At 71.2% G+C, this 54522-nt stretch carries 58 protein-coding genes and 1 tRNA gene (2 of these 59 running past the window's edge); 34 read left to right on the top strand and 25 right to left on the bottom strand.

Going from position 1 to position 54522, the window contains the following annotated elements; all coding sequences use genetic code 11:
- Positions 1–212, top strand: the 3' portion of a protein-coding gene (locus ACFVS8_RS02175) for a type B 50S ribosomal protein L31 (protein WP_387057124.1). It extends 37 nt beyond the left edge of the window; 212 of the gene's 249 nt are visible here — the last part of the coding sequence; its start codon lies off the left edge, out of view; it ends in the stop codon at positions 210–212.
- A gap of 112 nt (positions 213–324) precedes the next feature.
- Here the strand turns inward: ACFVS8_RS02175 and ACFVS8_RS02170 are convergent, their stop codons facing one another.
- Positions 325–1026, bottom strand: coding sequence for an exonuclease domain-containing protein (locus ACFVS8_RS02170; RefSeq protein WP_387057122.1), 702 nt, complete (start codon positions 1024–1026; stop codon positions 325–327).
- A gap of 162 nt (positions 1027–1188) precedes the next feature.
- On the opposite strand from ACFVS8_RS02170, the gene ACFVS8_RS02165 reads away from it, so the two are divergent.
- Both ACFVS8_RS02165 and ACFVS8_RS02160 read left to right on the top strand, forming a co-directional pair.
- The gene (locus ACFVS8_RS02165; protein WP_387057120.1) at positions 1189–2097 is read left to right on the top strand and encodes an alpha/beta fold hydrolase; all 909 of its coding nucleotides are present in this window, start codon (positions 1189–1191) and stop codon (positions 2095–2097) included.
- Positions 2094–3194: a glycosyltransferase family 4 protein gene (locus ACFVS8_RS02160; protein ID WP_387057118.1), complete on the top strand. Its 1101-nt coding sequence runs from the start codon at positions 2094–2096 to the stop codon at positions 3192–3194. Before ACFVS8_RS02165 ends, ACFVS8_RS02160 begins: the two co-directional genes overlap by 4 nt.
- A gap of 49 nt (positions 3195–3243) precedes the next feature.
- Here the strand turns inward: ACFVS8_RS02160 and ACFVS8_RS02155 are convergent, their stop codons facing one another.
- Positions 3244–3852: a histidine phosphatase family protein gene (locus ACFVS8_RS02155; RefSeq protein ID WP_387057116.1), complete on the bottom strand. Its 609-nt coding sequence runs from the start codon at positions 3850–3852 to the stop codon at positions 3244–3246.
- Positions 3853–3892: 40 nt separating this feature from the next.
- Complete coding sequence (locus tag ACFVS8_RS02150) at positions 3893–4738, bottom strand: Sir2 family NAD-dependent protein deacetylase (protein ID WP_387057114.1); 846 nt, start codon at positions 4736–4738, stop codon at positions 3893–3895.
- Positions 4739–4817: 79 nt separating this feature from the next.
- On the opposite strand from ACFVS8_RS02150, the gene ACFVS8_RS02145 reads away from it, so the two are divergent.
- Together ACFVS8_RS02145 and ACFVS8_RS02140 are read left to right on the top strand one after the other, a co-directional pair.
- Positions 4818–5639, top strand: a complete 822-nt coding sequence (locus ACFVS8_RS02145) for a TrmH family RNA methyltransferase (RefSeq protein ID WP_387057112.1) — start codon at positions 4818–4820, stop codon at positions 5637–5639.
- Positions 5632–6912, top strand: a complete 1281-nt coding sequence (locus ACFVS8_RS02140) for a D-alanyl-D-alanine carboxypeptidase family protein (RefSeq protein ID WP_387057110.1) — start codon at positions 5632–5634, stop codon at positions 6910–6912. The genes ACFVS8_RS02145 and ACFVS8_RS02140 overlap by 8 nt, the downstream gene beginning before the upstream one ends.
- Here ACFVS8_RS02140 and ACFVS8_RS02135 read toward each other — a convergent pair.
- Positions 6894–7679, bottom strand: coding sequence for an SGNH/GDSL hydrolase family protein (locus ACFVS8_RS02135; RefSeq protein ID WP_387057108.1), 786 nt, complete (start codon positions 7677–7679; stop codon positions 6894–6896). The two genes, ACFVS8_RS02140 and ACFVS8_RS02135, sit on opposite strands and share 19 nt — an antisense overlap.
- A gap of 112 nt (positions 7680–7791) precedes the next feature.
- On the opposite strand from ACFVS8_RS02135, the gene ACFVS8_RS02130 reads away from it, so the two are divergent.
- The 7 genes from ACFVS8_RS02130 to ACFVS8_RS02100 all read left to right on the top strand — a co-directional run bounded on the left by ACFVS8_RS02130 (position 7792) and on the right by ACFVS8_RS02100 (position 15956).
- A complete protein-coding gene (locus tag ACFVS8_RS02130) occupies positions 7792–8505 on the top strand; it encodes a winged helix-turn-helix transcriptional regulator (RefSeq protein WP_387057106.1) in 714 nt (237 codons plus the stop codon).
- Positions 8505–9941 (top strand): MFS transporter, encoded by a 1437-nt coding sequence (locus tag ACFVS8_RS02125; RefSeq protein WP_387057104.1) that lies wholly within the window; start codon positions 8505–8507, stop codon positions 9939–9941. The genes ACFVS8_RS02130 and ACFVS8_RS02125 overlap by 1 nt, the downstream gene beginning before the upstream one ends.
- A gap of 44 nt (positions 9942–9985) precedes the next feature.
- Positions 9986–11785: a DEAD/DEAH box helicase gene (locus ACFVS8_RS02120; protein ID WP_387057102.1), complete on the top strand. Its 1800-nt coding sequence runs from the start codon at positions 9986–9988 to the stop codon at positions 11783–11785.
- Between the two features lie 75 nt (positions 11786–11860).
- Complete coding sequence (locus ACFVS8_RS02115) at positions 11861–13240, top strand: MFS transporter (RefSeq protein ID WP_387057100.1); 1380 nt, start codon at positions 11861–11863, stop codon at positions 13238–13240.
- 130 nt (positions 13241–13370) lie between these two features.
- The gene (locus ACFVS8_RS02110) at positions 13371–13847 is read left to right on the top strand and encodes an Lrp/AsnC family transcriptional regulator (RefSeq protein ID WP_055857799.1); all 477 of its coding nucleotides are present in this window, start codon (positions 13371–13373) and stop codon (positions 13845–13847) included.
- A gap of 242 nt (positions 13848–14089) precedes the next feature.
- A complete protein-coding gene (locus tag ACFVS8_RS02105) occupies positions 14090–15184 on the top strand; it encodes a VIT1/CCC1 family protein (protein ID WP_387057098.1) in 1095 nt (364 codons plus the stop codon).
- A 7-nt stretch (positions 15185–15191) separates the two neighbouring features.
- Complete coding sequence (locus ACFVS8_RS02100; protein ID WP_387057096.1) at positions 15192–15956, top strand: SDR family oxidoreductase; 765 nt, start codon at positions 15192–15194, stop codon at positions 15954–15956.
- Positions 15957–16085: 129 nt separating this feature from the next.
- Here ACFVS8_RS02100 and ACFVS8_RS02095 read toward each other — a convergent pair whose 3' ends face one another.
- The 5 genes from ACFVS8_RS02095 to ACFVS8_RS02075 form a co-directional block, all read right to left on the bottom strand.
- The gene (locus ACFVS8_RS02095; protein ID WP_387057094.1) at positions 16086–16958 is read right to left on the bottom strand and encodes a DUF3097 domain-containing protein; all 873 of its coding nucleotides are present in this window, start codon (positions 16956–16958) and stop codon (positions 16086–16088) included.
- A gap of 9 nt (positions 16959–16967) precedes the next feature.
- Complete coding sequence (locus tag ACFVS8_RS02090; protein ID WP_387057092.1) at positions 16968–20384, bottom strand: error-prone DNA polymerase; 3417 nt, start codon at positions 20382–20384, stop codon at positions 16968–16970.
- On the bottom strand, positions 20384–22000 hold the full coding sequence (locus ACFVS8_RS02085; protein WP_387057090.1) for a DNA polymerase Y family protein: 1617 nt from the start codon (positions 21998–22000) through the stop codon (positions 20384–20386). The genes ACFVS8_RS02090 and ACFVS8_RS02085 overlap by 1 nt, the downstream gene beginning before the upstream one ends.
- The gene (locus tag ACFVS8_RS02080) at positions 21997–22848 is read right to left on the bottom strand and encodes a hypothetical protein (RefSeq protein WP_387057088.1); all 852 of its coding nucleotides are present in this window, start codon (positions 22846–22848) and stop codon (positions 21997–21999) included. Before ACFVS8_RS02080 ends, ACFVS8_RS02085 begins: the two co-directional genes overlap by 4 nt.
- Before the next feature lie 157 nt (positions 22849–23005).
- Positions 23006–23089, bottom strand: a tRNA-Leu gene (locus ACFVS8_RS02075).
- A 210-nt stretch (positions 23090–23299) separates the two neighbouring features.
- On the opposite strand from ACFVS8_RS02075, the gene ACFVS8_RS02070 reads away from it, so the two are divergent.
- Together ACFVS8_RS02070 and ACFVS8_RS02065 are read left to right on the top strand one after the other, a co-directional pair.
- Positions 23300–24673, top strand: coding sequence for a M20/M25/M40 family metallo-hydrolase (locus ACFVS8_RS02070; protein ID WP_387057086.1), 1374 nt, complete (start codon positions 23300–23302; stop codon positions 24671–24673).
- 45 nt (positions 24674–24718) lie between these two features.
- The gene (locus ACFVS8_RS02065) at positions 24719–25537 is read left to right on the top strand and encodes an undecaprenyl-diphosphate phosphatase (RefSeq protein ID WP_387057084.1); all 819 of its coding nucleotides are present in this window, start codon (positions 24719–24721) and stop codon (positions 25535–25537) included.
- A 4-nt stretch (positions 25538–25541) separates the two neighbouring features.
- Here ACFVS8_RS02065 and ACFVS8_RS02060 read toward each other — a convergent pair whose 3' ends face one another.
- On the bottom strand, positions 25542–26504 hold the full coding sequence (locus ACFVS8_RS02060; RefSeq protein ID WP_387057082.1) for a PAC2 family protein: 963 nt from the start codon (positions 26502–26504) through the stop codon (positions 25542–25544).
- 77 nt (positions 26505–26581) lie between these two features.
- Here ACFVS8_RS02060 and ACFVS8_RS02055 point away from each other — a divergent pair, with 77 nt between their 5' ends.
- The 9 genes from ACFVS8_RS02055 to lnt all read left to right on the top strand — a co-directional run bounded on the left by ACFVS8_RS02055 (position 26582) and on the right by lnt (position 36608).
- Positions 26582–27256: an HAD family hydrolase gene (locus ACFVS8_RS02055; protein ID WP_387057080.1), complete on the top strand. Its 675-nt coding sequence runs from the start codon at positions 26582–26584 to the stop codon at positions 27254–27256.
- Entirely contained in the window at positions 27253–28281 is a 1029-nt protein-coding gene (locus tag ACFVS8_RS02050) for a tRNA (adenine-N1)-methyltransferase (protein ID WP_387057078.1), read from the top strand. Before ACFVS8_RS02055 ends, ACFVS8_RS02050 begins: the two co-directional genes overlap by 4 nt.
- A 43-nt stretch (positions 28282–28324) precedes the next feature.
- Positions 28325–29266 carry an FKBP-type peptidyl-prolyl cis-trans isomerase gene (locus tag ACFVS8_RS02045; RefSeq protein ID WP_387057076.1) on the top strand — a complete coding sequence of 314 codons (942 nt, stop codon included), beginning with the start codon at positions 28325–28327 and terminating at the stop codon, positions 29264–29266.
- A 58-nt stretch (positions 29267–29324) separates the two neighbouring features.
- Positions 29325–30386 carry a helix-turn-helix transcriptional regulator gene (locus tag ACFVS8_RS02040; RefSeq protein ID WP_387057074.1) on the top strand — a complete coding sequence of 354 codons (1062 nt, stop codon included), beginning with the start codon at positions 29325–29327 and terminating at the stop codon, positions 30384–30386.
- Positions 30383–31366 carry a helix-turn-helix transcriptional regulator gene (locus ACFVS8_RS02035; RefSeq protein WP_387057072.1) on the top strand — a complete coding sequence of 328 codons (984 nt, stop codon included), beginning with the start codon at positions 30383–30385 and terminating at the stop codon, positions 31364–31366. The genes ACFVS8_RS02040 and ACFVS8_RS02035 overlap by 4 nt, the downstream gene beginning before the upstream one ends.
- Before the next feature lie 65 nt (positions 31367–31431).
- Positions 31432–31683 carry a twin-arginine translocase TatA/TatE family subunit gene (tatA, locus tag ACFVS8_RS02030; protein ID WP_387057070.1) on the top strand — a complete coding sequence of 84 codons (252 nt, stop codon included), beginning with the start codon at positions 31432–31434 and terminating at the stop codon, positions 31681–31683.
- A 3-nt stretch (positions 31684–31686) separates the two neighbouring features.
- Positions 31687–32523, top strand: a complete 837-nt coding sequence (gene tatC / locus ACFVS8_RS02025) for a twin-arginine translocase subunit TatC (RefSeq protein WP_387057068.1) — start codon at positions 31687–31689, stop codon at positions 32521–32523.
- A gap of 42 nt (positions 32524–32565) precedes the next feature.
- On the top strand, positions 32566–34968 hold the full coding sequence (locus tag ACFVS8_RS02020; RefSeq protein WP_387057066.1) for a DEAD/DEAH box helicase: 2403 nt from the start codon (positions 32566–32568) through the stop codon (positions 34966–34968).
- Positions 34969–35069: 101 nt separating this feature from the next.
- The gene (gene lnt / locus ACFVS8_RS02015) at positions 35070–36608 is read left to right on the top strand and encodes an apolipoprotein N-acyltransferase (RefSeq protein WP_387057064.1); all 1539 of its coding nucleotides are present in this window, start codon (positions 35070–35072) and stop codon (positions 36606–36608) included.
- A 100-nt stretch (positions 36609–36708) separates the two neighbouring features.
- Here lnt and ACFVS8_RS02010 read toward each other — a convergent pair whose 3' ends face one another.
- From ACFVS8_RS02010 to ACFVS8_RS01995, 4 genes are all read right to left on the bottom strand, one after another.
- Positions 36709–37071, bottom strand: a complete 363-nt coding sequence (locus tag ACFVS8_RS02010) for an RNA polymerase-binding protein RbpA (RefSeq protein ID WP_387057062.1) — start codon at positions 37069–37071, stop codon at positions 36709–36711.
- Between the two features lie 85 nt (positions 37072–37156).
- On the bottom strand, positions 37157–37876 hold the full coding sequence (locus tag ACFVS8_RS02005; RefSeq protein WP_387057060.1) for a glycerophosphodiester phosphodiesterase: 720 nt from the start codon (positions 37874–37876) through the stop codon (positions 37157–37159).
- Positions 37877–37920: 44 nt separating this feature from the next.
- Complete coding sequence (locus tag ACFVS8_RS02000; RefSeq protein ID WP_387057058.1) at positions 37921–38871, bottom strand: SPFH domain-containing protein; 951 nt, start codon at positions 38869–38871, stop codon at positions 37921–37923.
- The gene (locus ACFVS8_RS01995; RefSeq protein ID WP_387057056.1) at positions 38868–39341 is read right to left on the bottom strand and encodes an NfeD family protein; all 474 of its coding nucleotides are present in this window, start codon (positions 39339–39341) and stop codon (positions 38868–38870) included. Before ACFVS8_RS01995 ends, ACFVS8_RS02000 begins: the two co-directional genes overlap by 4 nt.
- 133 nt (positions 39342–39474) lie before the next feature.
- On the opposite strand from ACFVS8_RS01995, the gene ACFVS8_RS01990 reads away from it, so the two are divergent.
- The gene (locus tag ACFVS8_RS01990) at positions 39475–40242 is read left to right on the top strand and encodes an SDR family oxidoreductase (RefSeq protein WP_387057054.1); all 768 of its coding nucleotides are present in this window, start codon (positions 39475–39477) and stop codon (positions 40240–40242) included.
- A gap of 126 nt (positions 40243–40368) precedes the next feature.
- Here the strand turns inward: ACFVS8_RS01990 and ACFVS8_RS01985 are convergent, their stop codons facing one another.
- Positions 40369–40974, bottom strand: a complete 606-nt coding sequence (locus ACFVS8_RS01985; protein WP_387057052.1) for an HdeD family acid-resistance protein — start codon at positions 40972–40974, stop codon at positions 40369–40371.
- Positions 40975–41142: 168 nt separating this feature from the next.
- On the opposite strand from ACFVS8_RS01985, the gene ACFVS8_RS01980 reads away from it, so the two are divergent.
- The 3 genes from ACFVS8_RS01980 to ACFVS8_RS01970 all read left to right on the top strand — a co-directional run bounded on the left by ACFVS8_RS01980 (position 41143) and on the right by ACFVS8_RS01970 (position 42293).
- Positions 41143–41586, top strand: coding sequence for a helix-turn-helix transcriptional regulator (locus tag ACFVS8_RS01980; protein WP_387057050.1), 444 nt, complete (start codon positions 41143–41145; stop codon positions 41584–41586).
- A gap of 10 nt (positions 41587–41596) precedes the next feature.
- Complete coding sequence (locus tag ACFVS8_RS01975) at positions 41597–42007, top strand: VOC family protein (RefSeq protein ID WP_387057048.1); 411 nt, start codon at positions 41597–41599, stop codon at positions 42005–42007.
- A 97-nt stretch (positions 42008–42104) separates the two neighbouring features.
- A complete protein-coding gene (locus tag ACFVS8_RS01970) occupies positions 42105–42293 on the top strand; it encodes a hypothetical protein (RefSeq protein ID WP_387057046.1) in 189 nt (62 codons plus the stop codon).
- Positions 42294–42311: 18 nt separating this feature from the next.
- On the opposite strand, the gene ACFVS8_RS01965 is transcribed toward ACFVS8_RS01970, so the two are convergent.
- Positions 42312–42539: a hypothetical protein gene (locus tag ACFVS8_RS01965; protein ID WP_387057044.1), complete on the bottom strand. Its 228-nt coding sequence runs from the start codon at positions 42537–42539 to the stop codon at positions 42312–42314.
- A 45-nt stretch (positions 42540–42584) separates the two neighbouring features.
- On the opposite strand from ACFVS8_RS01965, the gene ACFVS8_RS01960 reads away from it, so the two are divergent.
- Entirely contained in the window at positions 42585–43364 is a 780-nt protein-coding gene (locus ACFVS8_RS01960; protein WP_387057042.1) for a phosphotransferase enzyme family protein, read from the top strand.
- A 93-nt stretch (positions 43365–43457) separates the two neighbouring features.
- On the opposite strand, the gene ACFVS8_RS01955 is transcribed toward ACFVS8_RS01960, so the two are convergent.
- Positions 43458–43793, bottom strand: a complete 336-nt coding sequence (locus tag ACFVS8_RS01955; protein ID WP_387057040.1) for a hypothetical protein — start codon at positions 43791–43793, stop codon at positions 43458–43460.
- A 159-nt stretch (positions 43794–43952) separates the two neighbouring features.
- Between ACFVS8_RS01955 and ACFVS8_RS01950 the strand changes: the two genes are divergently transcribed.
- From ACFVS8_RS01950 to ACFVS8_RS01935, 4 genes are all read left to right on the top strand, one after another.
- The gene (locus ACFVS8_RS01950; protein ID WP_387057038.1) at positions 43953–44402 is read left to right on the top strand and encodes a MarR family winged helix-turn-helix transcriptional regulator; all 450 of its coding nucleotides are present in this window, start codon (positions 43953–43955) and stop codon (positions 44400–44402) included.
- A 213-nt stretch (positions 44403–44615) separates the two neighbouring features.
- A complete protein-coding gene (locus tag ACFVS8_RS01945) occupies positions 44616–44978 on the top strand; it encodes a hypothetical protein (protein WP_387057036.1) in 363 nt (120 codons plus the stop codon).
- Between the two features lie 154 nt (positions 44979–45132).
- Complete coding sequence (locus tag ACFVS8_RS01940; RefSeq protein WP_387057034.1) at positions 45133–45726, top strand: hypothetical protein; 594 nt, start codon at positions 45133–45135, stop codon at positions 45724–45726.
- A 73-nt stretch (positions 45727–45799) separates the two neighbouring features.
- Positions 45800–46579 carry a maleylpyruvate isomerase N-terminal domain-containing protein gene (locus tag ACFVS8_RS01935; protein ID WP_387057033.1) on the top strand — a complete coding sequence of 260 codons (780 nt, stop codon included), beginning with the start codon at positions 45800–45802 and terminating at the stop codon, positions 46577–46579.
- Positions 46580–46610: 31 nt separating this feature from the next.
- Here the strand turns inward: ACFVS8_RS01935 and ACFVS8_RS01930 are convergent, their stop codons facing one another.
- The 4 genes from ACFVS8_RS01930 to ACFVS8_RS01915 form a co-directional block, all read right to left on the bottom strand.
- On the bottom strand, positions 46611–47195 hold the full coding sequence (locus ACFVS8_RS01930) for a dihydrofolate reductase family protein (protein WP_387058149.1): 585 nt from the start codon (positions 47193–47195) through the stop codon (positions 46611–46613).
- 61 nt (positions 47196–47256) lie between these two features.
- Entirely contained in the window at positions 47257–47691 is a 435-nt protein-coding gene (locus ACFVS8_RS01925) for a hypothetical protein (protein WP_387057031.1), read from the bottom strand.
- Positions 47692–47704: 13 nt separating this feature from the next.
- Positions 47705–48256 carry a LytTR family DNA-binding domain-containing protein gene (locus tag ACFVS8_RS01920; protein ID WP_387057029.1) on the bottom strand — a complete coding sequence of 184 codons (552 nt, stop codon included), beginning with the start codon at positions 48254–48256 and terminating at the stop codon, positions 47705–47707.
- 20 nt (positions 48257–48276) lie between these two features.
- Positions 48277–49464 carry a serine hydrolase domain-containing protein gene (locus ACFVS8_RS01915; RefSeq protein WP_387057027.1) on the bottom strand — a complete coding sequence of 396 codons (1188 nt, stop codon included), beginning with the start codon at positions 49462–49464 and terminating at the stop codon, positions 48277–48279.
- 247 nt (positions 49465–49711) lie between these two features.
- Here ACFVS8_RS01915 and ACFVS8_RS01910 point away from each other — a divergent pair, with 247 nt between their 5' ends.
- Positions 49712–51271: an SLC13 family permease gene (locus tag ACFVS8_RS01910; protein WP_387057025.1), complete on the top strand. Its 1560-nt coding sequence runs from the start codon at positions 49712–49714 to the stop codon at positions 51269–51271.
- A gap of 31 nt (positions 51272–51302) precedes the next feature.
- Here ACFVS8_RS01910 and ACFVS8_RS01905 read toward each other — a convergent pair whose 3' ends face one another.
- Complete coding sequence (locus ACFVS8_RS01905) at positions 51303–51605, bottom strand: hypothetical protein (protein ID WP_387057023.1); 303 nt, start codon at positions 51603–51605, stop codon at positions 51303–51305.
- A 124-nt stretch (positions 51606–51729) separates the two neighbouring features.
- Between ACFVS8_RS01905 and ACFVS8_RS01900 the strand changes: the two genes are divergently transcribed.
- Entirely contained in the window at positions 51730–52494 is a 765-nt protein-coding gene (locus ACFVS8_RS01900; protein WP_387057021.1) for an SDR family NAD(P)-dependent oxidoreductase, read from the top strand.
- 87 nt (positions 52495–52581) lie between these two features.
- Here the strand turns inward: ACFVS8_RS01900 and dhaM are convergent, their stop codons facing one another.
- The 3 genes in view from dhaM to dhaK are tightly spaced (at most 4 nt apart) and all read right to left on the bottom strand, a layout consistent with a single transcriptional unit that may run on beyond the window.
- Positions 52582–53283, bottom strand: coding sequence for a dihydroxyacetone kinase phosphoryl donor subunit DhaM (gene dhaM, locus ACFVS8_RS01895; RefSeq protein WP_387057019.1), 702 nt, complete (start codon positions 53281–53283; stop codon positions 52582–52584).
- Between the two features lies 1 nt (position 53284).
- The gene (dhaL, locus tag ACFVS8_RS01890) at positions 53285–53932 is read right to left on the bottom strand and encodes a dihydroxyacetone kinase subunit DhaL (RefSeq protein ID WP_387057017.1); all 648 of its coding nucleotides are present in this window, start codon (positions 53930–53932) and stop codon (positions 53285–53287) included.
- A gap of 4 nt (positions 53933–53936) precedes the next feature.
- Positions 53937–54522 carry the 3' portion of a dihydroxyacetone kinase subunit DhaK gene (gene dhaK, locus ACFVS8_RS01885; protein WP_387057015.1) on the bottom strand. It continues 416 nt past the right edge of the window, so only the last 586 of its 1002 coding nucleotides appear in the window; the start codon falls outside the window, past its right edge; it ends in the stop codon at positions 53937–53939.

Raw genomic sequence — 54522 nt, 5'->3', positions numbered from 1 at the left:
TCTTCCGCGACCTCGCCTCGGGCGCCACGTTCCTCACCCGTTCGACGGTCACGAGCGACAAGACCATCGAGCTCGACGGCGAGACCTACCCGGTTATCGACGTCGAGATCTCGTCGGAGTCGCACCCGTTCTACACGGGCAAGCAGCGCATCATGGACTCGGCCGGCCGCGTCGAGAAGTTCAACCAGCGCTTCAAGAACTTCGGCAAGTAAGTTCCGTCAGGAACCCGCCGAACGAAGGGCGGTCGACTCCGGTCGACCGCCCTTTCGTCGTCTCCCATCCGCAGCACTCCGGTGGGGCGTCGGGCCGACCGACCGTCGCGGATCAGCGGACGGGCCAGACGCCCGACGTCGTGAACTCGGGCTCGCCGTTCTGACGGCGCCAGGCCTGGTAGCTCTCGGCCTGCTCGGCGCTCCACCCGATCTGCTGCGCGTGGAGCTCGCCGACCGCCGTGGCCGCGAGCTCGGGGAAGGCCCGGGCGATCGCCTGCGCGACCCGGCCCGCCGCGACGGCGTCGGCGCCGGCGTCGTGCGCGTCGTCGAGACGGACTCCGTAGTGCTCGCAGGTCGCCGTCAGCGTGCGCTTGCCGCGGCGGTACCGGTCGACGGCCTTGTCGATGACGAGGGGGTCGATCACGGCATCGGGCCCTGGCAGCCCGTCGAGGCCGTAGCGCTCGGCCTCGCGCGCGAGCACCGTGAGGTCGTACGCCGCGTTGTACGCGACGATCGGCAGTCCGCGGGTCGCGGCATCCGCCAGTGCGGAGATGATCTCGGCGACCGCCGTCGGCGCCGCCGCGCCTTCGAGCCGCGCGCGCTCGGTCGTCACCCCGTGGATGAGCGACGCCGCGGTCGGGATCTCGACGCCGGGATCGACGATCCACTGGCTGCGCTCGAGCTCCCGGCCGTCTGAGCCGATGACGCCGACGTGGGCGGTCACGATGCGGCACGTATCGACGTCGATGCCCGTCGTCTCGAGGTCGAAGACGGCGAGGGTGTCGGCCCAGCTGGCGGCGTTCGCGGATTCCATGCTCGAAGGCTACGGTCGCGCACCGACATCGACGGGGGAGCGCGGCGCGTGTCCGCCGATCGACACGACGATCACGAGCGCCGATCGCCGAGCCCCGCGGGCCGGGCCGCCCCTGTGGAGACCGACGGACGCCCGGCCGCGGCGCCGTAGACTGTCGAGGTCATGATCCCCTCCCCGTACGCCGAACAACTCGCGCGCATCCCAGTCCGCGAGCACCGGCTCGACGTCGATGGCACCGCAACCTCATGGTGGGAGTACGGCCCCGCCGACGCTCCCGTGCTCGTGCTCGTGCACGGGTTCCGGGGCGACCACCACGGCCTCGAGCCCGTCGTCGCGCAACTGCCGGGGTTCCGCATCATCTCGCCCGACCTGCCCGGATTCGGCGCGTCCGACACGTTCGCCGCCGGCCCGCACGACCTCGACGCCTACACCGCGTGGCTCGGCGCGTTCATCCGCGCGGTCGGCATCGACGGGCCCTACACGCTGCTCGGCCACTCGTTCGGCTCGATCGTGACCTCGGCCGCGGTCGCCCGCGGTCTCGCCCCCGAACGGCTGATCCTCGTCAACCCCATCGGCGCGCCGGCGCTCGAAGGACCCCGCGGCATCATGACCAAGCTCGCGGTGCTCTACTACCGCGCGGCCGCAGCACTGCCCGAGCGCCCCGGCTTCGCACTGCTCCGCAACGGCGCGATCGTGCGGGTCATGAGCATCACCATGGCGAAGACGAAGTCGAAGCCCCTCCGCCGGTGGATCCACGACCAGCACGACACCTACTTCTCGGCGTTCGGCACGCGCGACTCGGTGCTCGAGGGGTTCACGACCTCCGTGAGCCACGACGTCAGCGAGGTCGCCCGCGACATCCGCGTGCCGACCCTGCTCGTCGCGGCCGAGCGCGACGACGTCACCCCGCTCGCCGCACAGCGGCGCCTCGTCACGCTCTTCCCCGATGCCCGGCTCGAGGTGATCCCCGACGTCGGCCATCTCATCCACTACGAGACCCCGCAGGCGGCCGCGGCGATGATCCTCGACTTCCTCGGCTCCGACCACCTCGATTCCGAGGCTCGCGCGTGAAGATCGTCGTCGACTGCCGCTACACCCGCATCGGGCGTCACGACGGCATCAGCCGCTTCACCGCGGGCATCGTCACCGAGCTCGCCAAGCTGCATCCGCTCACCATGCTCGTGAACGACCACCGGCAGCTCGAGATGCTGCCCGACCTGCCGTGGCAGCTCGTGAGCTCGCCCACGAGCGTGCGCGAGCCGCTCGTGGCGCTGCAAGTGCGTCGCCTGCGCCCCGACATCGTGTTCTCGCCCATGCAGACCATGGGCTCGTGGGGTCGCGACTACAAGCTGCTGCTCACCCTGCACGATCTCATCTACTACGAGAACCCGACGCCACCTCGCGACCTGCCGTGGGCGGTCCGCGTGCTGTGGCGGCTCTACCACCTCGCGTGGTGGCCGCAGCGCATGCTGCTGAACCGGGCAGACGCCGTCGTCACCGTCTCCGAGACGACCGCGGCGCTCATCCAGGAGCACTCGCTCACCGATCGCCCCGTGACCGTCGTGCCGAACGCCGCCGACGACCTGGCCGTTCCCGAGCTGCCTCGCACCCGGCCCACGGGCCATCGACTCGTGTACATGGGCTCGTACATGCCCTACAAGAACGTCGACACCCTCGTGCGCGCGGTCGGTGCGTTGCCCGAGCACGAACTGCACCTGCTCAGCAAGATCGGCCGCGACGAGCGCACCCGGCTCACGAGGCTCGCGCCTCAGGCCCGGCTCGTCTTCCACGACGGCGTGACGGATGCCGAGTACGCCGAACTGCTGGGCGGTGCGACCGCCCTCGTGCACGCGTCGCGCGCCGAGGGGTTCGGCATCCCGCTCGTCGAGGCGATGCGCCTCGGCACCCCGGTGGTCGTGAGCGACATCCCGATCTTCCGCGAGATCGGCGGCGACGCGGCCCTGTACTTCGACGCCGACTCCCCGCAGTCGCTCGTCGCGGCGCTCTGGGCGCTCGAACGCGGCGACGAATGGGAGCGGCGGTCTGCGGCATCCGTCGAGGTGGCGGCGAAGTACACCTGGGCGGCGTCGGCCGATCGACTGCTCGAACTCATGCGCCGTGCCGCGGCACCCGGCTCACGTCGTCGCCGGTCGCGTCGTCGTCGCTGACGGTCGATCCGGCTGCCAGGGCTTCGGAGCCCGGTGTCAGCCGTGGGTGTCAGCCGTGCGTGCCGACCGCGGCTTCGGGCATGACGAGCGACAGCCGACCGTCTGCCGCGATCACGTCGTGCACCGAGCCGTTGCCGATCACGTACTCGGGCGTCGGGAAGGTCCGCCCGCTGAGGTCGAGCATGAGCGCGTGGATCACGCCGCCGTGCGTCACGACCACGACATCGCCGCCGGGGTGCGCGTCGGCGATCTCGAGCAGCGCGGCGCGCGCCCTGGCGATCACCGCCGACCTCGGCTCGAGTCCGTCGACGGTCTCGGCCCGCGCCTCGACCGCCGCACGACCGCCGTGATCGAGTCCCTCGAGCACGCCGTAGCTGCGCTCCGCCAGCGCCGCGACCTGCACCGGGTCCGGCAGGCCCCGTTCGGCCGAGATGATCTCGGCGGTCTCGGCGGCGCGTGAGAGCGTGCTCGCGTAGACCGCGGTCCACGAGACGCCGTCGAGTCGGGATGCGACGGCGACCGCCTGTTCCCGGCCGGCGTCGTTCAGGGGGATGTCGGTCGCCCCCTGGATGCGGCGCTGCACGTTCCAGTCGGTCTCGCCGTGGCGCACGAGCGCGAGACGGGTCGTCGCGGCGGTGAGCGGTACGGCATCGGTCATCCCCACACTCTGGCAGATGCCGGGCAGCACCGACGACGGCTCAGCCGATGAGGGCGGAGGCGAACGCGGTCAGCGTCTCGCTCGTGCCGGCATCGACCTTGACCGCGGCCCGGCTGTCGCCCTTCGTGATGCCCCGGTTGACGACGACGATCGGCATGCGTCGACGCCGCGCGAGCTCGATGAGCCGCATGCCCGAGTTCACCACGAGCGACGAACCGGCCACGAGCAGCACGTCGGAGCCGCGCACGATCGAGGCGGCGGCGTCGAACACCTCGACGGGCACGAACTCCCCGAAGAAGACCACGTCTGGCTTCAGGATGCCGCCGCACACCGTGCACTCGGGGATCACGAGCGACGCGGCGTCTTCGACCTCGACGTCGCCGTCGGGGTTCGCGCGGATCGCGCCCTCGAGGTCGATGCCCGGGTTCAGCGCCGCGAGCCGGTCGGCGATCGCCTCGCGGGCGAACTGCTGCCCGCAGGTCAGGCAGAGCACCCGGTCCATGCCGCCGTGGAGCTCGACGACGCGTCGGCTGCCGGCCTTGCGGTGCAGGCCGTCGACGTTCTGGGTGACGAGGCCGTTCACGATGCCGGCGGCTTCGAGTTCGGCGAGCGCCCGGTGCCCGTCGTTGGGACGCGCCGCCCCGAATGCCCGCCACCCGAGGTGGCTGCCGGCCCAATAGCGCTTGCGGGCGCCCTCGGAGGCGAGGAACGCCTGGAAGGTCATCGGGGTGCGCACCGGAGCACCCTCGCCGCGATAGTCGGGAATGCCCGAGTCGGTGCTGAGCCCTGCTCCTGTGAGCACCGCCACGCGCGCCCCACGGAGCACGTCGACGGCTCGATCGATGGTCGCGTCGCCGCGAACGGGAATCTCGAGGTCGGATGTCACCGGTTCTCCCTTCGAATCGTCTGATTCTATTCGCGTCGGTTTTCGGGTTTGTTTCGGCGACTGGCAGTCTGGGAGGACCATGCAAATCGAACGAGTCCGCGACGCGGCATCCGACGCCGTCGCCGATTACGCGAGCCTGACGGATGTCGCGCTGCGCAGCGCCCACGAGCCGGCCAACGGCCTCTACATCGCCGAGTCCGCGAAGGTCATCACGCGAGCGATCCGCGCTGGCCACCGCCCGCGGTCGGTGCTCATGGAGGAGAAGTGGCTCGCCGGCCTCCGGGCCGAACTCGAGCCCTTCGATGTGCCCGTGCATCTCGCCGATGCCGACCAGCTCGAGGCGATCACGGGCTACCGCGTGCACCGGGGCGCACTCGCCGCCTTCGAGCGGCCCGCGCTGCCCGACCCGGCCGACCTGCTCTCCGGCGCCCGCCGGGTGGTCGTGCTCGAGGACATCGTCGACCACACGAACGTCGGCGCGATCTTCCGTTCGGTCGCGGCGCTCGGCGCCGACGCCGTGCTCGTGAGCCCGCGCTGCGCCGACCCCCTCTACCGCCGGAGCGTGCGCGTGAGCATGGGCACGGTCTTCCAGGTGCCGTGGACGCGCCTTCCCGAATGGGGCGAGGCGGTCGACCTGCTGCACGGCGCCGGGTTCACCATCGCGGCGCTGGCCCTCGCCGACCGGTCGATCACGCTGCGGCGGCTCGCGGCCGCACCACCCGAGCGGCTCGCGCTCGTGTTCGGCGCCGAGGGCGACGGGCTCAGCCGCACCGCGCTCGAGGCCGCCGACGAGGTCGTGCGCATCCCCATGGCGCACGGGGTCGACTCGCTGAACGTCGCCGCCGCCGCCGCGGTGGTGCTCTACGCGCTGCCCGCGGAACCGGGCGCCCATCATGACTGAGCCCGCGACGAAGCCGCGGCCGAGCGCGAAGGTCTACCGCCGGCGACGGATCGTGGTCTTCACGACCCTCGCCGTGCTGCTCGGGCTGCTCACCACGGCCGGCGTCTACACCTCGAACGCCCTCGGAGCACCGATCCCGGCGGCCTCGCCGCAGGTCGAGGACCCCGAGCCGGTCGCCGCGGCCGCGCAGCAGCTCGTGCTGCCCGGCTTCGGGGCGTACGCGGTCGGCGCCGTCGGCTTCGACGGCCTGCTCGCCGCCGGCAACGACCAGACGCCCATGGCGCTCGCGAGCATCACCAAGGTGATCACGGCGCTCACGATCCTCGCCGAGCACCCGATCCCGGCCGGCGAGAACGGGCCCGACATCGAGTACACCGACGCCGACGTCGACATCTACTGGGACATGATCGCCCAGAACGGCTCGGTCGCCCCCGTCGAGGCGGGTGCGACGCTGACGCTCAAGGAGAGCCTCGAGGCGCTGCTCATCCCGTCGGGCAACAACTACGGCATCTCGCTGTCGAACTGGGCGTTCGGCTCGGAGGCCGCGCTGGCCGAGCGGGCGAACGCCTGGCTCGCCGAGCACGGCCTGGCGAACACGCACGTCGTCGACTCGAGCGGCATCTCCGACGACAACGTCGGCACCGCCGCCGACATGGTGCGCCTCGGCGAGATCGCGCTCGAAGACCCCACCATCGCCGCGATCGTGGCCTCGAAGAGCGTCGACATCCCCGAGCTCGGCACGCTGACGAACTCGAACAAGCTGCTCGGCACCCACGGCGTCGACGGCATGAAGACCGGCACGACGGATGACGCGGCCAACCTGCTCTTCACCGCGGACTACGCCGTCGGCGCGTCGAACGTGACGGTGGTCGGCGTGCTGCTCGGCGGTGAGAGCCACGCCGTCATCGACGAGGCGATCGCGGCCATGCTCGACTCGGTCGCGCCGGGATTCCACGAGGTCTCGCCGCTCGAGGCGAACCAGGTGCTCGCCGAGTACGACACGCCATGGGGCGAGACCGCCAGGGCGCGCACCTCGAACGGCGCCACGCTCGTCGTCTGGAACGACACGCCCGTCGACGTCGAGGTGCAGGCCGACGCCGTCACCCTCGCCGACCGCGGCGACGAGGTGGGCACGGCGATCGTGCGCGCCGGATCCCAGGAGATCACGGTGCCGCTCGTGCTCGACGCGACGCTCGCGGACCCCGGAACGTGGTGGCGGCTCACGAACCCCGGCGCGCTCGACGAGCGGTCGGCTCAGTCCGACACCGAGTAGGGGCCCGCATCCGGTCGCTTGGCCGTGATGAAATCACCCGACGACTGGTGCCGCACTCGGCGGAGCACCCACGGCACGAGGTACTCGCGCGCCCAGGACAGGTCTTCGACCCGCGCCTGGCGCCAGGTCGACTCGGGAACGGGTTCGGGGCTCGACGGTTCGAGCGAGTTCTCGACGTTGAGCGCCTGGAGCACCATGCGCGCGACCGTGTGGTGGCCGAGCGAGTTGAGGTGCAACCGGTCGGGCGCCCACATGCGCTGGTCCTGGATCTCGGTGAGGGCCCACTGGTCGGCGACGATGCAGTCGTACTTCTTGGCGACGATGCGCAGGTTCTCGTTGTAGATCGCGACCTTGCCGCGGAGGCCCCGGAACACGGGGGAGAAGCCGACATCCACGCCCGTGAAGATCACGATCGTCGCGTGATCGCGAGACAGTCGGTCGATCGCGTACTCGAACCTCGCGGCGATCTCGTCGGGGTCGGTGCCGGGGCGGATGACGTCGTTGCCGCCGGCCGAGATCGTGATGAGGTCGGGTCGGAGGGCGAGCCCCGGCTCGAGCTGCTCGTCGATGATCTGGCGGATGAGCTTGCCGCGCACGGCGAGGTTCGCATAGGCGAAGTCCTCGGTTCCCTGGCTCAACACCTCGGCCACGCGGTCGGCCCACCCGCGGTTGCCGCCGGGAACGCCGGGCTCGGGGTCGCCGATGCCTTCGGTGAACGAGTCGCCGATCGCGACGTACCTGGACCAGGGGTGCTGCTGCGTGACCATGCCTCCATTGTGCCAACTCCGTCGCGCAGGGCGTGCGGCACGTTCGCGGGTCGACGCGGACGAATGGCACTCTTTCTGTGCAAGTGAACGCTTGTTGTTCAAGACTCCCGGCATGCGAACCTATTCCGACGCGTGCGGCGTCGCCCGGGCGATGGACCTGGTCGGCGAGCGTTGGGCCCTGCTCGTCGTGCGCGAACTGCTCCTCGGCCCGAAGCGGTACGCCGATCTGGCGAGCGCGCTGCCCGGCATCAGCACCAACGTCCTGGGAGCCCGACTGACCGAGCTCGCCGAGAGCGGGGTGCTCCGCAAGCGGCGCCTGGCGCCTCCGACACCGGTCGACGTGTACGAGCTGACGCCGTGGGGCGCCGACCTCCGGGAGGTCGTGCTCGCACTGGGCAGGTGGGGGGCCCGCACGCCGCTCGATCCGTCACGGTCGCTCAGTCCGTCTTCGTTCGCGCTCTCGCTCCTGACGAACTTCGATCCGGCCGCGGCGGAGGGCGTCGAGGCTCGATTCGCAGTGACCATCGGCGGCGAGCGATTCGTCGGCGTCCTCGCGGACCGTGGGCTGAGCGTCGAGCGCGACGACGACTCCGGCGTCGACCTCGAGCTCGACGTCGGCACCGGCGTGGGCGCCGGCACCGCGGTCGCACCCGTGTTCTACCTGGGCCGCGCCGTCGAAGAGGCCGAACGGCAGGGCCTGCTGGTCGTGCGCGGACGCCGCGACCTGCTGCCGGGGATCATCGGGTGCTTCCCGCTGCCCGAGCCCGCCCGCCCCGACGACGATCGCCGCCTCGCCCCGACGTCACTCGCGACGGAGGCGGGCTGATGTCCGGGCCCCGAGATGCCATCGGGGTGCGGCGCCCGATCGCGCTCGCCCTCCTGTGCGCCGCGTTCTTCCTCGGGGTGCTCGACTCGACGAGCCTGTTCGCCGCGCTTCCGCGTATCGGCGACGACCTCGGCCTCGATCCGGCCGCGCTCGCATGGGTCGTGACGGTGTCCGGCGTCGTCGTCGCCGGGTTCATGCTCCCGTTCGGCCGCATGGCCGACATGTTCGGTCGACGACGGATGTTCATCGCCGCCGTCGCCGTCTTCGGGCTCGCCTCGCTCGTATGCGGACTCGCGACATCCGGGGGAGTCCTCATCGCCGCCCGGGCGGTCATGGGACTCGGAGCCGCCGCCCTGACCCCGGCCGCCCTCGCCCTGCTGCTGGTGATGTATTCGGAGGGTCCGGAGCGCAACCGTGCGCTGGGCATCTGGGGCGGTCTCGGGGGACTCGGCGCGACCGTCGGACTGCTGCTCGGGGGACTCGTCACGGCCACCGCGGGCTGGCCGTGGGTCTTCCTCGTGAACGTGCCCGTCTGCGTCGCGGTCGTCGTGCTGGCGCCCCGCCTGCTGGCCGAGTCGCGCCGCGGCGGGCGCCGCCCGTTCGACCTCCCGGGCGGGCTTCTCGTGTCGGCGGCCCTCGTGCTCCTCACGGCCGGACTGCTCGAACTCTCGCGCGCGGGCTGGGCGGCGCAGACCTGGGCGCTGCTCGTCGGGGCGTCCGCCATCGCCGTCGCGTTGGGCGTCGTCGAGCGGCGGAGCGCCGACCCGATCCTGCCCGGGCGGCTGCTGCGATCGCGCAGGGTGGTGATCGGCAACGTCGTCGTGCTGACGGGCGGCATCGCCGTCGACGGACTGCTCGCGCTCACGACCGTGTACCTGCAACGCACCCTCGGCCTCTCCGCGATGGTCTTCGGCCTCGCCCTCGCGGCGATGACGGTGAGCTCGATCGTGGCGGTCGCGGTCGGTCAGTCGATGGTGTCCCGGGTGGGCCCGCGGCCGGTCGCGGCCGTCGGCCTCGGCCTGCTGGCCGCCTCGTGCGCGTCGTTCACGCTGCTTCCGGCCGATGCATCCGCCCTTTCCATGCTGCTCGTCGGCCTGCTCGTGTTCGGAGCGGGCATGGGAGCGGCGTTCGTGGCCGGCCAGATCGCAGCCGTCACGGGCGTCCACGCCGATGACGCGGGCGCCGCCTCGGGGCTCGAGGAGACGGCGTTCACGATCGGCGGCACGCTCGGAGTCGCGATCGCCACCTCGGTCGCGGTCGGCTTCCCGGTCGGTGCCGGTACCGCCGGAGGCGACGGCGGGCTCCAAGGCCTGCATGCGGCGTTCGCCGTGCTCGCGGTCATCACCTTCGTCGGCGCCGGCTCAGCCTTGGCGTATCCCGGCCGGACCGGCCCGCGCGGGCGCATCCGCGAGCAGCACGCGGGCACCGCGGACTGACCCCGGTTCGAGGATGTCGGAGGACTCGGCTACCCTCGAATCCAGTGAGCACAGCGACCCCTTCCGGTGCCCAGCCGGGTACCTCGGCCGCCGAGCATCTCTCCCCGTCCTTCCCCGAACGCGCGGCGTGGGGCACGGCGAGCAAGCTCCGGGCCTGGCAGGCCGAGGCCCTCGAGCAGTACCTGGCCGACCTGCCCCGCGACTTCCTCGCGGCCGCGACGCCCGGCGCAGGCAAGACGACGTTCGCGCTCCGCCTCGCCGCAGAGCTGCGTGCGCGCCGCATCATCGACCGCATCACCGTCGTCGCCCCGACCGACCACCTCAAGCGCCAGTGGGCGGATGCCGCGGCCCGCGCCGGCATCCGGCTCGACCCCGGGTTCCGCAACGCGCACGGCAGCATCGCGCGTCACTTCCACGGCGTCGCCGTGACCTACGCGCAGGTCGCGATGCGACCCGCACTGCACCGCGAACTCACGCTCTCGGGGCGCACCCTCGTGATCCTCGACGAGGTGCACCACGGCGGCGACACGCTGTCGTGGGGCGACGCGATCCGGGAGGCCTTCGAGCCGGCCACGAAGCGGCTCTCGCTCACCGGAACCCCGTTCAGGTCCGACACCGCGCCGATCCCGTTCGTGAACTACGAGCAGGACGCCCACGGGGTTCGGCTGTCGCAGACCGACTACGCCTACGGCTACGGACGGGCCCTCGCCGACGGCGTCGTGCGGCCGGTGCTCTTCATGGTCTACGCGGGCCACATGCGCTGGCGCACGAAGGCCGGCGACGAGATGGAGGCCCGGCTCGGCGAGGACAACACCAAGGACATCACCTCCTCGGCCTGGCGCACGGCGCTCGAGCCCACGGGCGAGTGGATCCCGGCCGTGCTCGCCGCGGCCGACCGACGACTGACCGAGGTGCGGCACGGCATCCCCGATGCGGGCGGTCTCGTCATCGCCACCGACCAGACCGTCGCGCGCACGTATGCGAAGACCCTCGAGGAGATCTGCGGCGAGCCCGTCACGGTCGTGCTCTCCGACGAGAAGGAGGCGAGCGCGCGAATCGAGGAGTTCTCCGGCAACACGCGCAGGTGGATGGTCGCCGTGCGCATGGTGTCGGAGGGAGTCGACGTTCCGAGGCTCGCGGTGGGCGTGTACGCCACGAGCAGCTCCACGCCCCTCTTCTTCGCGCAGGCGATCGGGCGGTTCGTGCGTGCCCGCAGGCGTGGCGAGACCGCATCCGTCTTCCTGCCGAACGTGCCGATCCTCATGGCGCTCGCCTCGCAGATGGAGCTCGAGCGCGATCACGCCCTCGATCGGCGCGGCGGCGACGACGCCGACGACGACGGGCTCGACGACAGCCTGCTCGAGTCGGCGAACCGCGAGGAACGCGCATCCGAAGAGCTCGAGTCGGGCACCTGGCAGGCCATCGGGTCGGATGCCTCGTTCGACCGCGTGCTCTACGACGGCACCGAGTTCGGCACGCTCGCCGAGCCCGGCAGCGACGAGGAGTACGACTTCATCGGCATCCCCGGCCTGCTCGAGCCCGAGCAGGTGTCGGAGCTGCTGCGGCATCGCCAGGCGCGGCAGTCGCGGCGCGCGGGCGAGCGGCGCAAGCACGTGGCCGAAGAGACGAACCCCGAGCCGGTCGCGCTGTACCGCACGTTGAAGGAGCAGCGGGCCCTGCTGAACAGCCTCGTCGGGCTCTGGGCGAGGCACACCGGCGAGGCGCACTCGCTCGTGCACGCCGAGCTCCGGCGCGTGTGCGGCGGCCCGGCCGTCGCGCAGGCCACGGTCACGCAGCTGCAGTCGCGCATCGAACTGCTGCGCCGGCGCCTCGGCCGCAACTGAGCGGCCGAAGCCCGCATCCGGCGCCGCGGCGATCCGCAACCGGCATCGACGCGCCGAGTCTGCGACGATGACGACATGGACCGCACCGCACGCGTGCTCACCGTCGCGATCATCGTCTCGTTCATCGCGTTCCTCGACGGCGCCGTCATCAACGTCGCGCTGCCCTCGATCGCCGAAGACCTCGACGGCGGGCTGGCCCTGCAGCAGTGGGCCGTCGACGCGTACCTCCTGACGCTCGGCTCGCTTATCCTGCTCGCGGGCTCGCTCTCGGACTCGTTCGGACGCCTGCGCATCATCCGCGTCGGACTGTGGGGCTTCGCCGCGACGTCGGTGCTCTGCGCGATCGCGCCGACGGGCCTGTTCCTCATCGTCTCGCGCGCGCTCCAAGGCGCGGCGGGCGCGCTGCTCGTGCCGAGTTCGCTCGCGCTCATCATCGCGACGTTCGCGCCCTCCGAGCAGGGCCGCGCGATCGGGCGGTGGACGGCGTGGACGACCGCCGCGTTCCTCGTCGGGCCGCTGCTGGGCGGGGTCCTGGTCGACCTCGCGTCGTGGCGCCTGGTGTTCTGGATCAACGTGCTGCCGATCGCGGCCGCGCTCGTGCTCGTGCGCCCGCTCGGCCGCGACGAGCCGCGCACCGAGCGGGTGCGCATCGACTGGCTGGGCGCGGCGCTCGGCGTGATCGGGCTCGCCGGCACGGTGTTCGCGCTCATCGAGCAGTCGCGCTACGGATGGGCATCGCCAGTGGTGTCCGTGCCGCTGGTCGTCGGGCTGGTGTCGCTCGTGCTGTTCGTGCTGCAGGAACGCCGTTCGCGGCATCCGATGCTCCCGCTTGGGTTGTTCGCCCGGCGCAACTTCGCCGCCGGCAACCTCGCCACCGTGTTCATCTACGCGTCGTTCACGCTCGGCCCGTTCGCGATGACGATCTTCCTGCAGGAATCCGGCGACTTCAGCGCGACCGCGGCCGGCCTCGCGACCCTCCCGCCGACGATCATGCTCGTGCTGCTCGGTTCGAAGTTCGGCGACCTCGCCGGACGGTTCGGTCCGCGCCTGTTCATGACGGCCGGGCCGATCATCGTCGGCGGGGGATACCTGCTGACCCTCGCGGTGCAGGACGAGTTCGTCTACTGGTGGCAGTTCCTGCCGGGAATCCTCGTGATCGGGCTCGGCATGGCCATGACCGTGGCCCCGCTGACCGCCGCCATCCTCGGCGCGGTCGACCCCGTGCACGCGGGCATCGGCTCGGCCGTGAACAACGCCGTCGCGCGCATCTCCGGGCTCGTCGCGATCGCGAGCATCGGCGTCGTGGCCGGATCGCAACTCGACGTCGCGGGGTACCGGCGCACGGCCGTCGCCGTCGCGGCCATGCTCGTCATCGGCGGGCTCGTCTCGTGGTTCGGCATCCGGAACCCCCGGACCGAGCCGGTGACGGATGCCGCACCGCCGACCCGCGCGTAAGCACCACGAGCTCGGGGCGGGCCCGGTGTCGCGGCGTCATCTGGCGGGGCGCGCGCGTGCGGCCTCGTATGATTCGGGGACGGGCCGCTCCGCGAGGGGCCCGGCAACCCGACCCTTGGAGGCACCGCCCATGGCCGAGAAGCCCGAACTCGATCGCGTCGACCGCGCCCTGCTGCAGGCGCTCTCGACGAACGCCCGCGCCTCGGGCGCCGCGCTCGCGGCCGAGGTCGGCGTCGCCGAGTCGACGGTCTCGCTCCGCCTGCGGCGTCTGCAGAGCCTCGGCACCGTGCGCGGGTACCGGGTCGAGGTGGATCTCGCCTCCCTCGGCGTCTCGCTGCAGGCGCTCATCGCCATCCGCCTCGTCAAGCACGACCGTGCCGAGATCGACGCGTTCCGCCAGCAGGTGCCTCACCTGCCCGGCGTGCTGTCGGTGTACCACATGGCCGGCGCCGAGGACTACCTGCTGCATGTCGCCGCGCGCGACGCCGAGGAGCTGCGCGAGTTCGTGCTCGCGCACCTGACCGGACACCCCGCGGTCGCCCACACCGAGACGAACCTCATCTTCGAGCACGTCGACGGCGACGGATGGAACAAGCTCGTCGGCTGATCGACCGCTCCGCAGGCGTCGGAGAACCCGTGCACTCCACGGGTCGCACCGGTCGCCCGGATGCTCGGGGCATCCGCCCTTCGGCGCTCCGAAAACCTGTCAATCCCGCGGAATCACGCCGATCGCGCCCGGCCGACCGATAGCGTGAACGTCGGCCGTGACCGCGGCCGCGCGATGGCGCGGGACCCGGCGGCCTCCATCCCGCCCGCGCGCGCCCGTGACGACGGAGGAGAGCAGCGCCCATGACCGAACAGCCGATCGAGGGCACGCCCGCGGATCGCGCGAGGTGGCGCCGCTACCTCGCCGCCGAGCGCGCGGAGGCCGCCGTCTACCGCGAGCTGGCCGCCCGCCGCGAGGGTGAGGAGCGCGAGATCCTGCTCGCCCTCGCCGCGGCCGAGGGGCGGCACGAGGCGCACTGGCTCGACCTGCTCGGCGGCGACGATGCCGGCGTGCCCCGCGCCGACCTGCGCACCCGCATGCTCGCCTCGCTCGCACGCCGGTTCGGCTCGATCTTCGTGCTCGCCCTCGCGCAGCGCGCGGAGGCCCGCTCGCCCTACGCGACCGATCCCGATGCGACCGCGGCGATGGCCGCGGACGAGCGCATCCACGGCGAGGTCGTGCGCGGGCTCGCGGCCCGTGGTCGACGCCGCCTCGCCGGCACGTTCCGCGCTGCGGTGTTCGGAGCCAACGACGGTCTCGTCTCGAACCTCGCGCTCGTGCTCGGCATCGGCGCGACCGGCGTCGCACCGGGCGTGGTGCTCTTCACGGGCATCGCGGGCCTGCTGGCCGGCGCGCTCTCGATGGGCGCGGGCGAGTACGTCTCGGTGCGTTCCCAGCGCGAGCTGCTCGAGGCATCCGCCCCCGATCCCACCGCCCGCGAGGCGCTGCCGCACCTCGATGTCGACGCGAACGAGCTCGCGCTCGTCTACCGGGCCCGCGGCATGGAACCCCAGGAGGCCGTCGACCACGCCGCGCTCGTCGTCGCCCGCGTGCAGGCGGCCGAAGAGGCGCATGCGCCGACCGACGCGCTCGCGGTCGTCGAGCACGATGACGAAGCGGTCGGCACCGGGCTCGCGGCCGCGCTCTCGAGCTTCTGCTTCTTCGCCTCCGGCGCATTGATCCCGGTGCTCCCATACTTGTTCGGCATGACCGGGGCGGCGGCGATCATCACGGCGACCGTCCTCGTGAGCATCGCGCTGCTCGCGACGGGCGCGATCGTCGGCCTGCTCTCGGGCGCGTCTCCGCTCAAGCGCGCGCTGCGCCAGCTCGCGATCGGCCTCGGAGCCGCCGCCGTCACCTACGTGCTGGGCCTCGCGTTCGGCACGAGCATCGCCTAGGAGCCGCATGTCAGACGAATCCACCCGACCCGTCGCCCTCATCACCGGAGCCGGCCGCCGCAACACGATCGCCTGGGCCATCGCGACGACGCTCGCGGCCGACGGATGGGACGTCGCGTTCAGCCACCTCGGCGACTACGACCGCAGCATGCCGCTCGGCGGCGACCCCGACCGCGACCCGGCCGCCCTCGAACTGGAGCTCCGCGCGCTCGGCGCCCGCGCCATCGCCCTCGACGCCGACCTCGCCGACCCCGAGGTGCCCGCCCGGCTCGTCGCCGCGGCATCCGAGGCCCTCGGCCCCGTGAGCGCGCTGGTGCTCTCGCACGCGCAGAGCGTCGACTCCGGCGTGCTCGACACCTCGCTCGAGAGCTTCGATCGCCATTTCGCCGTGAACACCCGCGGATCGTGGTTGCTGGTGAAGGCCTTCGCCGAACAGGTGCCGGCGGAGGGCGGCCGCATCGTCGCCCTCACGAGCGACCACGTCGTCGGCAACGTGCCGTACGGCGCGTCGAAGGGCGCGCTCGACCGCATCATCACCGCGTCGGCCCGCGAGCTCGCGCACCTCGGCATCACGGCGAACCTCGTGAATCCCGGTCCGGTCGACACCGGGTGGATGGACGATGCGACTCGGAGCGCGATCGTCGCCCAGCAGCCGACCGGCCGGCTCGGCACGCCCGACGACACGGCGAGGCTCGTGCGGTTCCTCGTCTCCGACGACGGACGCTGGGTGTCGGGCCAGCTCGTGCACAGCGACGGCGCGTACTCGGTCTAGCGGAGAGCGTCAGCTCGCTCGCGCGGACGCCTCCCGCGGGCGCTGCAGGTGCTGCGGGATCGCGAATGGATGCCGCGGGCGTGCGCCGCGGGTCCGGGTACGGGCGCCACAGGTCCGCGAACGGATGCCTCAGTCCGGCGCGGTGACGAAGTCGATGAGCTCCTCGACCCGGGCGAGCAGCGCGGGCTCGAGGTCGCCGTAGCCGCGCACCTGGCCGAGGATGCGCTGCCAGGCCCTGGCGATGTCGGCCTGCTCGGCATGGGGCCAGCCGAACGCCTCGCAGATGCCGTGCTTCCACTCCGTTCCGCGCGGGATGACCGGCCAGGCTTCTCGTCCGACCCGAGCCGGCTTCACGGCCTGCCAGACGTCGATGTACGGATGGCCGACGACGAGCACGTTCGCGCCGTGGGGTCCGCGCATGACGGCGTCGGCGATGCGCTGCTCCTTCGAGCCGGGCACGAGGTGGTCGACGAGGATGCCCGCACGACGCCCCGGACCCGGTCGGAACTCGTCGAGCTGAGCGGCGAGCACGTCGACGCCCTCGAGGTACTCGACGACGACGCCCTCGACGCGCAGGTCGGCGCCCCAGACCTTCTCGACCAGCTCGGCGTCGTGCTGGCCCTCGACGAAGATGCGGCTCGGCAGGGCGACCTTCGCCTTGGCCTGCGACGGGTCGACGGCGAACGACCCGGAGGCGGTGCGCAGTCGGCCGGCCGGCGCCTTGGGCTTGGGCCGCACGAGCTGCACGGCTTCGCCGTCGACGAGGAAGCCGTGGCCGAGGGGGAACATGCGGGTCTTGCCGAAGCGGTCCTCGAGCGTCACGTGCTGCGCGTTCACCGCGACGACCGCGCCGCAGAACCCGTCGGAGGCGAGCTCGACGACGAGGTCGCGCTCGGCCTCGACCGTCGGGATGACCTTGCGACCTCGGGCGCGCCAGTCACCCGCCAGCACGTCGGCGCCGTAGCGGTCGGGTCCGTCTGAGGTGTGGGTCGGGTTCGGCACCGGACGAGGCTAACGGAAGTCGCGCGACCGCAACGGCGCCGACACGGTGAGCCGCTCGAACCGGTCGGCGACGAGGTTCACCACGCCCTGCTCCGACCGCTCGAGGATGCCGCGGATGATCATGGCGGGTGCTTCCCTCGCGACCCGGCGATACCGCTGCCAGACGCCCACGCTCGCGATCACGTTGACCGTGCCCGCTTCGTCTTCGAGGTTCATGAACGTGATGCCGCTCGCCGTCGCCGGACGCTGGCGGTGGGTGACGACGCCGGCGATCTCGATGCGTCGACCGTTCTCGGTGGTGCGGAGCAGGTCGCTGCGCACCACGCCGCGTGCATCGAGCCCCTCGCGGACGTGCCGCATCGGATGGTCGTCGGGGGAGATGCCGGTGGCCCACAGGTCGTACACGACCTGCTCGGCGGGCGAGAGGATCGGCAGCAGGGGCGGCTGCACCACGACGACCGAGCCCGCGAGGAACTCCTCCCGGTCCTGCGCGGCCTCCCCGGCCATCCAGAGCGCCTGGCGGCGGCCGAGCCGGAAGCCCGCGAACGCCCCAGCTGCGGCGAGCGCCTCGAGCTGCTCCGCGGAGAGACCCGCCCGCCTCGAGACATCCGCCATGTCGCGGTACGGCCCGCGCGCCTCGCGCTCGGCGACGATGCGCTCGGCCACCGCGAGCCCGATCGAGGAGACGTCGGCGAGCCCGAGACGCACCGCGAAGGCGCCGTCGCGGCGGTGCTCGGCCGAGACGTCGGGCGCCTCGCGCACGAACTTCCCGACGGGCGGGTGCACGGCGTCGGCGCACGAGGGCATGCCGGTGGGCTCGCGGCATCCGTCGTCTGAACTGCCATGCAGCGGCTCGAGCCCCGCGTGCACGCCCGACCGCAGGATGTCGGGCCGACGCACCTCGACGCCGTGCCTGCGCGCGTCGGCGGTGAGGGTCTGCGGCGAGTAGAAGCCCATGGGCTGCGCCCGCAGCAGCGCCGCGAGGAAGGCGGCCGGGTGGTGCAGCTTCAGCCACGAGCTCGCGTAGACGAGCAGGCCGAAGCTCAGCGCGTGGCTCTCGGCGAAGCCGAAGTTCGCGAACGCCTCGATCTTGGCGTAGATGGAGTCGGCGACCTCGGGCTCGATGCCGTTCTCGGCCATGCCCGCGTAGAGCTTGGTGCGCAGCCGGTCGATCTTCTCGACCCCGCGCTTGGAGCCCATGGCGCGGCGCAGCAGGTCGGCGTCGGCCGCGGTGCAGTTGCCGACGGCGACGGCCATCTGCATGAGCTGCTCCTGGAAGAGCGGAACGCCGAGCGTGCGCTCGAGCACGGGTTCGAGCTTCGGATGCAGGTAGGTCACCGCCTCCTCGCCCGTGCGGCGCCGGATGTAGGGGTGCACCGCGCCGCCCTGCACCGGGCCGGGCCGGATGAGCGCGATCTCGACGACGAGGTCGTAGAAGCACCGCGGCTGCAGCCGGGGGAGCGTGCCCATCTGCGCTCGCGACTCGACCTGGAACACGCCGATCGAGTCGGCGCGGCAGAGCATGTCGTAGACCGCCGCCTCCTCTTTGGGGATGGTCGCGAGCTCCCACGTCTCACCCGTGTGCTCGCGCACGAGGTCGAACGTGTACTGCAGTGCGGCGAGCATGCCGAGGCCGAGCAGGTCGAACTTCACGAGGCCCATCCACGCGCAGTCGTCTTTGTCCCATTGCAGCACCGTGCGCCGCTCCTTGCGGGCGTGCTCGATGGGGCACACCTCGCCGACCGGGCGATCGGTGAGCACCATGCCGCCCGAGTGGATGCCGAGGTGCCTCGGGAAGGTCAGGAGCTGCGAGGCGAGCTCGACGACCGGCGCGGGGATGTCGTGGTCGTCGCTGTCGACCACGGCGCCCCAGCGCTCGACCTGACGGCTCCACGCGTCTTGTTGACCGGTCGAGAACCCGAGCGCCTTCGCCATGTCGCGCACCGCGGCCTTCGGCCGGTAGCTGATGACGTTCGCGACCTGCGCGGCGTTCATGCGCCCGTACTTCTCGTAGACGTACTGGATGATCTCCTCGCGCCGGTCGGAGTCGAAGTCGACGTCGATGTCGGGCTCCTCGTCGCGGAGCGCCGACAGGAACCGCTCGAACGGCAGGTCGTAGAAGATCGAGTCGACCGCGGTGATGCGCAGCACGTAGCAGACCGCCGAGTTGGCGGCCGAGCCGCGCCCCTGGCAGAGGATGCCCCGGCGACGGGCCTCGTGCACCAGGTCGTGCACGATGAGGAAGTAGCCGGGGAAGTCCTTCTGCTCGATGACGTCGAGCTCGCGGGCGAGGCGCTCGCGCACGTGGTCGGGCACCCCGGGGTAGAGCTCGGCCGCACCCCGCCACGTGAGCTCGCGCAGCCAGCTCATGGGCGTGTGCCCGTCGGGCACCTCCTGCCTGGGCAGCCTCGGCCTGGCGCTCCGCAGGGTGAACCCGAGCTCTGCGGCGAGCGTCGCCGACCGCGCGACGGCGCCCGGGTAGCGCGCGAACCGCTCGGCCATCTCGGCCCCGGAGCGCAGGTGCAGCCCGTCGGATGCCGGCAGCCACCCGTCGAGCTCGTCGAGGCTGCGCCTGGCGCGCACCGCGGCGAGCGCCGACGCGAGCCGGTGCTCGCCCGGGGTGGCGTAGTGCACGGCGTTCGTCGCGAGCAACGGCAGGCGCGCGCGTTCGGCGAGCCCGGCGAGCCGGTCGTTGGCCTGCTGGTCGAGCGGATGCCCGTGGTCGAAGAGCTCGACGACGACGTGGTCGCGCCCGAAGAGGGCGATCAGCCGGTCGAGCTCGCGCCACGCGGCATCCTCGCCCCCTGCGGCGAGCGCACGGCGCACCATGCCCTTGCGGCATCCGGTGGGGATGATCCATTCACCTCCGGAATGCTCGGCGAGCGCCTCGAGCGAGTACACGGGCCGCCCCTTCTCACCGCCCGCGAGCTGCCCCTCGGTGATCGCGCTCGCGAGGCGGTGGTAGCCCTCCTGCTGCCGCGCGAGCACGAGCAGGTGCTCGCCCTCGGGGTCGGCCGCGCCCATCTGCGGCTGGGTGAGGCCGAGCGAGAGCTCGGCGCCGAACACGGTCTCGAGCTCGGGGAAGCTCTCGGCGGCCTCGGCGAAGCGCACGACGCCGTAGAAGCCGTCGTGATCGGTGACGGCGAGTCCGGTGAGCCCGAGCCGGTGCGCCTCCTCGACCAACTGCTCGGGTGCGGATGCGCCGTCGAGGAAGCTGTACGTCGAGTGCGCGTGCAGTTCGGCGTAGGGCACGACCGGCCCGGTCGGCGCCTCGAGGTCGGCTGACGGGCGGTACGGATGCCGCTTGCGGCTGAACGCCGGACCGTCGCCGCCGTCGGCGATGAGCGAGGGTGCGCCCGGTCGCCGCCGGTCGGAGAGCTTGCGCTCGAGCTCGGACCACGGGATGCCCGGATTGTTCCAGCCCATCAGTCGTACCTCGCCTCGGCCCACCAGCCGTCGCCGTCGCGCACGAGCAACCACGCGCACCCGTCGTCGTCGACGATCTGGAAGCGGTGCACGCGCTTGGCCGCTGCCGGGTCCCACCAGCGTTCGACGACGGGCCACGGCCCGGCCCAGGCCCGCACGGGCACGGCGCCGAAGCCGTCGGTGCGGCGGGCGGCGCCTGCGGTGCCCGGCACCGACCCGGGGGCGCCGCCGACCGCGAACCGCTCGGGCGCCGAGGAGATCGACCCGCGGGCGTCGATCGAGACCTCCGCACCCCTGGCGTCGAGCAGCGCCACCGGGCGGCGTTCGCGGAACACGCTCGCGGGCGCGAGCGCCGGCAGGCTGCCGGGCCACGGCGCGTCGGCGGCGTTGCGGGCTCCGCGCTCAGGCGCGCGGTCGCCCCACGGCACCAGCACCTGGCGGTCGGCGAGCATGCGTCCGCCGCCGACCGAGGCGGTCACGACGGCATCGTGGCCGAGCATGCTCTGCACGCGCGTGAGGCCGTGGTGCACGCGTTCGTCGGGCCCGCCGCCCCAGAGGCCGTCTTCGTGGTTGCCCGTGGAGTCGATGCGCTCGGGGATCACGCGGAGCCGCACGATCGGCGACGCGAGGCCGGCGTCGGCCGTGCCGGAGCCCTGCAGCTGCCACCTGACCCGGTCGACCACGTCGGCCGGCGTGAACCAGCGGGGGTGCAGCCAGCTGCGGCTCGAGTGCCCGCCGCGTTCGTCGTCGAGTTCGACGCGCAGGCCGGTGCACACCAGGCGCACGTCTCGCATGCGCTGGATGAACGTCTCGGCGTTCACGCGGAACGCGAACGCGAGCTGGTCGATGCGGTCGAGCGGCGGCTCGAAGTGCTGCTCGACCTCGAACTCGGGCGGGGGCGTGCGCGCGAGCACGCGCGCCTGCTCGCGGCCCGACGCCCGGTCGTGGGCGAAGGCGCCTGCCGCACCGAACCGGCGCCGCACATCGGCCTCCGGCAGCGCGGCGAACTCGCCGAGCGTGCGCACCCCGAGCCGGTTCAGCAGGGTCGTCGTGCGCGGGTCGGCCACCAGCGCGACGGGCAACGGGGCGATGAAGGCGGCGGATGCCCCGGGGCCGACGACGTGCACCCCGTCGCCGTCGCCGTCGATGCCCGCGCGCGCGGCCTGCTCGGCGGTGAACGGCCCGTCGGCGATGCCCACCCGTGCGCCGGCGAGCCCGAGCCCGTCGAGCGTCGCGAGCAGGGCCGACGCCGCCGCCCGCTCGCTCCCGTAGTAGCGCGCAGGCCCGCGAGCCCGCATGGCGAGCGTTCCGGGCCTGAGCACCTGCACCCCGGGCACCGTCTGCTCGACCTGGCGCACGACGGGTTCGAAGACCCGCACGTCGAGTTCGGCGTCGTAGTCGAGCACGAGCAGGCCGGGGGAGCGCAGCTGCGCCTCCCTGAGCTTCAGCCCGCGTGCGACCCCGTGCCTTCGCGCCTCGGCCGAGCACGCGAACACGAGCCCCTGCGCGACGAGCGCGATCGGTTCGCCCTCGTCGAGGCCCGTCTCGCGGCAGACGGCGCGGATCGGCCAGTCGGGGCACCACAGCACGATCGTGCGTCCGGGTTCGGGGGTCATCCGACCCTCCGGCGTGCTTCTCCGACGAGGCCGAGCGGCGGATTCGGGCGCCCGAGGCGCGTGCGCGGGCCGCCGTTCGCCTGATTCGCGCGCACGGGAACGGTCGGCACGACGGCCTCGGGCACCCGGGCGAACTCGAGGTGCCGACCCGGCAGCCGGAGGCGCGACCCCGCACGGCGCACGAACTCGCCGCGGCCCGCGACCCCGACGACGACCTCGCGGTCGACGAGGTGGCCGTGCCCCCGTTCGAGCCCGTGCCACTCGCTCGACTCGACCCCGAGCCTGGCGTCGCTGCCCGGCCAGGCGCCGGCGACGAGCAGCGTGGTGCCGCGCTGGCGGAGCCTCGCCTGCAGGCGGCTCGCCTCGGCGGGGGAGACCTGCCCCGTCGGCCGCACGGCGACCACCGGGATGACGTCGGCGAGCGCCGCGGCCACCGCCAGCCACCGGTCTCCGGGATCGGGCACCAGCGCGAGCCGGTCGAGGGCGATGCCGAACCCCGCTGCGGCCTCGACGCCGAACTCGGGCATGCCGACGATCGCCGCCCAGCGCCCGTCTGCGCTGGGGCCGGCGAGCAGGGCCATGAGCAGGGTCATCGACCCCTCGACCTGCACGATCGTGCCCTCGCGGAGGGTGCCGCCGGGGAGCACGTCGGCGAAGGCCGGATGCGTGGGCACGGCCCTGGTCTCGAGACGCGTGCTCTGCATGCCGCGGATGCGGGCCTGGAGCTCCTCGACCCTCGTCGCCCGAGGCGCGGCCTCGGAGGCGATGCCGCGAACCGCTTCTGGCCGCGAGGCGTCGCCCCAGGGCGCGTCGACGCCGGGTGCGGTGTCGTCGAGGGGAGCGGTCATGGTCACCGCTCCAGTTTCGAACATATGTTCGAACACGGCAAGTCGGAAGCGCCGATCGTCCGCTCGGGAAAGAAGCGCCATCGTCCGCTCGGATAACGGGCCGCGAAATGCAAGAAGGCCCGGATCGAAACCGATCCGGGCCTTCTCGACACAAGCGTGCGCGAGGGGGGACTTGAACCCCCACGCCCGTTAGGGCACTAGCACCTCAAGCTAGCGCGTCTGCCATTTCCGCCACCCGCGCTTGTGTCTGCCTTGCGATCTCTCGCTCGGCAACGAGATAGAACACTATCACGGTTCCGAACGTGCTTTTGACCACGGGAGCCGATCCGACGCCCCGTGCAGCGCGCTCGAGCACTCGAAGCGCCGATCAGCGGCATGTTCCGAATTCCGCATGTCTTCGTATCGCGGCGCACTTCGCCCAGGATCGCACGCGGCGGCTACGGTGAAGGGCATGGCCGAGACATCCGCACCGCAGTCCGAGTCCGACCCCGCACGCGAGCCCGCCGACCCGACGGCCGACCTCGACCTCGGCCTCGACCTCGAGGAGACCGCGCGCATCGCGCGCGACCTGATCAGGTTCGACACGTCGAACTACGGCGGGGGCCGGGCGAACGGCGAGCGCGAGGCGGCCGAGTACGTCGAGGCGCGCCTGGCGGCGCTCGGACTGTCGCCGCAGATGTTCGAACCCGAGCCGCGGCGCACGAGCGTCGTGGCCCGCGTGCCCGGCCGCAACCCCGACAAGCCCGCGCTCGTGCTGCACGGCCACCTCGACGTGGTGCCGGCCGACCCGCGCAACTGGAGCGTCGACCCGTTCGCCGGCGAGATCAAGGACGGCATGCTCTGGGGCCGAGGCGCCGTCGACATGAAGGACATGGACGCCATGATGCTCACGGCGCTCGGCGACATCCTCGGCTCGGGCCGGCTGCCCGAGCGCGAGATCGTCGTGGCGTACTTCGCCGACGAGGAGGCCGGGGGAGGCGTGGGCGCGAGCCGCCTCGTCGACGACCACCCCGAGCTCTTCGCGGGCGCGACCGAGGCGATCAGCGAGGTCGGCGGGTACTCGATCACGGTCGGCGGCACGCGCGCCTACCTGCTGCAGACGGGCGAGAAGTCGCTGCTCTGGGTTCGCCTGGTCGCGAAGGGCACGGCCGCGCACGGCTCGCGCCTCATCCGCGACAACGCGATCACGAAGCTCGCGGGCGCGATCGCCCGCATCGGGTCGACCGAGTGGCCCGTGCACCTCACGGGCACGACGCGCGAACTGCTCGACCGCGTGGCCGACACCCTCGGGGTCGACCCGCAGCAGGTCTCGCCCGACGAGCTCGCACTCGCGACCGGGTCTGCGTCGGGGTTCATCACGGCGACCCTGCGAACGACGTCGAACCCGACGGGGCTCGACGCCGGCTACAAGCACAACGTGATCCCCGACCGGGCGGAGGCGCTCCTCGACATCCGCACCCTGCCCGGCGAGGAGGACGACGTGCTCGCCGAGGTCGCGCGCATCGCGGGCGACGACATCGAGATCGAGATCGTGCACCGCGACGTGGGACTCGAGGCGCCCACGTCGGGAGCGCTGGTCGACGCCGTGCACCGGGCCATCCACGCGCACGATCCGGGAGCGCCCGTCTTCCCCTACCTGCTCTCCGGCGGCACCGACAACAAGTCGCTCAGCCGCCTCGGCATCACGGGCTACGGCTTCGCGCCCCTGCGGCTGCCAGAGGGGCTCGACTTCCCGGCGATGTTCCACGGCGTCGACGAGCGGGTGCCGCTGGACGCACTATTCTTCGGAAGACAGGTCCTCCGCGACCTCCTCCTCGACTACTGACGGTCTGAACTCCGGGTAGCCGGAGCGGAAAGGCGGCCCAGCCACGTGATCGAAGCGCTGATCCTCGGATTCGTCCAAGGGCTCACCGAGTTCCTCCCCATCTCCTCGAGCGCCCACCTGCGCATCCTCGGCGAGTTCCTGCCGGGTGCCCAAGACCCCGGTGCGGCCTTCACCGCGATCACGCAGCTCGGAACCGAGACCGCCGTCATCGTGTTCTTCTGGCGCGACATCGTGCGCATCATCTCGCACTGGTTCGGCTCGTTCACCGGTCGCGTGCCCCGGAACGACCCCGACGCGCGCATGGGCTGGCTGATCATCGTCGGCTCGCTGCCGATCATCGTGCTGGGGCTGCTCTTCCAGGACGCGATCGAGACCACATTCCGCTCGCTCTGGATCACGGCCACGATGCTCGTGGTCTTCGGCCTGATCCTCGGGCTCGCCGACTGGGCGGGTGCGAAGCGACGCAAGCTCGACGACATCACCGTCGGGCACGGCATCGTCTTCGGCTTCGCCCAGGCGCTCGCGCTGATCCCCGGCGTCTCGCGCTCGGGCGGCACGATCACCGCGGGCCTGTTCCTCGGCTACGAGCGCGCCGCCGCCGCGCGGTACGCGTTCTTGCTCGCGATCCCCGCGGTCTTCGGCAGCGGGCTCTACCAGCTCGCGAAGAGCCTGGGCGAACCTTCGGTGTACAACCTCGTCGAGACGGGCGCTGCGACGGTCGTGGCGTTCTTCGTCGGCCTCGCCGTGATCGCGTTCTTCATGAGCTACATCTCCAAGCGCAGCTTCCTGCCGTTCGTGATCTACCGGGTGCTGCTCGGCGGCACGCTGTTCGTGCTGCTCGGCATGGGCGTCATCCAGCCCTGACCGCTCAGCTTTCGCGCGGCCGCCAGGGCTCGTCGCGAGGGCCCTCGGCCCGGCCGTCGCGACCGTCGGGGCCGTCGCCCCGGCGACGGAGATAGCGCTCGAACTCCTGCGCGATGGCCTCGCCGCTCGCCTCGGGCGCGTCGACGGCGTCGCGCGCCCGTTCCAGCTGCTCGATGTAGCCGGCCATGTCCTCGTCTTCGGCCGCGAGCGCGTCGACGCCTGCCTCCCAGGTCTTCGCCTCGTCTTCAAGGGTGCCTCGGGGAATGCTGAGCCCCGTGAGCTCCTCGAGCTTGCCGAGGAGGGCGAGCACCGCCTTGGGGGAGGGCGCGTTGTGCACGTAGTGCGGCACCGACGCCCAGAGCGAGATCGTGGGGATGCCGGCGCGCTCGGCCTGGTCGGCGATGACGCTGAGGATGCCGACCGGGCCCTCGTACGTCGACCGCTCGACGCCGTAGCGGTCGCGGACCTCCCGGTTCTCGCTCGACGCGAAGACCGACAGCGGCCGCGTGTGCGGTGCATCGGCCAGCATGGCGCCGAGCAGGATCATGCCCTCGACGTCGGCGGCCAGCGCCTGGTCGACGAGTTCGGCGGCGAAGCTCTTCCAGCTGCGCGCGGGTTCGGCACCGAGCAGCACGTGCAGGGTGTCGGCCCCGGGGCCGGTGACCCGCTCGTCGTCGCCCGACTCGGGAACGGATGCCGCGGCATCCGCCTCGGTCGACGTCGCCGGACCGCGGAGCGAGGCGCCCGGCCATTCGATGCGGCGCACGCCGTCGTCGCCCTGCACGACCATCGGGCGGGTGAACTGGTAGTCGAAGTAGAGCTCGGGGTCGACGGCCGCGATCTCGACGAGGGAGAGCCGGTCGACGAGCAGCTTCGCCGCCCCGGTCGCCGCTTCGCCCGCGTCGTTCCACCCCTCGAAGGCGACGAGCAGCAGCCTGCCGCCGTCGAATCCGGCCGCTTGATTCACGCTCGGTGCCCCGCTCTCCGCCCCGGATCTCCCCGGGTCAACTCCCACAATAGGCCGTGCCCGTAGACTTGACGGTTGTGACCACTCGCCTTCCCGCCGCAGTCCTCTGGGACATGGACGGCACGATCGTCGACACCGAGCCCTACTGGATGTCCGCCGAGGAGGAGCTCGTCGGCTCGTTCGGCGGCACGTGGACCCACGACGACGCGATGCGCCTGGTCGGCAGCGGGCTCTGGGAGTCGGCGCGCATCTTCCAGGAGCACGGCGTCGACCTCGACGCCGACGCGATCGTCGCCCGGCTCACGCAGCGGGTGCGCGAGCAGTTGAACGAGTTCGGGCTGCCGTGGCGGCCCGGCGCCCGCGAGCTGCTCGAGGCACTGCGCGAGGCATCCGTTCCCTGCGCGCTCGTGACCATGTCGGTGCGGTCGATGGCCGACGACGTGATCGGTGCGATGCCGTTCCACCCGTTCGACGCGATCGTCACGGGCGACTCGGTGACGAACGCGAAGCCGCACCCCGAGCCCTACCTCGCGGCGGCAGCCGAACTCGGCGTCGACATCGCCGACTGCGTCGCCTTCGAGGACTCGCCGACCGGTGTCGCCTCGGCGGCTGCGTCGGGCGCCATCACGGTCGGCGTGCCCAACATCCTCCCGCTCGACCAGACCCCGGCGACGGTGCTCTGGCCGAGCCTCCACGGGCGGACGGTGGCCGACGTGGCCGCCCTCGCCCTCTCACGAAAGGCGAGCGCATGAGCGAGTCCCGCGGCGAGCGCAGCGGCCCGTTCCAGGTCGGCGACCGCGTGCAGCTGACCGGCCCCAAGGGCCGCATGCACACGATCACCCTCGAGCCGGGCCAGGTGTTCCACTCGCACAAGGGCATCATCGCCCACGACGAGATCATCGGCCTGCCCGACGGCTCGGTCGTCGCGAACCAGGTCGGCATCGAGTACCTCGCCCTGCGCCCCCTGCTCAGCGACTTCGTCATGTCGATGCCTCGCGGCGCCGCGATCGTCTATCCGAAGGACGCCGCGCAGATCCTGGCGCAGGCCGACATCTTCCCCGGTGCGACGGTCGTCGAGGCCGGCGTCGGGTCGGGCGCGCTGTCGCTGTGGCTGCTCCGCGCCATCGGCCCCCAGGGCCGCCTGCACTCGTTCGAGCGCCGCGACGACTTCGCGGGCGTCGCGCGCGGCAACGTGGCGACGTTCCACGGCGCCGACCCCGAGAACTGGACCATCACGCTCGGCGACCTCGCCGAGGCGCTGCCCGAGGTCGCGCCCGAGGCATCCGTCGACCGCGTCGTGCTCGACATGCTCGCACCGTGGGAGTGCCTCGGCGCCGTGTCGACCGCGCTGAAGCCCGGCGGAGTGCTGCTCTGCTACATCGCCACGGTCACGCAGCTCTCGCGCGTCGCCGAGGCGATCCGCGCGACGGGCGAGTACACCGAGCCGCAGTCCTCCGAGACCATGGTGCGCGGCTGGCACGTGCAGGGGCTCGCAGTGCGCCCCGACCACCGCATGATCGCGCACACCGGATTCCTCCTCACCGCCCGACGCCTCGCGCCCGACACCGTGCTGCCCGAGCTCAAGCGCCGCCCGTCGAAGACCGAGTTCTCCGATGAAGACGTCGAGCTCTGGACGCCCGGAGCGCTCGGCGAACGCCAGGTGAGCGACAAGGTGCTGCGCAAGCGCGCCAGGGCTGCGGATGCCGCGGCCGCGCGTTCGCGCGAGGGCTCCGGCCTCGACGACGCACCGACCGAACCCCCGGCCGAAGCCGAGTAGGCTTTCCCCGCCCCCACGCGACCCCACGAAGAATCGAGGATCAGTGCGCTCGTCACTCGCGCTCATCGCCACCGCCGGCCTCGTCGCCGTCGCCCTCACCGGATGCGCCGCCTCGGCGCCGGTGCCCGAGGCGACCCCCGGAGACTCCTCCTCGGCGATCGCGGTGACCGGCAAGTTCGGCGCGGAGCCGAAGGTCTCCTTCCCGACGCCGCTGGCTCCCGAGGAGACCCAGTGCACCGAGATCATCGAGGGCACGGGTCCGGTGCTCGAAGAGGGGCAGCTCGCGCTCGTCGGCCTCGCGGTCTACAACGGCGCGACGGGCGACGAACTGCAGGTCTCCGGCTTCGGCGACGAAGACGCCATCCCGCTGAACGTGAACGCATCGGCGACCATGCCCGGCATCGCCAAGGGCCTCACCTGCGCGCGCGAGGGTTCGCGCGTCGCCGTCGTCGTGCCCGAGAAGGACGGCTTCGGACCGAACGGCAACGCCTCGCTCGGCATCGAGCCCGGCGACAGCCTCGTCTTCGTGGTCGACGTGCAGCGCGCGTTCCCCTCGCGTGCCGACGGCTCGCCGCGCCTGACGCGCGACGGGTTCCCGGCCGTGGTGCTCGCGCCCGACGGACGCCCCGGCATCACCGTGCCCAAGAAGGCGGCGCCGACGACGCTCGAGCAGGAGACCCTGCTCGAGGGCGACGGCGAGGTCGTCGAAGACGGCGACACCGTCGTGGTCAACTACACGGGCGTGCTCTGGGACGAGGGCACCGTGTTCGACTCCTCGTGGGAGAACGGCACGCCGGCGACCTTCGCGGTCGGCGAGGGCGGCCAGGTGATCCCCGGCTTCTCCACGGCGATCATCGGGCAGAAGGTCGGCTCGCAGATCGGCGTCATCATCCCGCCGTCCGAGGGCTACGGAGACCAGGCGCAGGGCTCGATCCCGGCCGGCTCGACCCTGTTCTTCGTCATCGACATCCTGGGCGTGGTCTGACGTCCGGACTCGCTTCGTTCCGCCGCCCGGCGCCACCGGCGTGGGTAAGATCGCTCCTGTGACCGGCGGCGAACGAAGAGACGTGAAGATCCCGGTCGAAGACCGCCTGTTCAGCCTCGTCCTCGCGCTCCTGGCGACCGAGACCGGGCTGCTCAAGGCCGAGATCCTGTCGACCGTGCGCGGCTACGCCGAGCGCTACGACCCGCACGGCGGCAACGCGAACCTCGAGCGCCAGTTCGAGCGCGACAAAGACGAGGTGCGCGAGCTCGGCATCCCGCTCGAGACCGTCGAGTCGCCCGACCGCCCCGGCGACAACCAGGCGCTGCGCTACCGCATCCCGAAGGGCCAGTACGACCTGCCCGACGCCGTGCGGTTCACGCCCGACGAACTCGCCCTCCTCGCCCTCGCCGGCGAGGTCTGGCGCGGCGCCTCGCTCTCCGAGGACTCGCGTCGGGCGCTCACGAAGATCCGCGGGCTCGGCATCGAGCCGCGCGAGCCGGTCATCGGGTACGCCCCCCGGCTCCGCGTGCGCGACGCCGCGTTCGAACCGCTGCGCGCCGCGCTCGACCGTCGTCAGCGCGTGCGGTTCGCGTACCTCAAGCCCGGCGAGACCGCGCCGCGGCCCCGTCGCGTCGACCCGTACGCGGTCGTGCTCCACGAGGGCCGTTGGCACCTGCACGGTCGCGACGTCGACGCCGATGGCCTCCGCACCTTCCTGCTGTCGCGGATCGTCGGCAAGGTCGAGGTCGTCGCGGGCGCCACGTTCGAACCGCCCGCCGAGGGCGTGCAGGACCGCATCCTCGCCGAGCTCGACGAGCTGCGCCTCAGCAACGTCGCCGACCTCGCCGTCACCGCGGGCAGCGACGCCGAGGTGCGCCTCGGCAAGCGCGCCGTGCTCGGCGACGAAGACGCCGGCGTCATCCGCCTGCACTACACCGACGTCGCGGCCTTCGCCGACGAGCTCGCGGCCTACGGTCCCGAGGTCCGCGTGCTCGGCCCGGCCGACCTCCGCGACGCCGTCCGCGACCGGCTGCGCGTCGTCGCCGAGGCGCACGCGGCCGGCCCCCATGCGGGCGCGACCACCGCGCCCGCCGCTCCTGCGACCGAAGGGGCCTCATGACCCAGCGACGAGCCGCGCTGCGTGCTCCCGACAAGCTCGTGTTCCTGCTCTCGCTCGTGCCGTACCTGATCGAGCAGCAGGTGGTCACGGTCTCCGAGGCGGCGGCGCACTTCACCTCCACCGAGGAGCAGATCCGCGACGCCGTGCGGCTGATCGCGATGTCGGGGCTGCCGGGCGACACCGGCACCTACCAGTCCAACGACCTCTTCGACATCGACTGGGACGCCTTCGAGGAGCACGACGAGATCGTCATCGTGCACCACGTGGCGATCGACGAGGCGCCGCGCCTCGCCGCGCGCGAGGCGGCAGCCCTCATCGCCGGCCTGCAGTACCTGGCGGCCCTGCCCGAGAACGCCGACAGCACCGCGCTCGCGTCGCTCATGGGCAAGCTCAGGGCGGGCGCCTCGTCGGCGCCGTCCGGCCTCGCCATCGCCGAGACCGCGGCGGATTCCTCGCTCGCGCTCATCCGTCGTGCGATCACGGGCGGCGTGCAGCTCGAGTTCGACTACCTGAACGCCAGGGGAGAGGCAGGGCGTCGGCGCACCGACCCCCTTCGCGTCATCTCGCAGGAGGCGGACTGGTACCTGCAGGCGTACTGCCACACGCGCGAAGACGTGCGCAACTTCCGCGTCGACCGCATGAGCGACCTCGAGGTGCTCGACCTGCCCGTCGGCGACCATCGCGACCTGCAGGTGCCCGAGACGTTGTTCCAGGGATCGTCCTCCGACCTCGACGTGGTCGTCGACGTCGCGGCCGAGGCGCTCCCGCTGCTCGCCGACTACCTGGCGGACTCGTCGACGCAGGAGGTGGGCGGGCGGCTCCGGGTGACCCTCCGCCTCGCGCACGTGCACGGTCTGAAGCGCCTCGTCGCCGGGCTGCCTGGTCTCGTGACCGTCGTGGCTCCGGCCGACGCCAGGCAGGTCGTCGCGGAGTGGGCCGCGGCCGGCCTGCAGGGGTACGACGAGGCATCCGTCCGCTGAGCACGCGCGCGCTCCACGCGACCGGTTAGACTGACCACCACATCCCCGTCAGAATTGGACGCCGCATGTTCGCAAACCTCACCGGATGGCACTTCCTGATCATCCTGGTCATCATCCTGCTGCTCTTCGGCGCGCCCAAGCTCCCGGCGCTCGCGCGGAGCCTCGGGCAGTCCATGAAGATCCTCAAGACCGAGGTGCGCGACACCGACGGCAAGGCCGACGCGGCCGCGGGCGACACGGCAGGCAACGATGCCGCCGGCGGCGCCGGCGCGACCGACGGCACGGCCAAGAAGCCCGATACGACCTCAGGCGCCTGACGCATGACCGCGACGACGGCGCGCGGTGAGAAGAACCACGAGCGGCGGATGTCGCTCGGTGCGCACCTGATCGAGCTCCGCAAGCGGCTGTTCATCGCGGCCATCGCCATCGTGGTCGGCGGCATCGCGGGCTGGCTGCTCACCGAGTGGTTCGTGTGGGACGCGATCCAGCAGCCCGTGGTGAACGTGGCCAAGGCGCAGGCCGAGGCGTACGCCGCCGCGCATCCGGGCGAAGACGTGCCGCAGGTCGCGAGCATCGTCTTCCCGACCATCTCGAGCGCGTTCGACCTGCGCCTCCAGCTGGCGTTCACGATCGGTCTCGTCATCTCGAGCCCGGTGTGGCTCTACCAGATCTTCGCCTTCCTCGTACCCGGCCTGAACACCCGCGAGCGCAAGTTCACGCTCGGCTTCTTCCTCTCGGCGATCCCGCTCTTCCTCGCCGGGTGCGCCGCCGGATGGTTCGTGCTGCCGAACATCGTCAAGCTCATGACGAGCTTCGTGCCCGAGGGCGGCGAGACCCTGCTCACGGCCAAGGAGTACCTCGACTTCGTGCAGAAGCTGGTGATCGCGATCGGCATCGCGTTCGTGCTGCCGGTGTTCATCGTGCTGCTGAACTTCGCCGGCGTCATCAGCGCCGCGTCGATCATCAAGTCGTGGCGGGTCGCGATCCTCGTCATCGTGCTGTTCACGGCGATCGCCACCCCGTCGGCCGACGTCGTCTCGATGTTCATGCTCGCGATCCCCATGATCGGGCTCTACTTCCTAGCCTGGTTCATCGCGCACCTGCACGACCGCCGTGTCGATCGTCGAAACCGCGAGGAGTTCGGCGCGGCTGTCTAGGCTGAGAGGGTGATGAGCCTCTCGCCGGCGGAACGGTATGCGATGTCGCGCGAACAGCGCCGACGTCCGCGACTCCAGGACTTCGCGGCATCCCAACGATTCGACCTCGACCCCTTCCAACGAGCGGCCTGCGGGGCGCTCGACGAGGGTCGGAGCGTGCTCGTCGCGGCACCGACGGGCGCGGGCAAGACGGTCGTCGCCGAGTTCGCGGTGTACCTCGCGATGCAGCAGACGGGCGCGAAGGTGTTCTACACGACGCCCATCAAGGCGCTCTCGAACCAGAAGTACCAGGAGTTCGTGGAGACCTGGGGCGCCGACGACGTCGGCCTGCTCACGGGCGACACGAACATCAACTCGAACGCGCGCATCGTGGTGATGACCACCGAGGTGCTCCGCAACATGCTGTACGCCGAGTCGCCGACGCTCGATCGCCTCGCGTACGTCGTCATGGACGAGGTGCACTACCTCGCCGACCGGTTCCGCGGGGCCGTGTGGGAGGAGGTCATCATCCACCTGCCCGAAGACGTGCGGCTCGTCTCGCTGTCGGCGACGGTCTCCAACGCCGAGGAGTTCGGCGACTGGCTGCAGGCCGTGCGCGGCGACACCGACGTCATCGTCTCGGAAGACCGCCCGGTTCCGCTCGAGCAGCACGTGCTCGTGAAGGCGAAGCTCGTCGACCTCTTCGACTCGTCGGGCAAGGCGGCCACGAATCGGGTCAACCCCGAGCTCATGCAGCTCGCGCGTGCCGGCGGGCGCTCGATCTCGTCGCGCTCGGCTCGCGGACGGCGCGGCGGCGACCGCGGTCGCTTCCACCAGGCCGGGGCGCAGGGGGCCGGGCGCATCGATCGGCCGGAGGTCGTCGACCTGCTGCACGGCAAGCACCTGCTGCCCGCGATCTTCTTCATCTTCTCGCGCGCCGGGTGCGATCAGGCCGTCCGCCAGGTGCTCCGGTCGGGCATCCGCCTCACCGAGACCGCCGAGCGCGACGAGATCCGGGCGATCGTCGAGTCGCGCGTGCAGATGCTCCGTGATGAAGACCTCGCCGTGCTCGGCTACTGGGACTGGCTCGAGGGCCTGCAGCGCGGCGTCGCCGCGCACCACGCCGGCATGCTCCCCGCGTTCAAGGAGGTCGTCGAGGAGCTCTTCCAGCGCAAGCTTCTGAAGGTCGTCTTCGCGACCGAGACCCTCGCGCTCGGCGTGAACATGCCGGCCAGGTCGGTCGTGCTCGAGAAGCTCGAGAAGTTCAACGGCGAGGCGCGCGTGCCGATCACGCCGGGGGAGTACACCCAGCTGACGGGGCGCGCGGGCCGACGCGGCATCGACGTCGAGGGGCACTCGGTGATCCAGTGGGTCGACGGGCTCGATCCCGAGTCCGTCGCGGCGCTGGCCTCCCGCCGGAGCTACCCGATGAACTCCAGCTTCAAGCCGACCTACAACATGGCGGTGAACCTCGTCGACCAGTTCGGGCGCGAGCGCACGCGCCAGGTCCTCGAGCTCTCGTTCGCCCAGTTCCAGGCCGACCGCGCCGTGGTCGACCTCGCACGCACCCTCCGCAAGCAGGAGGAGTCGATGGCCGGCTACGCGCAGGCCATGACGTGCCACTTGGGCGACTTCGCCGAGTACGCCGCGATCCGACGGCGCATCGGCGATCTCGAGCGGTCGAACTCCAAGGGCAATCCCACCCACGCGCAGCGCGAGCGCATGCAGCGCGACCTCGCCGCCGCCCGCAAGCAGATGCGTGCGCATCCGTGCCACGGTTGCGCCGAGCGCGAGCAGCACGCGAGGTGGGCCGAGCGCTGGTGGCGGCTGCATCGCGAGCACGAGCAGCTCTCCCGGCAGATCCACTCGCGCACCGGGCAGATCGCGAAGCGGTTCGATCGGGTGGCCGACGTGCTCGAGCACCTCGGCTACCTCGAGCGCACGGCCGACGGCGGCATGGTGTCGACGGCGGCCGGCCGCATCCTGAAGCGCATCTACGGCGAACGCGACCTGCTCGTCGCCGAATGCCTGCGCCAGGGGTTCTGGAACGGGCTCGACGTGCCGTCGATCGCCGCAATGGCCGTGTCGCTCGTGTACGAGCCTCGTCGAGACGATCGCGGCGAGCAGTTCCGGCTGCCGCGCGGCCGCTTCCGCGATGCGTTCGACCGCACGACCGACGTCTGGAGCGAGCTCGACGACCTCGAGCGCGACAACCGGTTGAACGGCAGCGAGGTGCCGTCGCCCGCGCTGGCGACGGCCATGCACGCGTGGGCGTCGGGCGCGGCGCTCGGAGCGGTGCTCTCCGACACCGACCTCGCGGCCGGCGACTTCGTGCGCGTCGCCAAGCAGGTCGTCGACCTGCTCGACCAGATCTCGATCGTCGCCGACGCCGAACTCGGCGCGACGGCTCGTGCGGCGATCGATGCGGTGCGCCGCGGCGTGGTCGCCTACGGCTCGACGGGCTGAGGCCGCGCCCGATCGCGGGGGAGGGCGGCCTCCGGGGCGGTCGGGCGATCCCGGTGGCGGTGCTGGGCGTCGGGCGCGGCGCGGTCGCCTAGGCTGATCTGGTGCCCGCCCCGAGACCGCTGATGCCGCTGTGGGCGGCTGTCGTCGTCGCCGTCGCCGGCGGCCTGATCTACGACCTCGGATTCCCGGGCGTCTCGTGGTGGCCGCTCGCCTTCGTCGGCATCGCGCTCGGGCTCGTGAGCCTCATCGGCCGTTCGGCCTGGGCAGCCCTGCTCGTCGGCTTCGCCTTCGGCATCGCCTTCTACCTCCAGCAGGTCTCGTGGACCGCGCTGTACCTCGGACCGGTGCCGTGGCTCGCGCTCTCGGTGCTCGAGTCGCTGTTCGTCGCGGGCGGGGCCGTGCTGATCGCGCTCGCGTACCGGTGGGTCCCGCGCGCGAGCGACAAGCCGTGGGTGCGCCTGTACGTGCTCCCCGCGCTCGTGGCGGGGCTCTGGTGCCTGCGCGAGGCCGTCGTCGGCTCGTTCCCGTACGGCGGGTTCCCCTGGGGCCGTGCGGCGCTCAGCCAGTCCGAGAGCCCCTTCGCCGACGTCGTGTCGTGGGTGGGCAGCACGGGCCTGGGGTTCGTCATGGTGTACGTCGTCGCCGCGGTCATCGAATGGGTGCGGGCGGCCGGCTGGCGCGACCTCCGCACGGCGATCCCGGTCGTCGCGGTCACGCTGGTCGCGATGCTGGTGCCCCAGTGGCAGACGACGGATGCCGGCACGCTCCGCGTGGCCAGCGTGCAGGGCAACGGCCCTGCCGGCTACTTCGACGAGCGTGAGCAGGGCGACGTGCTGGCCGCGCAGCTGGAGGCCACCGAACCCGTGCTCGACGAGCCGGGCGTCGACGTGCTGCTGTGGCCAGAGGGCGGCTCCGACATCGATCCGCTCCGCTCCGACCGCGTGGCGGGCATCTTCGACCGCCTGAGCGAGCGGCTCGACGCACCCGTGCTGCTGAACACCGTGACGGTCGAGGGCGACGACGAGGCGAGCGCGCAGTACTTCAACACGTCGATGCTGTGGCGCGCCGGCGAGGGCGCGGTCGCCACCTACGACAAGCGCCATCCGGTGCCGTTCGGCGAGTACATCCCCGATCGCGACTTCTGGTATGCCCTGGCCCCCGACCTCATCGGGCTCGTGCAGCGGGGGTACACGCCCGGAACGAATCCGCCCGTGTTCGATCTCGGCGACGCCGTGACGGGTCTGGCGATCTGCTTCGACGTGATCTACGACGACCTCATCTGGGAGGGCGTCGACGACGGCGCCCAGGTCTTCATGTTCCAGACGAACAACGCCGACTTCCGAGGCACCGACGAGAACGAGCAGCAGCTGGCGATCGCGCGCCTGCGCGCGATCGAGACGGGCCGATCGGTCGTGAACATCTCGACGGTCGGCACGAGCCAGGTCATCGATCCGACGGGTCGCACGATCGACTCCCTGCCGGCGTACGAGCCGGGGGCGATGGTGACGGATGTCGCGCTCCGCGACGGTCGCACACCGGCCGTCGTGCTCGGGGCGGGCGTGCCGTGGTTCGTCGTGGGCGGCGCGGCGCTCGGCCTCATCGCCGCCGGCGTGCTCGCCCGGCGTCGCGATCGCGCCTGACTCCGACGGGGCCTGCTCCTCGGCACCCGGAAGGCCGGACCCCGGAAACCACGAACGCCGCCTCCGATCGGAGGCGGCGTCGATGGATGGTGCAGTGCGACTAGGCGCTCTGCTTCTGCCCGCGGCGTGCCCGCAGGAACTGCAGGCGCTCTTCGAGCAGCTCTTCGAGCTCGGCGCGCGTACGGCGCTCGAGCAGCATGTCCCAGTGGGTGCGGGCGACCTTCTCGCCCGAACGGTCGATCTCGACCGGCTTCGAGTCGACGAGGAGCACTGCGGAGGCACCGCAGTTGCGGCACTCCCACTCCTCGGGGGTCTCGGCCTCGGTCGAGAAGATCATGACCGTCTCGTGGTTGCAGGCCTCGCAGCGGTACGTGTACTGCGCGCGGTCTGCGAAGATCACGCCGTCTTCACTCTGCAGGCTCTGAGCGCCGATGCGCATGCCTCGTAGGCTCCGGTCCGCCATGGCGTACTCCTCTCGATCGTCTACAGGTATAAACGATCAAGCTGTGCGTTCCCCTTCCGGAGGCTGGGTGAATCCCGGGGAATTCTCAGTTTCGTCGCGCGACGACCTCCACCGCCAGGTCCGTCCGGTCGGTCACGAGGCCGTCGACCCCCAGGTCGAGCAGGCGTTCCATGTCGGCCGGATCGTTCACGGTCCAGACGTGCACCTCGACGCCGGCGGCATGGGCGAGCCGCACGAAGCGACGCGAGACGATGCGCAACGCGCCGAAGCGTTCGGGCACCTGCAGGGCGACGGCGCCGCGGAGCGCCCGGCGCAGCAGCGCGGGAGAGCCGAGCCACGACGACAGCACCGCGCCGATCACCCCGGCCTGCCCGACCGAGGTCGCGACGCCGGGCACGAGCTCGGCGAGACGTCGCCGACGCGCGTCGGAGAAGCTCGTCAGCAGTACCCGATCGGATGCCGCGGCGGATCGGATCACCTCGGCCGCCAGCAGCACCGCTTCGGCGACCTTGACGTCGATGTTGAACCGCGCGACCGGAAACCGCTCGAGCGCATCGGCGAGCGTGCAGAAGGTCTGCCCCGACCCGAGCTCGACCGCGGTGAGCTCGGCCAGCGTCAGGTCGGCCACGACCGCGGAGGTGCCGGCGACCCGGTCGATCGTGGCGTCGTGCGCGATGACCACGACTCCGTCGCGGGTCAGCCGCACATCGGTCTCGAGGTACCCGGCGCCGGCCTCGAGCCCCCGCTCGAAGGCGAGCAGCGTGTTCTCGGGCGCATCGAGCGCGAGGCCGCGGTGTGCGAACACCCGCGGCCTCGGAGCATCGAGGTAGTGCGACGGCACCGTCGTCGTCAGCTGCGCCCGAACGGCGTCGTGCCGGGCGCTCCCGGCGCGCCACCGGCATCCGGAGCAGCGGCCGCGCCCGGGGGCGTGAACGCCTTGCCGATGCCCTTCAGCGCCTCGGTCAGCTCGCTCGGGATGATCCAGAGCTTGTTGGCCTGGCCCTCGGCCAGTTGCGGCAGCATCTGCAGGTACTGGTATCCGAGCAGCTTGGGGTCGGGGTCGCCCTTGTGGATGGCGTCGAAGACCGTGAGGATCGCCTCGGCCTCGCCCTGCGCACGGAGCACCGCGGCCTTCGCGTCGCCCTCGGCCTGCAGGATCGCGGCCTGCCGCTGGCCCTCGGCGGTGAGGATCGCCGACTGCTTCGTGCCCTCGGCCGTCAGGATCAGCGCACGACGGTCGCGCTCGGCGCGCATCTGCTTCTCCATCGAGTCCTGGATCGAGAGGGGCGGGTCGATCGCCTTGAGCTCGACCCGCGAGACGCGGATGCCCCACTTGCCGGTCGCCTCGTCGAGCACCACGCGGAGCTGCCCGTTGATGTTGTCGCGCGAGGTGAGCGCCTCCTCGAGGTTCAGACCGCCGACCACGTTGCGGAGCGTCGTGGTCGTGAGCTGCTCGACCGCGCCCAGGTAGTTCGCGATCTCGTACGTGGCGGCTCGCGCATCGGTCACCTGGAAGTAGACGACAGTGTCGATCGAGACCACCAGGTTGTCCTCGGTGATCACCGGCTGCGGCGGGAAGGAGACGACCGTCTCGCGCATGTCGACGAGCGGACGCAGCCGATCGATGAACGGCACGAGGAGGTTCAGGCCCGGCGCGAGCGTCTTGTGGTAGCGGCCCAGCCGTTCGACCACGCCCGCGTAGGCCTGCGGGATGATGCGGATCGACCGCGCGATCACCACGATCACGAAGATGACGATCGCGACGACGATGATCGTCGTGATCACCGATGCGACATTCACTGGGGAGTGCTCCTCTCGAGCGGCACGACGACGGCCGTCGCACCGTCGATGCCCGTGACGAGCACGCGCTCGCCGACCGCGACATCGACCTGTTCGGTGATGGGGGAGAGGCGCGCCGTCCACACCTCGCCGTTCTGCAGGCGGACCTGGCCCCCGGCGGGGCCCACGGTGCGCACGACACTGCCGTCGACGCCGATGAGGGCGTCGACGTTGCTGCGCGCCGGATCGGCGCCGCGCTGGAGGGCGCGGAGCAAGGATGGCCTGAGCGTCAGGATGAGCCCGATCGCCACGACCGCGGCCACGACGAACTGCGCCCACCACGGGATGCCGAAGAGCCCTGAGAGGAGCCCCGCGACGCTGCCGAGGGCGAGCATGAGGAACGTCATCTCGAGCGTGAACACCTCGATCGTGGCGAAGACGAGGATGAGCACCAACCAGGCGATCCACGCGTACTGGGTGAGCACATCCACTTCGTTCTCCTTCGCACGGGCCCCACTTCGAAACTAGCAGGGCGAGGGATGCAGCGGGGGAGTTGATATCCTCGGTGCGGCGCATCGCCAGGGCCCGTTCCGGCCCGATCCCCATTCCCGAGGAGTCTCGAACGTGACCAATCCACTCGCCCCCGGATCCCTGAACGGAAAGGTCGCCCTCGTCACGGGCTCCTCGCGCGGCATCGGCGCCGACACCGCCAAGTACCTCGCGGGCGCCGGCGCGGCCGTCGTCATCAACTACCGCAGCAAGGCCCCGCGCGCCGACAAGGTCGTCGCCGAGATCGAGGCGGCCGGCGGCAGGGCGATCGCCGTGGGTGCAGACCTGACCGACGCGGCATCCGTCACCGGCATGTTCGAGCAGGCCGTCGCCGCCTTCGGGCCGGTCGACGTGCTCGTGCTGAATGCCTCCGGCGGCATGGAGACCGGCATGGGCGAGGACTACGCCATGCGCCTGAACCGCGACGCGCAGGTCAACGTGGTCGACAACGCGCTGCCGCACCTCGCCGAGGGCGCGCGCATCGTCTTCGTCACGAGCCACCAGGCCCACTTCATCCGCACGACGCCGACGATGCCCGAGTACGTGCCCGTGGCGCTGTCCAAGCGCGCCGGCGAAGACGCCCTGCGCGCCAAGCTCCCCGAGTTCGAGGGCGCCGGCGTCGAGTTCGTCGTCGTCTCGGGCGACATGATCGAGGGAACCATCACGGCGACCCTGCTCGAGCGCGCGAACCCCGGCGCCATCGCGGCCCGCAAGGAGGACGCGGGCAAGCTCTACAACGTGGCCGAGTTCGCGGCCGAGGTCGCCGCGGCCGCCGTCGACCCGATCCCGGCCGAGCACACCCGCTACGTGGGCGACACCTCGGGCTTCGCCTCCGAGGCCTGAGCCGCAGGCGGCCTGGCGGCACACAGCCCGCACACGACGACGAGGGCCGATCGGGATGATCCCGATCGGCCCTCGTCCGTTCCCTGGCGCCAGACGCCGCGGCACCCCATCGGGGTCGCGTCTGGACTAGGCGGCCGCGGCCGCGCCCTTCCCGAAGGTGAACGCGCGCACGATCTGCACGATGCCGAGGATGATCAGGCTGATGCCCGTGATCACGAACAGGATCACCGCACCCCAGATCGGCGAGAACAGCAGCACGATGCCGGCGATGAGGCTGAGGATGCCGAAGAAGATCGCCCAGCCGCGCGACGGCGCGTCGCCCGACTGCACGAGCGCGACGATCCCCTCGATGATCCACACGACGCCGACGAGGATGCCGAGCAGCACGGCCAGCACGGCCGCGGTCGCGGCGATGTTCGCGAACGCGATGATCGCGGCGATCACGAAGACGATGCCGAGGATGATGTCGAGCGCCCTCGCGCCGCCGGAGATGCCCTTCGAGAAGATGCCGAGCCCGACGTACGCGATGCCCGCGATCAGGAAGTAGATGGCCAGCAGCACCGTGAGCACACCGGCCGCGTCCTTCGGCCAGAACGTGATGAACACGCCGATGATGAGCGCGATCGCTCCCGACACGCCGAGCGTCGTGCGCACGGTGTTGATGGCCGACTTCGACATGTTGTCGGAGTTGAGGGAGAAGGCCGCGAAGACGGCCGGCTGTGGCGTCGACATGAGGAGTCCTTTCGATGGACGACAGTTGAGGCACGCTCAGCGTATTCCCAGAAGCGGGGGCGGGGTGCAGACCGGGTCCGGCGAGTCTCACCGTGCGACGCGCCGTGTCGTCCGATGACGGCGAGCCGCGACATCCGCCACCATCGGGCCCTGTGGAAGGATCGGATCATGACGAGCGGCCCCGACGGAGCCCAGCGGTTGCGCGATCTCGCGCTGCTGCGCCGGGCGCGCGACCGCATCGACCGCGAGTACGCGAAGCCCCTGAACGTCGACGAGCTCGCACGCGGCATCAACATGTCGGCCGGGCACTTCAGCCGGCAGTTCAAGGCCGCCTACGGCGAGTCGGTCTACAGCTACCTCATGACGCGTCGCATCGAGCGGGCCATGGCGCTGCTGCGGCGCGGCGACCTCAGCGTCACCGAGGTGTGCTTCGAGGTGGGCTGCACGTCGCTCGGCACGTTCAGCACGCGGTTCACCGAGCTCGTCGGCGTGCCGCCGAGCGTCTACCGCCAGCAGCCGGACGGCATCTTCGAGGGCGTGCCGTCGGTGCTGTCGAAGCGCGTGGCGAGACCGGTCAGGAATCGAGAAGCGCCGCGCACCGCCCGCAAGTAGCGTGAGCGGCATGGACATCTCGATTCAGTACACGTTCCTCCCGCACACCGACCCGGAGGCGTCGCTCGCCTTCTACCGCGACACGCTCGGCTTCGAGGTGCGCAACGACGTCGGGTACGAGCAGATGCGGTGGATCACCGTCGGGCCGACGGGTCAGCCCGAGACGTCGATCGTGCTCACGCCCCCGACGCCCGACCCGGGCACCACTGACGACGAGCGCCGGACGGTCGCCGAGATGATGGCGAAGGGCACCTACGCGAGCATCGTGCTGTCGACCACCGACGTCGACGGCGCGTTCGAGCAGGTCGCCGCGACCGGCGCCGAAGTGGCCCAGGAGCCCATCGACCAGCCGTACGGTGTTCGCGACTGCGCCTTCCGCGACCCCGCGGGCAACATGGTCCGCATCCAGCAGCCGAACTGATCGGCGAGCGGATGCCGGGGCGCGCCGTTCGTGACCTCGCACGGCCGCCCTGCCATGCTGACCGTACGCAACGCAGTGCAGCGCCGAGGAGGTCGCCATGGAGTTCATCATCGGATCGGTCGTCGTGGTCGCCATCCTCGCGGCCGGAACAACGGTCGTGGTGCTGCGCGAGCGTCGCACGCGCGACCTCGCCGGTGACGCGGACGCGTCGATGCCCGGAGACCGCCTCCACAGCGAGGCCATCGCCGGCGCGCACGCCGCGGGCGCGTCGAAGCGCGCGTTCTAGGCGCCTGCGGCTGCGCGCTCAGTACGTGCGGTAGCCGTTATTGATCTCGTGGGTGCGGATCTCGGCTTGCTCGACCGCCTCGCGGCGAGCCTCATCAGCCGCCAGGCGCTCCGTGCTGCGCTGGGACCGCCTCGACACGGAACGACCCCGGATCCTGGCGACGACACCGCCGATCACGAGGAACGCCAGGATCGTGCCGAGTGCGATCCACCCGCTGGCGTCCATGTCGGGGGAGAGGTGGTCCATTTCCTCAGCATATGAAGCCGGCGCGGTGCGTGCGAGGATTTCGACGTGACGAACGCAGGACCCGACGGGCGGCGCATCGAGGAGGCCCTGACCGGCGGCAACATGGAGCCGGTCGTGCGGATCGACGACACGGTGCGTCGGGTGGCGGGCCCGTGGACGCCCGCGGTGCACGCCCTGCTCGACACCCTCGTGCGGGGCGGAGTGCCGGAGGTGCCCTCTCCGATCGGGATCGACGACCAGGGTCGGGAGATCCTGACGTACCTGCCCGGAACGGTGCTCGACGACGTTCCGCCCGAGACCAGGTGGTCGGACTCGATACTGCAACAGACCGGCGGTCTGCTGCGCCGGATGCACGACGCGAGCACGTCGCTGATCGGCGGAGGTCGCCACGTCCGCACATGGCGTTCCGCATCGCACGAGCCCGTCGAGGTCGTGTGCCACAACGACTTCGCTCCGTACAACCTGCTCGTGACCGCGGATCGGTTGAGCGGAGTCATCGATTTCGATTTCGCCTCGCCGGGTCCACGGATTCGCGACCTCGCCTATCTCGCGTACCGAATGGCGCCCTTCGCCGAAGACGCCCTCGACGACAGCGGGTTCACGGCGGGGGAGCGCGAAGCCCGCCTCGAGCGTCTCATCGCCGCCTACGGCGTTCCGTTCGAGTCGTCCGAGGTGCTGCGCGTCGGTGCCGACCGCCTGCTCGAGCTCGCCGACTTCACCGACGCCCGAGCCGTCGAGACCGGACGCACCGACCTCCCCGAGCACGCGGCGATGTACCGACGGGATGCAGTGCTGCTGGTCGGCTTGAGCAGCCCGCAGCACTGAACCCGATCAGGCCGCGAATGCTCCCGGCGGGACCAACGCGATCGAACTCGGGCTCGTGCGTGCTCTCGACTCAGCCGTGCGTCCGTACTCGCCTCAGCGCCGCGCGCGCAGCGACCACCCGGCGAGCAGGACGGTGAGCATGATCACGAGCACGCCGAGCGGAACATGGAGCGCGGTCAGGGATCGGAATCCTGCGAACGCCTGTAGGGACATGAGCGCGAGGAGGCCGATCGTGGCTGCGATCGGCCACCTCGGCGCCGTGCCGAGCCGTCGGGCGAGGATCGCGGCGACGATGCTGACCATCACCGCGATGCCCGCGACCGTGGCCAGCTCGCGGTGCGCCGCGAATGCCCCGTTCATGCCGCCCATGAACAGGCCTGCGAGCACGGACTGGGTGAACATGAGCACGGCGGTCGCCAGCAGACACACGCGGAGGAATTGATCCGGCCATCGTCGCGCTGCGTGCGCGGCGTCGGCTGGGGTCGAATCGGCCGGTCTTGCGTCGATGAAAGAGGTCATGCGGCGAACCTACCAATTAGATCCAGATGAAACAATTGCATTTGGATCTAATTGGGGGAGAATCGACTCATGAGCGAGGACCGGGCCCAGATCTCGATCGACGTGGGTGTGCTGCTGAACCAGGTTCACTCCGTGGCGACCGAGCGCCTGAACGCGGCGCTTCAGCCCATGAACCTGACGAGCCGACATGCGGCAGTGATGTTCCTGATTCGCGACCGCGTCGAGACGCAACGCGATCTCGTCGTCAGATTGAACACCGACAAGACGGGAATGGTCAGGATGATCGATGATCTCGATCGACTCGGATACATCTCGAGAACGCCGTCGACGAACGATCGCCGGGTGACGATTCTGACCCTGACGGCCTCAGGCCAAGTCGCACTGCGTGAAGCGCAACAGCACACGCGACGAGTCGCCGACGACGTGTTCCACGCAGTCGATCATGACGACCTGCTCGCCATGCGCACGACACTGAGGCGAGTGTTGCGCCTGGACGTGTCGAACGGAAACATCCTCTGATCTGGGAGAACCCAGACTTCGACATTGCGCCGATAATGCACATTATGTCGGATAGACGTTCATAGCTTGCCAGAATGCAGGATCTGGAGAATCGCCTACCCACTTCCCCAGGCGCAAATGCCGCATCCACGCGCTTCGCCACGCGTCAGCGAGGAGCATTCGTGTTTGCTTGGCGTGTGCGGCGCTGCATATCGGCCCGGCTAGTCTTCGGCCATGAGCTCGACGTCTCCCGAGGCGCATCCGCAACCGTCCGCACGTGGCGTCGGCATGTCCGGCATCCTCATCGGTGTGGTCGGCGCGGTGCTCGCCTTGGGTGCATTCGGAATCGCGATGGTCGACTCCTGGCGCGCGTGGGAGCGATGCGGGTTCGCGGCACCGCCGGCTGGTCACAGCGGCTCATCAGTCGATTCAAGCGCAACGCTGTTTCCACTCGGCTACAGGTGTTCGTGGGTGAACGGCGACCAGGTTGCCACGGTTGTCTTCGGCAACTGGCCGCTCACGGCCGCCGCATTGGCTGGAATCGCCCTTTTGGCCATGAGCGCATGGATGGTTGCACGATCACGTCTTCCCCGATGATCGCCCGAGTCTCGGACTCCCCGAACCAAATGGAAGCATCCTCCGATGGCGAAACCGGGCGCCGATGTGAGACGGTCTGACAACGTGGTTCTACGACGAGGAGAATTCTGTGCGCGCATCTGTGCCGATTCCCGGAGAACCCTGGCCGCACGACATGCTGATCACCGTCGAGGACGACCCGGTGGCACTGGTCGAACTGCTGTGGATCCGAGATGCCTGGGATCTGCTGCCCGACCACGACGACGCTCCCCCACCGCTGGTCGACGCGCCCGACCCGCACGTCGGCGGACACGCTGAGGGCGACATCGAGGCATGGCGGCAAGCGTGGCCGGAACTCTGGGATGCAACGCTCAGGCACGCCGGCAAGATCCAAGACCCTGCACTCTTCGACGCGATTCGCGATACGGCCGGCTACTCGCCTGAACGCATGGCGTTGCTCGACCAGCTCACCGGACCTTCTTGGCACGATCGTTTCGGCAACACGGGATTCGAGCGATTTCAACCGTGGCAAGACGCACAGTTCCGCCAGCGGGCAGCCGATCGCCCGACGTCACCCGACGAGCAGCCCGAGCGCCGTTCTCTCGACGCACTGATTCACGCGTGGCGTCTCGGGCTCACGAAGATCGTGACGATCCCATGCCGCGGTTCGTTCACCAGAGCCATCGGCTCGCATTCCCTGCTCGTCACAGACCAGACCCGCGCCGATGCCGCCGCCTACAGTGCGGCGCTCGGTCGGTTCCGTCCATGAGCCCGACTGCCTGTCCCCCACCAGAGCAAGTTCCGCCACACCCGCGCATCGGCGACAGCGAGAGGATGCCGAAATGAACGAGACGCTCGCGTTCGACGATCTGCTGCGACTGATCGACGAACGGTCGACGGCGTTCAGTGCCGCCGTCGTCGACGCACCTGGCCTCGACACGCCGATGCCGACGCATCCCGAGCGAACGCTGTTCGACCACGTGCGGCATCTCGGCCTGGGGCGCCGCAAGGCAGCCGCGGTCATCCACGCCGGACCAGCGGAGGCCCCACCGGATGGCGCGTCGTGGGCGTCCGAGGCCCCTCACGAGCGCGAAGCCCTCCTCGAATGGTGGGCCGACTCCGTCGGACTCCTCCAGCAGACGCTGCTCGAGGCGGGCCCCGATCGGGCGTGCTGGACGTGGTGGGCGGACTCGCCCTCACCGCAGACCTCTGGTGCATGGGCACGGAGGCAGTTGCACGAGATCGCCGTTCACACACACGACGTCCAACTCCTCGGAGGCACCACGCAGCCGATCCCGGAGCAGATAGCCCTCGACGGGTTCGACGACTGCCAGTTCACGCTCTGCGCGACCACGGTCGCCTGGCCCTACGAGCCCGCGACGGTCGAGTACCACGCCAGCGAGGGTCGATCGTGGAGCCTCCGACTGTCAGACGACGGCGCCCAGGTCGCACGTACCTCCCCGGCGCCGGATGGGCGCGCTGCTCCGGCCGACGCCGTGGCTCGCGGCACGGCGAGCGACCTGGTGCTGTTCTTCTACGGTCGCATCCCGTTGGACGCCATCGAGTCCGCCGGCGACCCCCGCATCTTCGACCGGCTCGCCGCCTGGGACCCGTCCGTCTGAGGGCCGGCAGCATCGCGGTCGACGAGGTCGATCAGCGCGTCTGCACCCGGTACCGCAGATGCAGCACCCGCTCCCCCTGGACCACCTCAACAGGGCCGTCGAGCAGATGACCGCTGTCGACCGACCCGAAGTAGCGCCGCCCCGACCCGAGTACGACGGGCGCGACATCCATTCGCACCTCGTCGACGAGGCCCGCGGCCAGCGCCTGACCGCCGACGTCGCCGGCCGCGACCTCCACGAAGCGCTCCCCCGCGAGCTCCTGAGCCAAGGCCACCGCGGCACCGACCCCGTCGATGAAGGTGAACGGCGCTCCCGCATCCCATCCGTCGGGCGCCGGGCGATGCGTGACGACGACCACGTGGTCGATGCCGCTCGGCGGGACCCCGCCCCATCCGTCGGTCAGATCGAAGACGCGACGGCCGCAGATCGTCACCCCGATCGCGTCCCAGTAGGCGCGCACGTAGTGGGCTGAGGCCTTCGACACGTTCAGCACGCCACTCTCGTCGAGCGGCACATCGCCGCTCATCAGCCAGTCGAACAGCGGCCCGGGCTGATCGTCATCGTCGGCGATGAAGCCGTCGACCGACACCGAGCCGTAGATGACCACATCACCCACGAGCACCTCCCCCGTTTCGAGTGCCCCCAACCTAGCCTCCTCGGCGCAGAGCGGGTAGGCCTCACTCGCGGCGGTCGAGCGACTCCTGCAACCGGCGCAGCCGCGACATCCGCTGGCGGTGCAGCAGGTAGTCGACGGCGTTCGCGACGGCCACGATGGCGAGGATCAGCAGCACGACCGCCCACCAGTCCCACGCGGCATCCGGATCTGCGCCCATGCCTCGCGCCAGCGCGACCATGCCGAGCATGATCGCCGCGGTCACGACGAGCGCGATCAGGCCGCTGATCAGGAAGTACGTGCCGGTGCGGGCGAGTCGGATCGGCAGCAGCGAGGTCAGCCACTCGGTCACGAGGCCGACGAGCAGCCCGATGCCGCCGCTCACCAAGACGGTGAGCACCTGCAGGCCGAGGTCGACGGGTTCGCGCGGGAGCAGCAGCGTCACGACGCCGATGCCGGCGCCGAGGAAGAATGACTTCACGACGTTTCCGAGATTCATGCGTCCTCTCCCCTCACATCTTCAGGGCGCGTCGCAGGCGCCCGGCGTAGGTCTTCGACACCTCGAGTTCGTCGCCGCCCGCGAGGCGCAGCACGTATCGCGAGTTGAACCAGGGCACGATCTCGTGCACGTGGAGCAGGTTCACGAGCTGCGACTTGTTCACGCGGATGATGCCGAACCCGGCCCACTCGGCCTCGTAGTGCTGCAAGGTCTCGCGCACGCGGTACGTGCCCGTCGCCGTGCGGGCGACGATGCCGTCGGGGGTCGCCTCGAGCACGCGCACATCGCGCGGCGCGATGACCCGGAACGCTCCGTCTGCCTGACCCGTGATCATGCGCGGGCCCGACGATCCGGCCGGCTCCGGCACCGCGCGCATGCCCGTCGCGAGTGTGCGCACGACCTCGACGTAGTCGAGCGCATCGAAGATCACCGCGGGCACTCCGGCCGGCGCCTCGTGCCCGCGCTCCACCAGCGCCCACCCCGCGCCGTCATCGGGGATGCCGTGCACGGCGAGTTCGCGGCGCACGCGATCGGCGACCTCTCCCCCGCAGACCACCTGCACCATGGATGTCCCGTCCCGATCATCTACAACTGGAGACGATCGACGAGCAGCCGGACCTGCACCAGTTCCTCGATCGCCTTCTGCTGGAAGTCGAGCGATCCAAAGTTCGCGACGTAGGCGGTGTCGCTGCTCGGATCGTACAGGGCGAACGTGCCGGTCGCGCCGACCGCCCCGTGCAGGTCCGTCATCGAGAACAGCAGCGGCGAGAGCTCGGCGAACCGGAACTGCATGGTGCCCATGCCGTAGCGGATGCCCGACTCCATCTCATGGGCGAAGTCGGTGAGGTCCGAGAGCACGGGGGGCGACACCAGGTCGCCGCCATAGAGTGCGCGGACGAACACGAGGAGGTCGCCCATCGTCGTCGCGACGCCGCCCCCGGCCCAGTCGACCGACAGGGCGTTGCGCTCGCTGAAGTCGACACCGTCGATCGTGATAGGCAGGATGTCGCTTCCTGCACCGAACTCGGTCATGAACCGGCTGTCGGCCATGCCGAGCGGTTCGAACAGCCGTCGCTCGAGCACGCGCTCGTACGCCTCGCCCTCGATCTGCTCCAGCGCGAGCCCGAGCAGCACGTACCCGGTGTCGGAATAGGAGAACCGCTCCCCCGGCACCCCGACCGGAACCTGGCGTTCCCGCGAGAACGCGAGCAGGTCCTGCGGGGTGTATGAACGGTCGGGATCCGCGATGAGCTGCTCGAGCATCGGAGACCCGGCCGTCACCGGCCCCTCGAAGTAGTCGGCGACTCCCGAGATGTGCGAGAGCAACTGTCCGACGGTCACCTCATCGGCATGGTCGACGCCGTCGACGACGAACAGCCCGCCGAGCGTCCCGTCGTCGAGCCAGGTCGCGACGGGTGACTCCCATTCGAGCACGCCCTCGTCGACGAGCTGTCCGTAGACCGCGGCGAGCATCGACTTGCCGACGCTCGCCGAGTGGTACGCGCTGTCGATCGCGACCGGCTCGCCCGCGGCATCCGCCTCGCCGACCGCGTACTGCATGAGCCGGCCGTCGCTGCCCGACGCGATCGTCAGCAGCACTCTCGAGACCGTCGCATCCCCGTCGACCACGGCGCGCAGCCGCTGCTCGATGGCCGCGTCGACCTCGTCGCGCGAGAGCGGGCGGTTCAGCACGGCGAGCACGCCCACCCCCATGAGCACGAGCGCCACGAGCCCTCCCGTGATGCCCAACGCGATCTTCGCGCCCTTCCTCATTCCGTCTCCCTCCGTCGCGGCGGCCGCGTCCCGACCGCAGTGCGACGGTAGGGCCGGGGCGCCTCGAGCAGAACGGAATGCCGCCGACCGGTCGGAATCCGCGTGCGACCGGTCGCGAACGCGACCCGACAGCGCCTCACCCGACACCGCCTCGATCGCGTCGCATCGATGCCGCCGCATCGATGCCGGCACGACGTCGACCCATGCATTCCCGGCATCGCCGGAGCTCTCCCACTAGGGTTGCCGCATGGATCCCGTGGTGGTCACGCTGGTCATCCTCGCGCTGGCGATCGCCGCCTTCCTGTCGAATCGCGTGCCGCTCGGCATCGTCGCGATCGGCGTCTCCGTGGCGCTCTGGCTCACGGGTGTGCTCGACCTGCAGCAGGCGCTCGCCGGATTCGGCGATCCGTCCGTCGTGTTCGTCGCGACCCTCTTCGTCGTGAGCGAGGCCCTCGACTCGACCGGGGTCACGGCCTGGGCCGGCCAGTTCGTCATCGGCCGGGCAGGCACCAAGCGCACGAGGCTCCTCGTCGTCATCGGCGCGCTCGCCGCGGTGTTCTCGGCGTTCGTGAGTGTGAACGGCGCGGTCGCGGCCCTCATCCCGGTCGTGGTCGTCGTCGCGGCACGCGCGGGCCTGCCGCCGTCGCAGCTCCTCATGCCCCTCGCGTTCTCCGCGTCTGCTGGCTCGATGCTCGCGCTCACCGGCACGCCCGTGAACATCATCGTGAGCCAGCAGGCGGCGGATGCCGGGAGCCGGCCGTTCGGCTTCTTCGAGTTCGCCCTCGTCGGCCTGCCGCTCGTGCTCGGCACCGTCGTGATCGTGGTCGCCCTCGGCCGCTGGCTGCTGCCCTCACGATCGGCGACCGCGCTCCCCCGCGACCTCACCGCGTACGCGAGCACCCTCCGCCGGCAGTACGCGCTGCCCGACGACACCGAACTCATCGGCACGCGCGCAGGCGTGGCCGAGGTCGTCGTCGCACCGCGATCCGAGCTCATCGGACTGCGGCTCTTCCCGGGCATGACGACCCCGAGCGGCGACCTCGTGGTCATCGCCGTGCAGCGCTCCGGCGAGGCGCTCACCGGCGACGACGCGGTGCTCCAGGCCGGCGACACCCTGCTGCTCTCGGGCGAGTGGGAGGCGCTCGAACGCAACACCTCGGGCCCCGACGTGCTCGTCGTCGACCGCATCGCGGGCCTGCGACGCTCGGTGCCGCTCGGGGTCGGTGCGAAGCGCTCGATCGCGGTTCTCGCGGTCATGGTGGTGCTCCTCGCCACGGGCATCGTGCCCCCTGCGATCGCCGGGCTGATCGCGGCATCCGCGCTCGTGCTGCTTCGTGTGCTGACGCCGGTGCAGTCGTACCGGAGCATCTCGTGGACCACGGTCGTGCTCATCGCGGGCATGATCCCGCTGTCGACGGCCTTCGTCGAGACGGGTGCGGCCGACCTCGCCGCGCAGGGGCTGCTCGACCTGGTCGGCGGCGCGTCGCCCACGATCGCGCTTCTCGCGGTGTGCGTGCTCACGATGGTGCTGGGCCAGCTCATCTCGAACACGGCGACGGTGCTGATCGTGGCGCCCATCGCAGTCGTCATCGCCGACGCGCTCGGCGTCTCGGTGCTGCCGTTCATGATGGCGCTGTCAGTCGCGGGCGCGGCGGCGTTCCTCACGCCGGTCGCGACGCCCGCGAACACGATGGTGCTCGATCCCGGCGCATATCGGTTCGGCGACTACTGGAAGCTGGGGCTGCCGCTCCTGGTCTGGTTCCTCGTCGTGGCGGTGCTCTACGTGCCCCTCATCTGGCCGTTCTGAGCGGATGCCGCGCCGGCATGCCGCGGGGACGTCACCGGTCGATCGGCATCCCGAGCTCGTTGAGCGGCGTGTCGATCGCGCGCTCCGGCAGGCGGTCCGAGGTGGGGCACTCGAGCATCGAGTTCGGCGTCGAGTGGTCGATGACGTGCTCCCCCATCGGGTGCCCGCAGAGCGGACACGGCCGCTCGGCGACCGGGCGCGGATCCTCGGGATTGGAGTCGGCGGCCTGCGTGCCGCCGAGCGTCGAGGCCATCGAATGGCCGACCTTGTCGGCCAGTCGGCTGAACGTGTTTCCAGTCTTGCCCTCAGGCGGGCTCGCCTCTGTGCGCACCATGCGCGGATGCTACGCCTCCGGCGGGTCGTCCGCCAGCACCACGGGCGGCCCGCCTTCGACCGCACGCCTTCGAGGGTCGCCGCTCGTGCCCGCCCCGGAGATCGGCCCACCCTAGGCTGAGCACATGAACACGGCTGCCCCGACCAGACCCGTCACGATCGTCACCGGCGCGAGCCGCGGTATCGGCGCTGCCATCGCCACGCGGCTCGCCGAGGAGGGGCACGACCTCGTGCTCACCTACCGCGAGCGCGCCGACGAGGCGATCGCCGTGCAGCGCGCGTGCGAGGCCGCCGGCGCGCGCGTGGTGCTGCTCCAGGTCGACATGGACGACCTCGACGCCGCCGCGCGCCTCGTGCCCGACGCGGTCGCCGCGTTCGGCACCGTCACGGGCCTCGTGAACAACGCGGGCATCACGGGTCGCATCGGCCCCTTCCTCGACGCCCCGCTCGACGAGACGGAGCGCGTGTTCCGCATCAACGTGCTCGCGCCGATCGTGGTCACGCAGGCCGCGATCGCGCACATGGCGACCGACCGAGGCGGTGCGGGCGGCAGCATCGTCAACATCTCGTCGGGCGCCGCCAAGAGCGGATCGCCCAACACCTACATCACCTATGCCATGAGCAAGGCGGCGCTCAACGCGCTCACGACGGGCGCGTCCAAGGAGTTCGCGCCGGTCGGCGTGCGGGTCAACACCGTCTCGCCCGGCACGACCCGCACCGAGATCCACGCCGCCGCCGGGCGCCCGAACGCCCCCGACGAGCGCGCGCCCGGCATCCCCATGCGGCGACCGGGCGAGGTGCACGAGATCGCGGGCGCCGTCGTCTACCTGCTCTCCGACGACGCGTCGTACACGACCGGCGCCGACATCCGCGTCGCCGGCGGCAACTGAGCTCAGGCGCAGCGATCACGAGCGGGGTGCGGATGTCGCATCCGCACCCCGCTCGCATTCTCGACGTGTCGTCGGGCCCGCCGCCCGTCAGGTCTCGCCGAAGCCGGACTGCACGAGGGTCGCGATCGCGTCGACCGCCGCACCCCCGTCGGGATCGTCGCTCGCGATCTCGATCGTCGCGCCCTTCGTGAGGCCGAGCGACATGATCGCGAGCAGGCTCTTCGCGTCGGTCCCGTTGACGGTCACCTTCTGTCCGAAGGTGCTCGCGAGCTTCACGAGCTCGGCCGCGGGCCGGGCGTGCAGTCCGTCGTCGTTCACGATGGTCTCGTGCCGCACATGGCCGGCGGCTGGTGCCGCAGCGGGCGAGCCGTCCGCGGAGGGTGCAGCCGCGGCATCCGACCCCGTATCGCCACCGCCCGCCGTTCCCGCGGCCGCGAGCACCGCCTGCAGCGACTCGCCGGCCTCGGCCGCGACCGCCGCCGCGACGCCGCCCTCGACGAGCGGGGCGTCGGCGATCTCGACGCGCGCACGGACGTCGTCATCGAGGAAGTCGAGCGCGGTCTCGGTCGTGAGGATCGCCGACCCCAGGTCGCACAGCACCACCACGCCGTCGCCCGAGTCCGCCTCGGCGATCGCCGCGTTCACCCGGTCGAAGCTCGTGCCGATCCTGTCGTCGTCGGTGCCGCCAGCCGCGACGAGCGCGACCGACGGTGCCATCTGACGGGCGAGCTCGACGAGCCCCTCGGCGATCTTGGACGAATGAGAGACGAAGACGAGTCCGACTCCCACCTCAGGCCCCCGTCGCTTCCGCAGCCGCATCGGCCGCAGCGCGCAACAGGAGCGCCGAGGACTGGGCGCCCGGGTCGCGATGCCCGACCGACCGCTCGCCGAGGTAGCTCGCGCGTCCCTTGCGGGCCACGAGCGGTTCGGTCGCGACCGCGCCGGCTTCGGCCGCGGTGGCTGCGGCGTCGAGCACCGCGGCGGCATCCGCACCGTCGGCGGCCGCGGCCGTCGCGGCATCGACCGCGGGCGTCCACGCATCGATCATCGTCTTGTCGCCGGATTCCGCCTTGCCGCGGGAGACGATGCCGTCGCGCGCCGCGGTCAGCAGCCTCGCGACCGCGTCGCCGTCGAGCGACGACTCCGAGCCGGCCGCTGCCGCGGCTTTGAGGTACGCGGTTCCGTAGAGCGGCCCGGCGGCGCCGCCGACCGTCGAGATGAGCGTCATCGCCACGAGCTTCAGCACGTCACCGGGGGTCGACCCGGCAGCGAGGTCGTCGAGCTTGGGCACGACGGCCGTGAACCCGCGGTCGAGGTTCTCGCCGTGGTCGCCGTCGCCGATGTCGCGATCGAGCCGGATCAGCTCGACGCGATGCTCCGCGATGACGTCGGCGCTGCGCCTGACCCAGTCGACCGCCCAAGTGATGTCGAGTCCCACGCGCCTAACGCCCCCATCTCAGCGCCGCCGTCTGCACGGGCGCGTCCCAGAGTCCGACCATCTCGTCGTCGAGCTTCAGCAGGGTGATCGACATGCCCTGCATCTCGAGCGCCGTGATGTAGTTGCCGACGAGCGAGCGCTCGACCGTGATGCCGCGCTCGCGCAGCACCTCGTCGGCGCGGCGGTACGCGAGGTACAGCTCGACCTGCGGAGTGCCGCCCATGCCGTTCACGAAGAGCAGCACGCGATCGCCCTCGCCGAACGGGAGGTCGCCCAGGATCGGCTCGAGCAGCCGATCGACGAGCCGGTCGGCCGGTTCGAGGCCGATCCGCTCGCGTCCGGGCTCGCCGTGGATGCCGATGCCGATCTCGATCTCGTCGTCGCCGATGTCGAAGCTCGGCTCGCCGGCGTGCGGCACCACGCAGGCGGTGAGGGCGAGGCCCATCGAGCGGGCGTTCGCGTTCACGCGCTCGGCGATGGCGGCGACCTCGTCGAGCGAGTCCCCGCGCTCGGCCGCTGCCCCCGCGATCTTCTCGACGAGCACCGTGCCGCCGACACCGCGACGGCCGGCCGTGTACAGCGAGTCCTGC

The sequence above is a fragment of the Agromyces sp. NPDC058110 genome, assembly GCF_042884735.1.
Classification (GTDB): domain Bacteria; phylum Actinomycetota; class Actinomycetes; order Actinomycetales; family Microbacteriaceae; genus Agromyces.
The sequence above is the reverse complement of the archived record's forward strand: the minus strand, read 5'-3'. Positions and strand labels throughout refer to the sequence as shown.

Bases quoted from the DNA above. Each gene is read 5' to 3' on its own strand.
- ACFVS8_RS01920 (WP_387057029.1), bottom strand. From the start codon at position 48,256: ATGGTGCAGGTGGTCTGCGGGGGAGAGGTCGCCGATCGCGTGCGCCGC.
- ACFVS8_RS02090 (WP_387057092.1), bottom strand. From the start codon at position 20,384: ATGGGCTGGAACAATCCGGGCATCCCGTGGTCCGAGCTCGAGCGCAAG.
- ACFVS8_RS01900 (WP_387057021.1), top strand. From the start codon at position 51,730: ATGAACACGGCTGCCCCGACCAGACCCGTCACGATCGTCACCGGCGCG.
- ACFVS8_RS01975 (WP_387057048.1), top strand. From the start codon at position 41,597: ATGGACATCTCGATTCAGTACACGTTCCTCCCGCACACCGACCCGGAG.
- ACFVS8_RS02010 (WP_387057062.1), bottom strand. From the start codon at position 37,071: ATGGCGGACCGGAGCCTACGAGGCATGCGCATCGGCGCTCAGAGCCTG.
- ACFVS8_RS02135 (WP_387057108.1), bottom strand. From the start codon at position 7,679: ATGGTCACGCAGCAGCACCCCTGGTCCAGGTACGTCGCGATCGGCGAC.
- ACFVS8_RS01980 (WP_387057050.1), top strand. From the start codon at position 41,143: ATGACGAGCGGCCCCGACGGAGCCCAGCGGTTGCGCGATCTCGCGCTG.
- ACFVS8_RS01910 (WP_387057025.1), top strand. From the start codon at position 49,712: ATGGATCCCGTGGTGGTCACGCTGGTCATCCTCGCGCTGGCGATCGCC.
- tatA (WP_387057070.1), top strand. From the start codon at position 31,432: ATGTTCGCAAACCTCACCGGATGGCACTTCCTGATCATCCTGGTCATC.
- ACFVS8_RS02020 (WP_387057066.1), top strand. From the start codon at position 32,566: ATGTCGCGCGAACAGCGCCGACGTCCGCGACTCCAGGACTTCGCGGCA.
- ACFVS8_RS02170 (WP_387057122.1), bottom strand. From the start codon at position 1,026: ATGGAATCCGCGAACGCCGCCAGCTGGGCCGACACCCTCGCCGTCTTC.
- ACFVS8_RS02105 (WP_387057098.1), top strand. From the start codon at position 14,090: ATGACCGAACAGCCGATCGAGGGCACGCCCGCGGATCGCGCGAGGTGG.
- ACFVS8_RS01965 (WP_387057044.1), bottom strand. From the start codon at position 42,539: ATGGACCACCTCTCCCCCGACATGGACGCCAGCGGGTGGATCGCACTC.
- ACFVS8_RS01970 (WP_387057046.1), top strand. From the start codon at position 42,105: ATGGAGTTCATCATCGGATCGGTCGTCGTGGTCGCCATCCTCGCGGCC.
- ACFVS8_RS02155 (WP_387057116.1), bottom strand. From the start codon at position 3,852: ATGACCGATGCCGTACCGCTCACCGCCGCGACGACCCGTCTCGCGCTC.
- ACFVS8_RS02140 (WP_387057110.1), top strand. From the start codon at position 5,632: ATGACTGAGCCCGCGACGAAGCCGCGGCCGAGCGCGAAGGTCTACCGC.
- ACFVS8_RS01915 (WP_387057027.1), bottom strand. From the start codon at position 49,464: ATGAGGAAGGGCGCGAAGATCGCGTTGGGCATCACGGGAGGGCTCGTG.
- ACFVS8_RS01950 (WP_387057038.1), top strand. From the start codon at position 43,953: ATGAGCGAGGACCGGGCCCAGATCTCGATCGACGTGGGTGTGCTGCTG.
- ACFVS8_RS02125 (WP_387057104.1), top strand. From the start codon at position 8,505: ATGTCCGGGCCCCGAGATGCCATCGGGGTGCGGCGCCCGATCGCGCTC.
- ACFVS8_RS01935 (WP_387057033.1), top strand. From the start codon at position 45,800: ATGAACGAGACGCTCGCGTTCGACGATCTGCTGCGACTGATCGACGAA.
- ACFVS8_RS01905 (WP_387057023.1), bottom strand. From the start codon at position 51,605: ATGGTGCGCACAGAGGCGAGCCCGCCTGAGGGCAAGACTGGAAACACG.
- ACFVS8_RS02165 (WP_387057120.1), top strand. From the start codon at position 1,189: ATGATCCCCTCCCCGTACGCCGAACAACTCGCGCGCATCCCAGTCCGC.
- ACFVS8_RS01945 (WP_387057036.1), top strand. From the start codon at position 44,616: ATGAGCTCGACGTCTCCCGAGGCGCATCCGCAACCGTCCGCACGTGGC.
- ACFVS8_RS01985 (WP_387057052.1), bottom strand. From the start codon at position 40,974: ATGTCGACGCCACAGCCGGCCGTCTTCGCGGCCTTCTCCCTCAACTCC.
- ACFVS8_RS02050 (WP_387057078.1), top strand. From the start codon at position 27,253: ATGAGCGAGTCCCGCGGCGAGCGCAGCGGCCCGTTCCAGGTCGGCGAC.
- ACFVS8_RS02035 (WP_387057072.1), top strand. From the start codon at position 30,383: ATGACCCAGCGACGAGCCGCGCTGCGTGCTCCCGACAAGCTCGTGTTC.
- ACFVS8_RS02145 (WP_387057112.1), top strand. From the start codon at position 4,818: ATGCAAATCGAACGAGTCCGCGACGCGGCATCCGACGCCGTCGCCGAT.
- ACFVS8_RS02085 (WP_387057090.1), bottom strand. From the start codon at position 22,000: ATGACCCCCGAACCCGGACGCACGATCGTGCTGTGGTGCCCCGACTGG.
- ACFVS8_RS01940 (WP_387057034.1), top strand. From the start codon at position 45,133: ATGCTGATCACCGTCGAGGACGACCCGGTGGCACTGGTCGAACTGCTG.
- ACFVS8_RS02110 (WP_055857799.1), top strand. From the start codon at position 13,371: ATGGCCGAGAAGCCCGAACTCGATCGCGTCGACCGCGCCCTGCTGCAG.
- ACFVS8_RS01925 (WP_387057031.1), bottom strand. From the start codon at position 47,691: ATGAATCTCGGAAACGTCGTGAAGTCATTCTTCCTCGGCGCCGGCATC.
- ACFVS8_RS02130 (WP_387057106.1), top strand. From the start codon at position 7,792: ATGCGAACCTATTCCGACGCGTGCGGCGTCGCCCGGGCGATGGACCTG.
- ACFVS8_RS02100 (WP_387057096.1), top strand. From the start codon at position 15,192: ATGTCAGACGAATCCACCCGACCCGTCGCCCTCATCACCGGAGCCGGC.
- ACFVS8_RS02115 (WP_387057100.1), top strand. From the start codon at position 11,861: ATGGACCGCACCGCACGCGTGCTCACCGTCGCGATCATCGTCTCGTTC.
- tatC (WP_387057068.1), top strand. From the start codon at position 31,687: ATGACCGCGACGACGGCGCGCGGTGAGAAGAACCACGAGCGGCGGATG.
- ACFVS8_RS02080 (WP_387057088.1), bottom strand. From the start codon at position 22,848: ATGACCGCTCCCCTCGACGACACCGCACCCGGCGTCGACGCGCCCTGG.
- ACFVS8_RS02070 (WP_387057086.1), top strand. From the start codon at position 23,300: ATGGCCGAGACATCCGCACCGCAGTCCGAGTCCGACCCCGCACGCGAG.